59 protein-coding genes and 2 tRNA genes (1 of these 61 cut by a window edge) are annotated in these 55027 nt (G+C 65.1%); 31 read left to right on the forward strand and 30 right to left on the reverse strand.

The genetic code is table 11. From position 1 onward, the window contains the following. The 3 genes from ACFE77_RS01580 to ACFE77_RS01590 all read left to right on the forward strand — a co-directional run. The coding region (locus tag ACFE77_RS01580; protein WP_375419867.1) for a site-specific DNA-methyltransferase at positions 1 to 630 on the forward strand (630 nt) is incomplete at its 5' end. 268 nt (positions 631 to 898) lie between these two features. Then, a complete protein-coding gene (gene folP / locus ACFE77_RS01585; protein ID WP_375419868.1) occupies positions 899 to 1963 on the forward strand; it encodes a dihydropteroate synthase in 1065 nt (354 codons plus the stop codon). Between the two features lie 16 nt (positions 1964 to 1979). Next, positions 1980 to 2864 carry a bestrophin family protein gene (locus ACFE77_RS01590; RefSeq protein ID WP_375419869.1) on the forward strand — a complete coding sequence of 295 codons (885 nt, stop codon included), beginning with the start codon at positions 1980 to 1982 and terminating at the stop codon, positions 2862 to 2864. Between the two features lie 253 nt (positions 2865 to 3117). Here ACFE77_RS01590 and ACFE77_RS01595 read toward each other — a convergent pair whose 3' ends face one another. Continuing rightward, complete coding sequence (locus ACFE77_RS01595) at positions 3118 to 4530, reverse strand: sigma-54-dependent transcriptional regulator (protein WP_375419870.1); 1413 nt, start codon at positions 4528 to 4530, stop codon at positions 3118 to 3120. A 162-nt stretch (positions 4531 to 4692) separates the two neighbouring features. On the opposite strand from ACFE77_RS01595, the gene ACFE77_RS01600 reads away from it, so the two are divergent. The 8 genes from ACFE77_RS01600 to ACFE77_RS01635 all read left to right on the forward strand — a co-directional run bounded on the left by ACFE77_RS01600 (position 4693) and on the right by ACFE77_RS01635 (position 9450). After that, a complete protein-coding gene (locus ACFE77_RS01600; protein WP_375419871.1) occupies positions 4693 to 4821 on the forward strand; it encodes an aa3-type cytochrome c oxidase subunit IV in 129 nt (42 codons plus the stop codon). 7 nt (positions 4822 to 4828) lie between these two features. After that, positions 4829 to 5971 (forward strand): NAD(P) transhydrogenase subunit alpha, encoded by a 1143-nt coding sequence (locus tag ACFE77_RS01605; RefSeq protein WP_375419872.1) that lies wholly within the window; start codon positions 4829 to 4831, stop codon positions 5969 to 5971. 26 nt (positions 5972 to 5997) lie between these two features. Beyond that, positions 5998 to 6246 carry a type II toxin-antitoxin system HicA family toxin gene (locus tag ACFE77_RS01610; RefSeq protein WP_375419873.1) on the forward strand — a complete coding sequence of 83 codons (249 nt, stop codon included), beginning with the start codon at positions 5998 to 6000 and terminating at the stop codon, positions 6244 to 6246. Next, positions 6243 to 6461 carry a type II toxin-antitoxin system HicB family antitoxin gene (locus ACFE77_RS01615; RefSeq protein ID WP_375419874.1) on the forward strand — a complete coding sequence of 73 codons (219 nt, stop codon included), beginning with the start codon at positions 6243 to 6245 and terminating at the stop codon, positions 6459 to 6461. Before ACFE77_RS01610 ends, ACFE77_RS01615 begins: the two co-directional genes overlap by 4 nt. Before the next feature lie 9 nt (positions 6462 to 6470). After that, on the forward strand, positions 6471 to 6752 hold the full coding sequence (locus ACFE77_RS01620) for an NAD(P) transhydrogenase subunit alpha (RefSeq protein ID WP_375419875.1): 282 nt from the start codon (positions 6471 to 6473) through the stop codon (positions 6750 to 6752). A gap of 1 nt (position 6753) precedes the next feature. After that, positions 6754 to 8202 carry an NAD(P)(+) transhydrogenase (Re/Si-specific) subunit beta gene (locus ACFE77_RS01625; protein ID WP_375419876.1) on the forward strand — a complete coding sequence of 483 codons (1449 nt, stop codon included), beginning with the start codon at positions 6754 to 6756 and terminating at the stop codon, positions 8200 to 8202. 139 nt (positions 8203 to 8341) lie between these two features. Next, a complete protein-coding gene (locus tag ACFE77_RS01630) occupies positions 8342 to 9289 on the forward strand; it encodes a hypothetical protein (protein ID WP_375419877.1) in 948 nt (315 codons plus the stop codon). An 85-nt stretch (positions 9290 to 9374) separates the two neighbouring features. After that, positions 9375 to 9450 (forward strand) — tRNA-Val (locus tag ACFE77_RS01635). Between the two features lie 15 nt (positions 9451 to 9465). Here the strand turns inward: ACFE77_RS01635 and ACFE77_RS01640 are convergent. Next, positions 9466 to 10032: a helix-turn-helix domain-containing protein gene (locus ACFE77_RS01640; protein ID WP_375419878.1), complete on the reverse strand. Its 567-nt coding sequence runs from the start codon at positions 10030 to 10032 to the stop codon at positions 9466 to 9468. 91 nt (positions 10033 to 10123) lie between these two features. Here ACFE77_RS01640 and ACFE77_RS01645 point away from each other — a divergent pair, with 91 nt between their 5' ends. From ACFE77_RS01645 to ACFE77_RS01655, 3 genes are all read left to right on the forward strand, one after another. Next, positions 10124 to 10561, forward strand: coding sequence for a DUF6456 domain-containing protein (locus ACFE77_RS01645; RefSeq protein WP_375419879.1), 438 nt, complete (start codon positions 10124 to 10126; stop codon positions 10559 to 10561). Between the two features lie 65 nt (positions 10562 to 10626). Further along, positions 10627 to 11592 carry a diaminopimelate epimerase gene (dapF, locus tag ACFE77_RS01650; protein ID WP_375419985.1) on the forward strand — a complete coding sequence of 322 codons (966 nt, stop codon included), beginning with the start codon at positions 10627 to 10629 and terminating at the stop codon, positions 11590 to 11592. Between the two features lie 61 nt (positions 11593 to 11653). Next, positions 11654 to 11926 carry a hypothetical protein gene (locus ACFE77_RS01655; RefSeq protein ID WP_375419880.1) on the forward strand — a complete coding sequence of 91 codons (273 nt, stop codon included), beginning with the start codon at positions 11654 to 11656 and terminating at the stop codon, positions 11924 to 11926. Positions 11927 to 12082: 156 nt separating this feature from the next. On the opposite strand, the gene ACFE77_RS01660 is transcribed toward ACFE77_RS01655, so the two are convergent. The 3 genes from ACFE77_RS01660 to ACFE77_RS01670 form a co-directional block, all read right to left on the reverse strand. Then, positions 12083 to 13369 (reverse strand): MFS transporter, encoded by a 1287-nt coding sequence (locus ACFE77_RS01660; protein WP_375419881.1) that lies wholly within the window; start codon positions 13367 to 13369, stop codon positions 12083 to 12085. A 68-nt stretch (positions 13370 to 13437) separates the two neighbouring features. Continuing rightward, a complete protein-coding gene (locus tag ACFE77_RS01665; RefSeq protein ID WP_375419882.1) occupies positions 13438 to 14871 on the reverse strand; it encodes a mannitol dehydrogenase family protein in 1434 nt (477 codons plus the stop codon). After that, entirely contained in the window at positions 14868 to 16343 is a 1476-nt protein-coding gene (locus ACFE77_RS01670) for a UxaA family hydrolase (RefSeq protein ID WP_375419986.1), read from the reverse strand. Before ACFE77_RS01670 ends, ACFE77_RS01665 begins: the two co-directional genes overlap by 4 nt. 122 nt (positions 16344 to 16465) lie before the next feature. Here ACFE77_RS01670 and ACFE77_RS01675 point away from each other — a divergent pair, with 122 nt between their 5' ends. The 3 genes from ACFE77_RS01675 to ACFE77_RS01685 all read left to right on the forward strand — a co-directional run bounded on the left by ACFE77_RS01675 (position 16466) and on the right by ACFE77_RS01685 (position 20045). Continuing rightward, complete coding sequence (locus ACFE77_RS01675; RefSeq protein ID WP_375419883.1) at positions 16466 to 17506, forward strand: LacI family DNA-binding transcriptional regulator; 1041 nt, start codon at positions 16466 to 16468, stop codon at positions 17504 to 17506. A 71-nt stretch (positions 17507 to 17577) separates the two neighbouring features. Then, on the forward strand, positions 17578 to 19017 hold the full coding sequence (uxaC, locus tag ACFE77_RS01680) for a glucuronate isomerase (RefSeq protein WP_375419884.1): 1440 nt from the start codon (positions 17578 to 17580) through the stop codon (positions 19015 to 19017). Continuing rightward, positions 19014 to 20045 carry a sugar kinase gene (locus ACFE77_RS01685; protein ID WP_375419885.1) on the forward strand — a complete coding sequence of 344 codons (1032 nt, stop codon included), beginning with the start codon at positions 19014 to 19016 and terminating at the stop codon, positions 20043 to 20045. Before uxaC ends, ACFE77_RS01685 begins: the two co-directional genes overlap by 4 nt. Positions 20046 to 20107: 62 nt before the next feature. Here ACFE77_RS01685 and ACFE77_RS01690 read toward each other — a convergent pair whose 3' ends face one another. The 3 genes from ACFE77_RS01690 to ACFE77_RS01700 all read right to left on the reverse strand — a co-directional run bounded on the left by ACFE77_RS01690 (position 20108) and on the right by ACFE77_RS01700 (position 23360). After that, on the reverse strand, positions 20108 to 21268 hold the full coding sequence (locus tag ACFE77_RS01690; protein ID WP_375419886.1) for an alpha-hydroxy-acid oxidizing protein: 1161 nt from the start codon (positions 21266 to 21268) through the stop codon (positions 20108 to 20110). Between the two features lie 74 nt (positions 21269 to 21342). After that, a complete protein-coding gene (locus tag ACFE77_RS01695) occupies positions 21343 to 23130 on the reverse strand; it encodes a hypothetical protein (protein ID WP_375419887.1) in 1788 nt (595 codons plus the stop codon). Further along, entirely contained in the window at positions 23127 to 23360 is a 234-nt protein-coding gene (locus ACFE77_RS01700) for a hypothetical protein (protein WP_375419888.1), read from the reverse strand. Before ACFE77_RS01700 ends, ACFE77_RS01695 begins: the two co-directional genes overlap by 4 nt. Before the next feature lie 92 nt (positions 23361 to 23452). On the opposite strand from ACFE77_RS01700, the gene ACFE77_RS01705 reads away from it, so the two are divergent. Further along, positions 23453 to 23863 (forward strand): hypothetical protein, encoded by a 411-nt coding sequence (locus ACFE77_RS01705; protein ID WP_375419889.1) that lies wholly within the window; start codon positions 23453 to 23455, stop codon positions 23861 to 23863. Positions 23864 to 23884: 21 nt separating this feature from the next. Here the strand turns inward: ACFE77_RS01705 and ACFE77_RS01710 are convergent, their stop codons facing one another. From ACFE77_RS01710 to ACFE77_RS01735, 6 genes are all read right to left on the reverse strand, one after another. Continuing rightward, the gene (locus ACFE77_RS01710; protein WP_375419890.1) at positions 23885 to 24310 is read right to left on the reverse strand and encodes a hypothetical protein; all 426 of its coding nucleotides are present in this window, start codon (positions 24308 to 24310) and stop codon (positions 23885 to 23887) included. A gap of 279 nt (positions 24311 to 24589) precedes the next feature. Then, the gene (locus tag ACFE77_RS01715) at positions 24590 to 25423 is read right to left on the reverse strand and encodes a flagellin (RefSeq protein WP_375419891.1); all 834 of its coding nucleotides are present in this window, start codon (positions 25421 to 25423) and stop codon (positions 24590 to 24592) included. Between the two features lie 179 nt (positions 25424 to 25602). Further along, a complete protein-coding gene (flgH, locus tag ACFE77_RS01720) occupies positions 25603 to 26349 on the reverse strand; it encodes a flagellar basal body L-ring protein FlgH (RefSeq protein WP_375419892.1) in 747 nt (248 codons plus the stop codon). Positions 26350 to 26366: 17 nt separating this feature from the next. After that, positions 26367 to 26798, reverse strand: a complete 432-nt coding sequence (gene flgA, locus ACFE77_RS01725; protein WP_375419893.1) for a flagellar basal body P-ring formation chaperone FlgA — start codon at positions 26796 to 26798, stop codon at positions 26367 to 26369. Continuing rightward, on the reverse strand, positions 26795 to 27583 hold the full coding sequence (flgG, locus tag ACFE77_RS01730) for a flagellar basal-body rod protein FlgG (RefSeq protein ID WP_375419894.1): 789 nt from the start codon (positions 27581 to 27583) through the stop codon (positions 26795 to 26797). The genes flgA and flgG overlap by 4 nt, the downstream gene beginning before the upstream one ends. Before the next feature lie 28 nt (positions 27584 to 27611). Next, positions 27612 to 28355 carry a flagellar hook-basal body complex protein gene (locus tag ACFE77_RS01735; RefSeq protein WP_375419895.1) on the reverse strand — a complete coding sequence of 248 codons (744 nt, stop codon included), beginning with the start codon at positions 28353 to 28355 and terminating at the stop codon, positions 27612 to 27614. Positions 28356 to 28483: 128 nt separating this feature from the next. Between ACFE77_RS01735 and ACFE77_RS01740 the strand changes: the two genes are divergently transcribed. From ACFE77_RS01740 to ACFE77_RS01755, 4 genes are read left to right on the forward strand one after another with little or no spacing between them, the layout of a single operon-like run. Continuing rightward, complete coding sequence (locus ACFE77_RS01740) at positions 28484 to 29026, forward strand: flagellar basal body-associated FliL family protein (RefSeq protein ID WP_375419896.1); 543 nt, start codon at positions 28484 to 28486, stop codon at positions 29024 to 29026. Continuing rightward, the gene (fliM, locus tag ACFE77_RS01745) at positions 29023 to 30048 is read left to right on the forward strand and encodes a flagellar motor switch protein FliM (RefSeq protein WP_375419897.1); all 1026 of its coding nucleotides are present in this window, start codon (positions 29023 to 29025) and stop codon (positions 30046 to 30048) included. The genes ACFE77_RS01740 and fliM overlap by 4 nt, the downstream gene beginning before the upstream one ends. Beyond that, positions 30045 to 30398: a hypothetical protein gene (locus ACFE77_RS01750; RefSeq protein WP_375419898.1), complete on the forward strand. Its 354-nt coding sequence runs from the start codon at positions 30045 to 30047 to the stop codon at positions 30396 to 30398. The genes fliM and ACFE77_RS01750 overlap by 4 nt, the downstream gene beginning before the upstream one ends. After that, on the forward strand, positions 30395 to 30952 hold the full coding sequence (locus tag ACFE77_RS01755; protein WP_375419899.1) for a MotE family protein: 558 nt from the start codon (positions 30395 to 30397) through the stop codon (positions 30950 to 30952). The genes ACFE77_RS01750 and ACFE77_RS01755 overlap by 4 nt, the downstream gene beginning before the upstream one ends. A gap of 154 nt (positions 30953 to 31106) precedes the next feature. Here the strand turns inward: ACFE77_RS01755 and ACFE77_RS01760 are convergent, their stop codons facing one another. From ACFE77_RS01760 to ACFE77_RS01775, 4 genes are read right to left on the reverse strand one after another with little or no spacing between them, the layout of a single operon-like run. Beyond that, positions 31107 to 32012, reverse strand: coding sequence for a 50S ribosomal protein L11 methyltransferase (locus ACFE77_RS01760; RefSeq protein WP_375419900.1), 906 nt, complete (start codon positions 32010 to 32012; stop codon positions 31107 to 31109). Then, positions 32002 to 32700, reverse strand: coding sequence for an SDR family NAD(P)-dependent oxidoreductase (locus ACFE77_RS01765; RefSeq protein ID WP_375419901.1), 699 nt, complete (start codon positions 32698 to 32700; stop codon positions 32002 to 32004). The genes ACFE77_RS01760 and ACFE77_RS01765 overlap by 11 nt, the downstream gene beginning before the upstream one ends. A gap of 40 nt (positions 32701 to 32740) precedes the next feature. Further along, a complete protein-coding gene (locus tag ACFE77_RS01770) occupies positions 32741 to 34105 on the reverse strand; it encodes a methyl-accepting chemotaxis protein (RefSeq protein ID WP_375419902.1) in 1365 nt (454 codons plus the stop codon). A 19-nt stretch (positions 34106 to 34124) separates the two neighbouring features. Next, complete coding sequence (locus ACFE77_RS01775; RefSeq protein ID WP_375419903.1) at positions 34125 to 35492, reverse strand: methyl-accepting chemotaxis protein; 1368 nt, start codon at positions 35490 to 35492, stop codon at positions 34125 to 34127. A 176-nt stretch (positions 35493 to 35668) separates the two neighbouring features. Between ACFE77_RS01775 and sdhC the strand changes: the two genes are divergently transcribed. From sdhC to sdhA, 3 genes are read left to right on the forward strand one after another with little or no spacing between them, the layout of a single operon-like run. Further along, on the forward strand, positions 35669 to 36097 hold the full coding sequence (sdhC, locus tag ACFE77_RS01780; protein WP_375419904.1) for a succinate dehydrogenase, cytochrome b556 subunit: 429 nt from the start codon (positions 35669 to 35671) through the stop codon (positions 36095 to 36097). Beyond that, a complete protein-coding gene (sdhD, locus tag ACFE77_RS01785) occupies positions 36097 to 36480 on the forward strand; it encodes a succinate dehydrogenase, hydrophobic membrane anchor protein (RefSeq protein WP_375419905.1) in 384 nt (127 codons plus the stop codon). Before sdhC ends, sdhD begins: the two co-directional genes overlap by 1 nt. Beyond that, the gene (gene sdhA, locus ACFE77_RS01790) at positions 36480 to 38294 is read left to right on the forward strand and encodes a succinate dehydrogenase flavoprotein subunit (protein WP_375419906.1); all 1815 of its coding nucleotides are present in this window, start codon (positions 36480 to 36482) and stop codon (positions 38292 to 38294) included. The genes sdhD and sdhA overlap by 1 nt, the downstream gene beginning before the upstream one ends. 198 nt (positions 38295 to 38492) lie before the next feature. On the opposite strand, the gene ACFE77_RS01795 is transcribed toward sdhA, so the two are convergent. From ACFE77_RS01795 to ACFE77_RS01815, 5 genes are all read right to left on the reverse strand, one after another. Continuing rightward, a complete protein-coding gene (locus ACFE77_RS01795; RefSeq protein ID WP_375419907.1) occupies positions 38493 to 38795 on the reverse strand; it encodes a hypothetical protein in 303 nt (100 codons plus the stop codon). Between the two features lie 218 nt (positions 38796 to 39013). Continuing rightward, positions 39014 to 39349 carry a hypothetical protein gene (locus ACFE77_RS01800; RefSeq protein ID WP_375419908.1) on the reverse strand — a complete coding sequence of 112 codons (336 nt, stop codon included), beginning with the start codon at positions 39347 to 39349 and terminating at the stop codon, positions 39014 to 39016. A gap of 104 nt (positions 39350 to 39453) precedes the next feature. Beyond that, positions 39454 to 40581, reverse strand: a complete 1128-nt coding sequence (locus ACFE77_RS01805) for a hypothetical protein (protein ID WP_375419909.1) — start codon at positions 40579 to 40581, stop codon at positions 39454 to 39456. A 341-nt stretch (positions 40582 to 40922) separates the two neighbouring features. Continuing rightward, positions 40923 to 41453: an RloB family protein gene (locus ACFE77_RS01810; RefSeq protein WP_375419910.1), complete on the reverse strand. Its 531-nt coding sequence runs from the start codon at positions 41451 to 41453 to the stop codon at positions 40923 to 40925. A 64-nt stretch (positions 41454 to 41517) separates the two neighbouring features. Beyond that, on the reverse strand, positions 41518 to 42840 hold the full coding sequence (locus tag ACFE77_RS01815) for an ATP/GTP-binding protein (RefSeq protein WP_375419911.1): 1323 nt from the start codon (positions 42838 to 42840) through the stop codon (positions 41518 to 41520). 232 nt (positions 42841 to 43072) lie between these two features. On the opposite strand from ACFE77_RS01815, the gene ACFE77_RS01820 reads away from it, so the two are divergent. After that, entirely contained in the window at positions 43073 to 43618 is a 546-nt protein-coding gene (locus ACFE77_RS01820; protein ID WP_375419912.1) for a recombinase family protein, read from the forward strand. 311 nt (positions 43619 to 43929) lie between these two features. Here the strand turns inward: ACFE77_RS01820 and ACFE77_RS01825 are convergent, their stop codons facing one another. The 7 genes from ACFE77_RS01825 to ACFE77_RS01855 form a co-directional block, all read right to left on the reverse strand. Beyond that, positions 43930 to 44178, reverse strand: coding sequence for a DUF6771 family protein (locus tag ACFE77_RS01825; protein ID WP_375419913.1), 249 nt, complete (start codon positions 44176 to 44178; stop codon positions 43930 to 43932). Positions 44179 to 44381: 203 nt separating this feature from the next. Further along, positions 44382 to 45248, reverse strand: a complete 867-nt coding sequence (locus tag ACFE77_RS01830; RefSeq protein WP_375419914.1) for a DUF6615 family protein — start codon at positions 45246 to 45248, stop codon at positions 44382 to 44384. Position 45249: 1 nt separating this feature from the next. Then, positions 45250 to 46857, reverse strand: a complete 1608-nt coding sequence (gene drt5 / locus ACFE77_RS01835; protein WP_375419915.1) for an antiviral reverse transcriptase Drt5 — start codon at positions 46855 to 46857, stop codon at positions 45250 to 45252. Between the two features lie 337 nt (positions 46858 to 47194). Further along, complete coding sequence (locus ACFE77_RS01840) at positions 47195 to 48634, reverse strand: hypothetical protein (RefSeq protein WP_375419916.1); 1440 nt, start codon at positions 48632 to 48634, stop codon at positions 47195 to 47197. Between the two features lie 496 nt (positions 48635 to 49130). Further along, positions 49131 to 49328 (reverse strand): AlpA family phage regulatory protein, encoded by a 198-nt coding sequence (locus tag ACFE77_RS01845; RefSeq protein ID WP_375419917.1) that lies wholly within the window; start codon positions 49326 to 49328, stop codon positions 49131 to 49133. Positions 49329 to 49664: 336 nt separating this feature from the next. Continuing rightward, entirely contained in the window at positions 49665 to 50864 is a 1200-nt protein-coding gene (locus ACFE77_RS01850; protein WP_375419918.1) for a tyrosine-type recombinase/integrase, read from the reverse strand. Positions 50865 to 51026: 162 nt separating this feature from the next. Beyond that, positions 51027 to 51113: transfer RNA gene (locus tag ACFE77_RS01855), tRNA-Leu, on the reverse strand. A 103-nt stretch (positions 51114 to 51216) separates the two neighbouring features. On the opposite strand from ACFE77_RS01855, the gene ACFE77_RS01860 reads away from it, so the two are divergent. The 5 genes from ACFE77_RS01860 to ACFE77_RS01880 form a co-directional block, all read left to right on the forward strand. Next, on the forward strand, positions 51217 to 52161 hold the full coding sequence (locus ACFE77_RS01860) for a complex I NDUFA9 subunit family protein (protein ID WP_375419919.1): 945 nt from the start codon (positions 51217 to 51219) through the stop codon (positions 52159 to 52161). A gap of 11 nt (positions 52162 to 52172) precedes the next feature. Continuing rightward, positions 52173 to 52979, forward strand: a complete 807-nt coding sequence (locus tag ACFE77_RS01865; RefSeq protein ID WP_375419920.1) for an undecaprenyl-diphosphate phosphatase — start codon at positions 52173 to 52175, stop codon at positions 52977 to 52979. Between the two features lie 153 nt (positions 52980 to 53132). Then, positions 53133 to 54581: an NAD(P)-dependent oxidoreductase gene (locus ACFE77_RS01870; RefSeq protein WP_375419921.1), complete on the forward strand. Its 1449-nt coding sequence runs from the start codon at positions 53133 to 53135 to the stop codon at positions 54579 to 54581. Then, complete coding sequence (locus ACFE77_RS01875) at positions 54539 to 54871, forward strand: hypothetical protein (RefSeq protein WP_375419922.1); 333 nt, start codon at positions 54539 to 54541, stop codon at positions 54869 to 54871. The genes ACFE77_RS01870 and ACFE77_RS01875 overlap by 43 nt, the downstream gene beginning before the upstream one ends. Further along, positions 54868 to 55027, forward strand: the 5' end (the start) of a protein-coding gene (locus ACFE77_RS01880) for a hypothetical protein (protein WP_375419923.1). 320 nt of this gene lie beyond the right edge of the window; 160 of the gene's 480 nt are visible here — the first part of the coding sequence; its start codon is at positions 54868 to 54870; its stop codon lies off the right edge, out of view. The genes ACFE77_RS01875 and ACFE77_RS01880 overlap by 4 nt, the downstream gene beginning before the upstream one ends.

Genomic DNA, 55027 nt, shown 5'->3' on the forward strand with positions numbered 1-55027 from the left:
TTCAACTATCGCAGCATGAAGACGCTGAACGACGAGCTGCAGATGCGCAGCGACTGGGAATTCCCGATCTGCGGCGGGCAGGAGCGGCTGAAGCGCGATGGCGTGAAGGTCCACCCGACGCAGAAGCCCGAGGCGCTGCTGTACCGCATCCTGCTGGCGTGCACCAAGCCCGGCGACGTGGTGCTCGACCCGTTCTTCGGCACCGGCACGACGGGTGCGGTGGCCAAGCGGCTCGGCCGGCACTGGATCGGGATCGAGCGCGAGGTCGATTATTGCGCGGCGGCAATCGAGCGGATCGAGGCGGCGCTGCCGCTCGACGAATCGGCGCTGGCGACGATGCAGAGCCCCAAGAACCAGCCCAAGGTGGCGTTCGGGGTGCTTGTCGAGAATGCGTTGATCGTGCCCGGCGCGGTGCTGACCGACGCCAAGCGCCGCTGGAGCGCGACGGTGCGCGCGGACGGATCGCTGCTCAGTGCGTGCGGGGCGGTGGGATCGATCCACAAGCTCGGTGCGACGTTGCAGGGGCAGCCGGCGTGCAACGGGTGGTCGTTCTGGCACCTTGAGGTGGAGGGCGCGCTGACGCCGATCGATTCGGTACGGCAGACGTATCTGCTGGCGACGACGGTTTAGTCGGGGGCCGATCTGGGTTCACGCTAAGGCGCTAAGGCACGAAGAGAAGAGGGTTCGCGCGGAGACGCGGAGTATCAGGGCGCCGCGGGAGATGGGTGGCCTTACCGACAACAGCGCGCGCGCCTGACTCCGTCATTCCCGCCTTCGCGGGAATGACGGATGAAGGCGCCTCTTCGCGCCTTTGCGCCTTCGCGTGAACCGATGGAGCCACGTCGCGACGACGCGAGGCCGGTAGACCGCGCCGACACTTCACGGCTACGCAGCCGCGATGACCAAGCTACACCTGCGCCCGATCCAGTTCGTCGACTCACCCGTCGGACGGAATGGGGAGGTCGCGCGGTTGTCGGGCGGGATGCTGTGGTTCGCGGCGTACGAGGTGATCGAGGAGGGCCGGCGTTCCACCGTGCCGGTCGCTGCCTTTGCCGACGAGTTCGCGCATGACGAGCGGGCGATGCGGCTCCATGCCGCGATCACGGCGCCGCGGGGAGCACTGACGCTGGGCGAGCGGGTGTTGCGGTTCGATCAGCCTGTTGTGGCGGGTATCCTCAACCTCACGCCCGACAGTTTCTCGGACGGCGGTGCGCTGATGGACGATCCGGCGGGCGCGGCGGCGGCGGGGATCGACATGGCGGCGGCGGGCGCCACGCTGATCGATGTCGGCGGCGAATCGACCCGGCCCGGTGCGGCGCTGGTTTGGGAAGGCGACGAGGTGAAGCGAATCGAGCCCGTGGTCGCGCGGCTCGCATCCGCCGGCGCGCTGGTGTCGATCGACACGCGCAAGGCAGCGGTGATGGAGGCGGCGCTCGCGGCGGGGGCGGGACTCGTCAACGACGTGTCGGCGCTGTTGTGGGACGACCGCGCGCTGGACGTGGTCGCGGGCGCGGAGTGCCCGGTGATCCTGATGCATTCGCCCGATCCCGCCAAGGGGCCGCACGGCGAGGCACGCTACGGCAACGTGTTGACTGACGTGTTCGACTGGCTGGAGGCGCGGATCGAGGCGGTCGTCGCGGCGGGCATCGATCGCGCGCGGATCATCGTCGATCCCGGCATCGGCTTCGGCAAGTCGCTGGCGGACAATCTCGCGCTGATCAACGGGCTGGCGCTGTTCCACGGGCTCGGCTGCCCGATCATGCTCGGCGCCAGCCGCAAGCGGATGATCGGCGCGCTATCCAATGAGGCCAAGGCGAACGAGCGGCTCGGTGGATCGATCGCGATGGCGCTGAAGGGTGTCGAGGCGGGCGTGCAACTGCTGCGGGTCCACGACGTTGCGCAGACCGTCCAGGCGGTCCGCGTCTGGCGCGGCCTGCGCGATCAGGCGCTGGTCGGGCGATGAGAAGGAGAAGTGCCGCATGATCGTCGATGCCGTCCCGCGCTATCGGCGCATCGCTGCCGAGGTGTGGCGTCCGCTGGCCGCGCTGTTCATCTGGGACGTGCTGGTAACGGTCACCTATTACATCCTGCCGTTCAAGGCGCCGACCTTGCCGTTGCCGCTGTTCGGTTCGGCACTGGCGCTGTTCCTCGGTTTTCGCGCGACCTCGGCCTATCAGCGCTGGTGGGAAGGTCGCGTGCTGTGGGGCGCGATGATCAATGCGTCGCGCAGCCTGGCGCGGGCGGCGCGCAGCTATCTGCCCGACGAAGCCGCGCGCGACCTGCAACGCGCGATCATCCTGCGCCAGATCGCCTATGTCCATGTGCTGCGCTGCCAGTTGCGGCGGCAGGATGCGAAGGCGGAGCTAACCCGCTTCCTGTCGCCGGACGAGGCGGCGCCGTCGCTGGCGCGGACCAACGTCGCAAACGGCATCCTCGACGGCACCGGCCGGCGGGTCGACCATGCACGCGACCGCGGCTGGATCGACACCGTGCAACAGGCGTCGATCGAGCGCACGCTGGTGGCAATCACCGATGCGCAGGGCGGGATGGAGCGGCTGAAGAACACGCCGCTACCGAACCAGTATCGTTTCTTCCCTACGCTGTTCACGCACATCTTCTGCGTGTTGCTGCCGATCGGGCTGGTCGAGACGCTGGGATTCGCGACGCCGCTCGGGTCGACCGTGGCGGGGCTGATGTTCCTCGCGGTGCTCGCGATCGGCGAGGATCTGGTCGATCCGTTCGCGAACACGGTGCACGACGTACCGCTGACCGCGATGTGCCGGACGATCGAGATTGACCTGCTGCAAGCGCTGGGCGATCCTGCGCCCGAGCCGGTTAAGCCGGAGCGCGGGGTGCTTTGGTGACGAGTTGAGCCATTGTTCGGATGACGTAACCCGCTCTCCGTTTGTGCTGAGTAGAGACCGAGTAGCTCCCGCCAGGGAGCGTATCGAGGGCTCGTATCGAAGCACAGGTTTCACGCGCTAACCTGTCCTTCGATACGGGCTCTCGATACGCCGCTTGCGCGGCTACTCGATCCTCACTCAGGACGAACGGGCAGTAGAGGTCGACGGCTAGGGCGTGGTGGGTCTAGGTCGGTCAGACATCCGCCCACGATCTCTAAGCCGCGTTGTCAATCCCGAGTTCGCCGAGCTTGCGGTACAGCGTCGAACGCCCGATCCCGAGCCGGCGCGCGACTTCGGTCATGCGGCCGCGATAGTGGCCGATGGCGAGGCGGATCACGTCGGCTTCGATGTCTTCCAGCGGCCGCAGGTTGCCGTCGGGGCGGAAGAGCGTGACGCCACCGCCATTGGTGCTCGCGGCATTGCCCTGGCGGCGATGGCCGAGCGCGGCGATCTGCGGGAAATCGGCGCGGGTGAGTGCGGCGCCCTCGCACAGCACGGCGGCGCGGAAGAGCGCGTTCTGGAGCTGGCGGACATTGCCCGGCCAGTCATATTCGACCAGCAGCGCCAGCGCGTCGTCGGTGATGCCGAGCGGGCGCAAGCCGGGCTGCTGCGCGATGCGCGCGAGCAGGTGTCGCGCGAGCGCCGGGACGTCGCCGGTACGTTCGCGCAACGGCGGGATCGTGACCTGGACGACGTTGAGGCGGTAATAGAGATCCTCGCGGAAGCGACCGGCCTCGACCTCGTCGAGCAGGCGCTTGTTGGTCGCGGCGATGACCCGGACGTCGACTTCACGGGCGTGGCGCGCGCCGATCGGCTGGATCTCGCCGCCTTGAAGGACGCGGAGCAGCTTTACCTGCGCCTCGAGCGGCATCTCGCCGATCTCGTCGAGGAAGATGGTGCTGCCGTCGGCCTCCTGAAACTTGCCGATCTTGCGCTCGAACGCGCCGGTGAAGGCGCCCTTTTCGTGGCCGAACAGCTCGCTTTCGACGAGGTTGGCGGGGATCGCGCCGCAATTGAGCGTGACCATCGGCTTCTTGCCGCGCGGGCTGGCGGCATGGACCGCCTCAGCGACGACTTCCTTGCCTACGCCGCTTTCGCCCTCGAGCAGGACGGGAACGCGGGCGCGCGCCGCCTTCGCCGCGATCGCCAGCGCGGCACGGAAATCGGGCGAGGACCCGACGATCTCGTCGAACGCGAGCAGCGCGGGAATCTTCTCGGTTAGCGGGCGGAGCTCGCCCGCCGCGGTGCCGGCGATCACCGCCTCCAGCGAGGCCAGCAGGCGTTCGGGGGCGAGCGGCTTGACCAGGAAATCGGTGGCGCCGGCGCGCATGGCCGACACCGCGTGCGCGACCGATCCGTTCGCCGTGAACATCAGGATCGGCAGCGCCGGGCGACGCGCGCGCAGTTCCGCGATCAGCGGCACCGCGTCGGTATCGGGTGACGAATGATCCAGCAGGATCGCGTCGAGCTGCATGCCGTCCTGCGTGCCGAGCGTCGCGATCGCCATTTCGGCGTCGGCTGCGAAGATCGACCGCCATCCGCCGCGTGCCGCAAGCGCCGCCACGAGCCGGCGCTGGGCCGGTTCTTCGTCGATCAGCAGGAGAAGGCGCTGGCCGTTGCGCGTCATCTGTGTTCCAATCCAATTCCGTGGAGGCACCCATAACGGGCGTCGGTAAAAGCGCCCTTAAGGGTGGAGAACGTGGGCGGACTTGCGGCAGACGGGGTCGAGCGGGCTTGAGGGAGCCGATCCTGCCCGATAAGGCTGGGCAAGCGGGGAACGAGAGAGGGTATGACGATGGCTGGTGACGGCAACATGAATGCGCACGAATCGACCTATGGCAGCGTCATCGGGATGATGAAGTGGGGCACGCTCGCTTGCGTCCTGATCGCGTTCTTCGTGATCTGGCTGATTTCGTAAGCGCGCGGTGAAGATCGCCGTCCTCAGGGAGCAGACAGACGGCGAGCGGCGGGTAGCCGCGACGCCCGAAACCGTCCGCAAGTTCGTCGCGCTGGGCGCCACGATCGCGGTCGAGGCCGGCGCGGGCGAGTCCGCCTCGATCGCCGACACCGCCTATGCCGAGGCGGGTGCCGAGATCGGCGACCGCGCGGCGACGCTGGAGGGAGCGGGGTTGATCCTCGGGGTGCAAGGGCCGGATCCGGCATCGTTGGCGGGCAGTGCGCCGGGTGCGTGGATCGTCGCCGGTCTCAACCCGTTCGGCGTTGGTCCGGATGGCGGGCGCGCGCGCGTCGACGCGTATGCTGCGGCCGGGTTCGAAGCGCTGGCGATGGAGCTGATGCCGCGAATCACCCGCGCGCAGTCGATGGACATCCTGTCGTCGCAGTCGAACCTGGCGGGCTACAAGGCGGTGCTCGACGCGGCGGCGGAATATGGCCGCGCCTTTCCGATGATGATGACCGCGGCGGGCACGGTGAGCGCGGCAAAGGTGTTCGTGATGGGCGTCGGCGTCGCCGGGCTCCAGGCGATCGCGACCGCGCGGCGGCTCGGTGCGCAGGTGTCGGCGACCGACGTGCGCAGCGCGACTCGCGAGCAGATCCAGTCGCTGGGCGCGAAACCGATCTTCGTCGAGAACGTCGCCGGGATCGAGGGCGAGGGTTCAGGCGGTTATGCTGGGGAGATGAGCGCCGAATACCAGGCCGCGCAGGCGGAGCTGGTGTCGGCGCATATCGCCAAGCAGGACATCGTCATCACCACCGCGCTGATCCCCGGCCGCGCCGCGCCGCGGCTGATCTCCGACGCGCAGATCGCGACGATGAAACCCGGCAGCGTCATCGTCGATCTCGCGGTCGAACAGGGCGGTAACGTCGAGGGCGCGGTGTTGGGCGAGGTGGCAATCGTGCACGGCGTCAGGATCGTCGGCCATCGCAACGTGCCGAGCCGGCTGGCGGCGGACGCGTCGGCGCTGTTCTCGCGCAACCTGTACAACTTCCTCAACGCGTTCTGGGACAAGGAGGCGGGGAAGCCGGTGTTCCCCGACGACGACGAGATCGTCCAGGGCGTGCGGCTGACCCAGGGTGGCAAGGTCGTGAACGCGCGGTTGCTGTCGTGAACGCTCCTGCGAATTGATCGCGCAGGGTGTCGCGCGCCGAGAAGCTTCTCGACCGGATGCGTGCCAACCCGCGCGACTGGCGGATCGCCGATGTCGTGGCCGTATGCGATGCCGCAGGCGTCGCTTGCACCCCGCCGCGTACCGGCTCACACTATAAGGTGAAGCATACAGACCTGATCGAGATACTGACGATCCCGGCACACCGCCCGATCAAACCCGTCTACATCCGGGCCCTGGTACAGTTCATCGATCGCGCAAACGGAGGAACGCCTTGAACCCGCAAGATTTCGAAGTCGACATCCTGCCGCTGTCGGCGGACGATGGCGGTGGGTTCAGCGCGGTCGCACCCGAATTGCCGGGTTGCCGATCGGATGGTGAGACGCCGCAGGAGGCGCTCGACAACATCTATGATGCGATCGCCTGCTGGATCGAGGCGGCGCACGAGATGGGCAGGGCCGTACCGCAACCCCGCCGCGCGACAGCGGCATGAGGAGCAATCATGGACTTCATCGCGATCCTGTCGATCTTCGTGCTGGCGTGTTTCGTCGGCTATTTTGTGGTGTGGTCGGTCACCCCGGCGCTGCACACGCCGTTGATGGCGGTGACCAACGCGATCTCGTCCGTCATCATCGTCGGCGCGCTGATCGCGTCAGCCGCGGCAGGATCGCCGATTGCCAAATGGCTCGGCCTGCTGGCGGTGGTGTTGGCGAGCGTCAACATCTTCGGCGGCTTCGCGGTGACCGCGCGAATGCTGGCGATGTACAAGAAGAAGGTGCGCTGAGATGGGGCATGGCGCGGTGGAGAGTATAGCGGCGAGCCCGTGGGTCGCCTTGGCCTACCTCGTCGCGGGGGTTTGCTTCATCCTCGCGTTGCGGGGACTGTCGAGCCCGGTGTCGAGCCAGCGCGGCAACCGCTTCGGGATGATCGGCATGACCATCGCGGTGGTGACGACGCTGGTGACGCACGAGATCGCGAGCCTGCCCGAGATCGTCGCGGCGATCGCGATCGGCGGCGCGATCGGCTTCGTGATCGCGCGCAAGATCGCGATGACCGACATGCCGCAGCTGGTCGCGGGGTTCCACAGCCTGGTCGGACTGGCGGCGGTGCTGGTCGGGTGCGCGGCGTATCTCAACCCCGAGGCGTTCGGGATCGCGACGCTGATGGTGCCGATGATAGGCCAGCCCGTCGCGATCATCCACCCCGCCAGCCGGGTCGAACTCGGACTGGGTGTCGCGATCGGCGCGATCACCTTCTCGGGATCGATCATCGCGTTCCTGAAGCTGAACGGCAACATGGGCGGCAAGCCGATCATGCTGCCCGGACGGCACGTCATCAATCTGGCGGTACTCGCCGGGATCCTCGGGCTGATCGGCTATTTCACGCAGGATCAGGACGCGTGGGTGTTCTGGACGATCCTTGGACTCTCCTTCGCGATCGGGTTCCTGCTGATCATCCCGATCGGTGGCGCGGACATGCCGGTCGTGGTCTCGATGCTCAACAGCTATTCGGGCTGGGCGGCGGCGGCGATGGGGTTCACGCTGCACAACAGCGCGATGATCATCACCGGCGCGCTGGTCGGGTCGTCGGGCGCGATCCTCAGCTACATCATGTGCCGGGCAATGAACCGCAGCTTCATCAGCGTCATCGCGGGCGGGTTCGGCGCGGAGAGCGGTGGCGGCGGAGCTGCTGCGGCGACCGACCGGCCGTGGAAGCGTGGCTCGGCCGAAGATGCGGCGTTCCTGATGAGCCAGGCCGAGCAGGTAGTCATCGTTCCCGGCTACGGCATGGCAGTGGCGCAGGCGCAGCACGTCCTGCGCGAGATGGGCGACAAGCTGAAGGCCGAGGGCGTCCGCGTGAAATATGCGATCCACCCGGTCGCGGGGCGGATGCCGGGGCACATGAACGTGCTGCTCGCCGAGGCCAACGTGCCCTATGACGAGGTGTTCGAGCTGGAGGACATCAACTCCGAATTCGCGCAGACCGACGTCGCCTTCGTGATCGGCGCCAACGACGTCACCAACCCCGCGGCCAAGACCGACAAGACCTCCCCGATCTACGGCATGCCGATCCTCGACGTGGAAAAGGCTAAGACCGTATTGTTCATCAAGCGGTCGATGGGCGGGGTGGGCTATGCCGGCGTCGACAACGACGTGTTCTACATGGACAACACGATGATGCTGCTCGCCGACGCCAAGAAGATGGTCGAGGATATCGTGAAGGCGCTCGGCTGACGACAATCGGCTCCGATATGGATCCAGTTTCGGGCGGGCACGGCACCGGCGCCGCCTGAAAGCGCGATTTCGGAGGTGAATGGGCGTGGCCGGTCCGTGGTCACGCGTATCGTCCGCCCGATAATGGGGAAGAGCAGCCATGGGTGAGGGCGAGGGGGACACCGCCGACTATGCGCGGATCGATCGCTGCACCGCGATCGTGATCGGCCGGTCTGCGCTGTGCGGGGAGGCACTGGCGGCGATCGACCTGATCGGCGGTCGTGTGGTCGCGCAACTCGACTGGGCGGTGCTGGCGGAGACGCTCGCCGGGTGCACCGCGACGGTGCGGATGATCGTGGTCGAGGCGGAGGGCGTCGACGATGGGGTGCTCGACACAGCGCTGCCGCGGATCGACGCCTATGCGTCGGCGCTGGATCTGCCGGTGATCGTCGCGTTCGCGCAAGACCAGATCGATCTGGTCGCGGCGCACCTGCTCGGGCGCCAGGTCCAGCTGCTCTGCGCGCCGACGATGGCCGATCGGGTCGCGGCGCTCGCAGTGGCGGCGAAACTGTCGGGCACGTCGCGGCTCGACGACAGTTGGCGCGAGAGCGAGGCGGCACGATTGCAGCGGCTCAACCAGGAGGTCGCCCGCATCGCCGAGATCCTGGCACGGCTGACGCGCGACGAGCCGCCAGAGGTGGAGGATCGCCGGCGCAGCTACGATGCCGGCCCCGCCATCGTCGGCCCGGTGCCGGGGGCGCCGATCGATCCGCAGGAGATCCGCCGCGCCATCCGCGCGCGGCGACTGCGCGACCAGTTCTTCGGCGCCGGGCTGTTCGAGGATCCGGCGTGGGACATGCTGCTCGACCTGTTCGCCGCCGAGCTGGAACATGCCCGCGTCTCGGTGTCGAGCCTGTGCATCGCCGCCGCGGTCGCCCCGACCACCGCGCTACGCTGGATCAGCAAGATGACCGAGGCGGAGTTGTTCGTCCGCCAGCCCGACCCACAGGACCGCCGCCGCGCGTTCATGGCATTGTCGCCGCGGGCGAGCGAGGCGATGCGCAGCTACGTCGCGGCGGCGCGGCGCGCGCAGCTGGCGATCGCGTGAAGGGGCGCCTGAAGCGGCGCCTGACCGTTCCGGGGCTTGCGGGCGGCCGATCATTTTGGCATCGCGGTGGCGACCGGACGATCCCGGGCGCTTAGCTCAGCTGGTAGAGCGGCTCGTTTACACCGAGTAGGTCGGCGGTTCGAACCCGTCAGCGCCCACCATCGCCGCTCCCCTGGCTACAACGCCCGCACCAGCCGGATCGCCTGCGCGATCCATGGCGGCGAGGTCACGACCTGTTGGCGGCTGCCGGGACCGGGGGGCAGCAGATGGAGCTTGCCGCCGGCCTCGCGACCGATGAGACGGCCGAACAGGAAGCGTCCCGCGGGGCGCGGCACCAGCACGTCGCGGTTGAGAGCGGTCGCGTAGGCGTCAGGCGCCAGCGGCTGGCACCAGATCTCGTCCCCGACCCGATAGTCGCCGACGCTTGCGGTCACCGTGACCGCGACCTGACCTTCGCTCACCGTCGGGGGCATGATCGTGGCCGACCGGCGCAGCGCGTGTGCGCCGGTCGCGTCGAGTTGTGCCGCGACGGGCAGCACCGCGCGGTCGGGCAGCGTCACCAGATCCGCGGCGTCGACGTCGAGCGCCGCGGCGATACGGTTGAGCCAGCCGACCGATACGGTGCGGGTGCCGGTTTCGAGGCGGCCGATCGTCTGCGCCGTCGTCGGCGGATCGCACCGCCGCGCAACCTCGTCGAGGGTGAGGCCGCGGCTGCGGCGGACATCGCGTATGGCGGTGATCATCGGGTGCGTTCCAACCAGATCGGTTTGCGACCTGTCCTACAAAGGTGCCGTTGTGGCAACCCCCTCCCCGACTCGTGCAGGGGATCGATCGATGCAGGAACTGGTGGAACGGTCATGGGGTGGCGGGCGGCGGGTGACGATCAACCTTGCGGAATCGCCGCTCGGCTGGCTGCGCGCACGCGGGTTGCTCGATGCGCGCCAGGCCGATGCGGGGGAGGCGCTGCGCCGCGATTACGATGCCGCCGCGCTCGGCGCGGCGGTGACGATGCGGTGGGAGGCCCGGGTGGATGGCGGCAGCGGCGGCGATGCGAGCGACGCGACGGTCGCGCGGATCGCGGCCAAGCGCCGGTTCGATGCCGCGATCGCCGCGGTAGGCGCGGGGCTGGGCGACGTTCTGTGGCAGGTGGTGTGCGCAGGCGAGGCGCTGCCGGTCGCGGAAAAGGCGCTCGGCTGGCCGACGCGCAGCGGGCGGCTGGTGCTGACGCTCGCGCTGGACCGGCTCGCCGACCATTATCGCCTTGCGCGGTAAGACGGTGTAGGCCGCGCGCGGATGACGAGGGATAGGTGATGGACGCGCGGCAATCGGGTTCGGCGATGCGGTTCGATGTCGTGAAATGTCACGGGTCGGGCAACGACTTCCCGTTGATCGACGCGCGCGCGACCGACCTCGACGATGCCGGCTGGGCGGCGGTGGCGCGGGCGCTGGCGGATCGCAGCGGGCCCATCGGGGGCGACGGGTTGTTGCTGCTCGGTGCCGGGTGGGGCGGTGCCACCTTCGCGATGCGGATGTTCAATTCGGACGGGTCGGAGGCGGAGACCTGCCTCAACGGCCTGCGCTGCGTCGCCCGGATGGGATTTGCGGCGCTGGGGTTGGAGCGCGCGAACGTTGCGTTGAAGACGTCGGTCGCAGCGGTCGAGCACGTCGCCGCTCTGGCGCCCGGGGTCTATACCGTGCGCGAGACCGCGGGGCCGGCCTCGCTCGACGCGGCGGCATGGCCGCTGCACGGCGCGCCGGCGCGGATCGTCGACGCGCCGATTGCCGCGCTGCCCGGAACGCGGCGCTTCACCGCAATCGCTATGCCCAACCCGCATCTGGTGAGCTTCGTCGACGCGATCGACGATTCGGAGCTGAGCGCGATCGGGGCGGTGTGCGAGGCGGCGCCCGACTGGCTGCCCAACCGCGCCAATGTCAGTTTCGTCGAGCCGCGTGGCGACGATCTGTTCGTCCGTACCTTCGAGCGCGGGGTGGGGCTGACCGACAGCTGCGGCAGCGCGATGGGCGCGTCGATCTATGCGGCTGGTCTAACCGGCCGCGTTGCGTTCGGTCGCGAGACGACGGTCTTCAACCGCGGAGGCCTGGTCCGCGCGATCGCGGCGTCGGACGGCATGGTGACGCTGATGGGCAATGCGACGATCGAATGGCGCGGGGCGGTGACGGTCGATCTCGAGCGCGGGGTCGCGAGCGGGTTGGAGATCGCCGCACGTGCGGACGACGAGGTCGCGGCGTGGTCGGCAGCGGTCGCCGCATCGACGGATTGGGCGCGGACGATTCTATCATAAATCAGGTTCGTCGTTGAACCTGCCGCACCCCGGTTCGTTGTGGGAGGCGAGGCAGGTGGTTATGGACGAGCCGTACGACGCTGACGACGAGCGCCTGGAGCAACGCCAGGGTGCCGCGCTCTATCCGCTCGGCCGGGCGCTGCGATCGACCTACGATGCGGACAATCACGAGACGTTGAGTGCCGAGGTGACGGCGTTGATGATCAACCTGTCGCGGGTGCCTTACGAACCATGCGCCAAGGCGCCGGTGGCGGTCGCCGCGGCGCAGCCGGAGCGCGCGGAACGGGTGGTGCGGTCGTTAAGGTCGCGGGTGTTCACGCTGTTTGGGGGCTGATCGGGTCACGTGAAGGCGCGACGGCGCGAAGAAGGTGTTCGCGCCGAGACGCGGAGCAGATTGGGCGTGGCTTAGGAGCAGTCCGCGGGCTCGCGTCTCTACGCAATGAACCATCTTCGCGGCTTCGCGCCTTCGCGTGAGCCCCCTTCTCCACTCTCAAACCGCATCCACCCTCGCCAGTCTCGGGCTCAGCAGGTGGATGACGCCGACCGCGATCAGGTAGACGCTGCCCGCGACCGCGAAGATCAGCGTGTAACTGCCCGTGGTCTGGAGCACGTAGCCGGTGAACTTGGCCATCATCATGCCCCCGATCGCGCCGCACGTGCCGCCGATCCCGACCACAGAACCGATCGCGGCGCGCGGGAACATGTCGGACGGGATGGTGTAGAGATTGGCGGAGAAGCCCTGGTGTGCCGCGGTCGCCAGCCCGACGATCAGCACCGCGAGCCACAGATTGTCGACATACTGCGCGAAGAAGATCGGAATCACCAGGATCGCGCAGGCAAGCATCGTCAGCTTGCGCGCGAGATTGGCCGAATAGCCGCGCTTCATCAGCCGCGACGACGACCAGCCGCCCGCGACGCTGCCGAAATCGGAGATCAGGTAGATCACGACGAGCGGCGGGCCGAAGGTCTTGAGGTCGAGCTGGTAGTTCTTGGCGAGGAAATCGGGGGTCCAGAACAGGAAGAGCCACCAGATCGGATCGATCAGGAACTTGCCGAGCGCATAGGCCCAGGTCTCGCGGTAGCCGAGCAGCGTCAGCCAGCCGATCTTGCCCACCGGGTCGGCGGGATCGCTCTCGATATGGGCGAGCTCGGCGGCGCCGAGCGTCGGCAGTTCGCGGGGGCGACGGTAGATCGCGATCCATGCCACCAGCCAAATGAAGCTGACCGCGCCGGTGATGATGAACGCCATCCGCCAGCCGAATGCGATAGTGATGATCGGGACGATCAGCGGCGTGATGATCGCGCCGATGTTCGCGCCGGCGTTGAACACGCCCGTCGCGAGCGCGCGTTCGCGGGCAGGAAACCATTCCGACACCGCCTTGATCCCTGCGGGGAAATTGCCCGCCTCGCCGACGCCGAGCACAAAGCGCGCCGCGGAGAACTGGAAGGCGCTGCCCGCGAAGCCGCACAGGGTGTGGCCGAGCGTCCAGATCACGAAGGCGATCGAATAGCCGATCCGCGCGCCGAGCATGTCGACGATCTTGCCGAAGCTCAGATAGCCGATCGCATACGCCGCCTGAAACCAGAAGATCACGTCGGCATAGGTCAGATCGTCCCAGCCGAGTTCGGCGGAGATGGTCGGCTTGAGCACGCCGATCATCTGGCGATCGACATAATTGATCGCAGTCGCCGCAAATAGCAGCGCGCAGATCGCCCAGCGATAGCGCCCCACTCGTTCCGCCGCGCCGGCGACCGCCGGCTCCTCCCTCGTCGCCATCGGTTCCTCTCCCCATTTTGCCTCTTACGGGCTTTGATCGTCTTGGCGGCCGATTGGCCGCGATCGGGTCAACCGATCAGTAGGATGTTCCAGTCGCCGCGGTCGGCCGCGGCCGCAGCGGTCTTCACGGCGGCGAGCAGCGCCGGGTCGTCGGCCACCGCGCGCGGGATGCCGATCCCTGCTGCGACCAGGCGATCGATCACCTCCGCCGCGCTGCCGTCGCTGGCGATCGACGCGAGCGCGTCCGCGGGATCGACGATCGGGACCCCCGCGCGCGCCTGGCGCATCAGGAATGCGACCCAGCAGCCGAGCGCGGCGACGACATGGCCGGGCACCCGGCCCGCCGCCCGATTGGCGAGCAGGGTGTCGCCCAATCGGTAAGGTAGCTTCTGCGAACCGTCCTGCGCGATCTGATCGAGGCGGTGGACGATCGAGGGATTGCGGAACCGGTCGAGCACCGCGGCGCGGTACGCATCGAGATCGAGCCCCCGAACCGCGGGCAGCATCGGTATGATGTCGCGGCGGATCATCGCGTCGACGAACCCCGCCAGCGCGGCGTCGCGCATCGCCTCCGCCACGCTCGCATGGCCGCGCAGCAGGCCGGCATAGGCGAGGGTGGAGTGCGCGCCGTTGAGGATGCGCAGCTTGGCTTTCTCATAGCCCGCGACGTCATCGGTCACGATCGCGCCCGCGGCGGAGAGATCAGGGCCGATCGGGCGCTCGATATCCTCGATAACCCATTGCGCGAAGGTCTCGCGCTGGACCGCGGCGCCATCCTCGACGCCGAGCGCGGCGGCGACGTCCGCGTAGAGGCGGTCGTCGGACGCGGGGGTGATCGAGTCGACCATCGTCGAGGGCACCCGCACCTCGCCCGCGATCCAGTCGGCCAGCCCGCGGTCGCGCTCGCCCGCGAACGCGACCAGCGCGGCGTGGAGCTTGGCGCCGTTGTTCGCGAGATTGTCGCACGGCATCGGCACGAAGGGCGCCACGCCCGCGGCACGGCGCGCGGCCAGACCGGCGACGATCCAGCCGACGACGCTGCGTGGGACCCGATCGGCCGCCAGATCGTGGACGATGTCGGGATGCGCGAGGTCGAGGCTGCCGTCCGCCGCCAGGCAATAGCCCTTTTCGGTGACGGTCGTGGTCACCAGCCCGACCGCGGGATCGGCGAGCAGCCGATGGGTCTGCGCGGCATCGTCGGGGCCGAGGAAGCGGCGGTGCGCGGCGAGGACCCGCATCGACGACACGGCATCGCGGATCGCGAGCGTATAGAAGCCGTCCTGCGCCGCCAGCGCGTCGATCGTCCCGCGGGTGCGCAGCGACACTGCGGCGATGCCCCAGCGCGGGTCGTGATCGAGCACGCGATCGATATAGTCCGCCTGATGCGCCCGGTGGAACGCGCCGGGGCCGAAATGCACGATGCCGACGGCATCCGACTCCGGCCGCTTGCGCCCGAAGCGGGCGGGCAAGTCCGCCAGGGTGTCGCCCGACAATCGCTTCACAACGTCACTCCTCGTTTCCAGATCGCGATCTCGCGCTCGCCGTTGCGCTCTGCCGCGGTTTCCTCGCCCGACGCCACCGCGCAGATCCGCGCGAGCAGGGCGTCGGTCGCATTGTCGAAGCCGTCGACCAGGACCGCGCCGGCATCGAAATCGATCCAGCCGGGCTTGCGCGCGGCGAGGTCGCTGTTCGACGCGATCTTCACCGTCGGCACCGGAAAGCCCATCGGCGTGCCGCGACCGGTGGTGAACAGGATCGCGGTCGCGCCCGCTGCGGCCAAGGCGGTCGACGACACCGCGTCGTTGCCCGGCGCCTCCAGGATGGTCAGTCCGTCGCGGGTGACGCGGCGACCATAGCCGATCACGTCCGCGACCGGCGCACGGCCTGCCTTCTGCACCGCGCCGAGCGACTTTTCCTCCAGCGTGGTGATCCCGCCCGCGACATTGCCGGGGGAGGGGTTCTCCGACACCGGTTCGCCGTGGTCGATGAAATATTGCTTGAAGCCGTTCACCACCCCGACGATCGCGTCGAACACGTCGGCATCGGCGGCGCGGTTCATCAGCGTGCGTTCGGCGCCGAACATCTCGGGGATCTCGGTCGCGACCACACGGCCACCCGCCGCGGCGACACGGTCGCTGATCCGCCCGACCAACGGGTTGGCGGTCAGCCCGGAAAGCCCGTCCGAACCGCCGCACTTCACCCCGAGCACTAAGCTGTCGAGCCCCACCGGCGTGCGCGCAGTCGCTGCCTGCGCCGCCAGTTCGGCGACCAGCGCGCAGCCCTCCGCGACCTCGTCGACGCTGGTCTGTGCCACCAAAGTCCTGATCGCGCCGTGGCGCCAGGCGGGGATCTCGGCCATCAAGGCGGCGAGCTGGTTCTCCTCGCAGCCCAGCCCGATGATCAGCACGCCGCCGGCATTGGGGTGGCAGGCGAGCGACGCCAGGATCGACCGGGTGCCGCCGAGATCGTTGCCGAGCTGCGAACAGCCATGCGGGTGCGCGAAGGCATGGACGCCGTCGACCTGCCCGGCGACCGCCTCGGCGGATCTCGTCGCAATCCGTTCCGCGGTGCGCGCGACGCAGCCGACGGTCGGCAGCACCCAGATCTCGTTGCGGGTGCCCACCCGGCCGTCGCCGCGGACATAACCCTGGAAGGTCGCATGGTCGCGGACCGGCTCCGCCTGCGCGGTGGCGACGGGTTCGTAGCGATAGTCGAGCGTCCCGCCGAGCCCGGTGGCGACATTGTGCGAATGGACATGCTCGCCCACCGCGATCGGTTGCCGCGCGACGCCGATCGGAAAGCCGTATTTGAGGACCGCCTCGCCCGCCGCGATCGGCACCAGCGCGACCTTGTGCCCACGCCCGATGTCGCTCGCGAGCGTTACGACCGTGTCGCCGATCTCAATCCGGTCGCCTGTGCGGGCGTCGTCGAGCAGCGTCGCGACGCTATCGCCCGGATCGACCTGCACCGCCATCGTCACTGACAATCTCCCACCATGCGCCAGCGCTGGCACGCAGGCGCTGCATGCGCGACTTGCGCCCCCGAACGCAAGCCCCACGCACTGGTCGTCCGCGATTTGCGCCGGTATGTCGAGCCATGCACAGGACCGGCCAGCCGACGATCAACGACGTGGCGCGGCTGGCGGGCGTGTCGAAGAAGACGGTCAGCCGCGTGATCAACCGGTCGCCCTTGCTCAACGAAGGCACGCGGCGGCGGGTCGAAACCATCATCGGCGATCTCGGCTACGTCCCCAATCCGCAGGCGCGCGCGCTGGCGCTGCGGCGCAATTTCCTGATCGGGCTGGTCCACGACAATCCCAATGCGCAGACCGTGATGAACGTCCAGCAGGGCGTGCTCGAGGCGCTGCGCGGGACCGAGTTCGAGATGCTGGTGCGCCCGATCGATCGCCGGTCGCCGACGATGCTCGACGATCTGCGCCGCTTCCTCGAACGCCAGCGGCCGTTCGGCGTGGTGCTGATGCCGCCGGTCAGCGAGAACGACGCTGTGGCCGCGCTGTGCGATGCGATCGGCTGCCGCTACGTGCGGATGGGGTCGGTGGCGCTCGATACGCCCGATCACATGGTCGCGTCGAACGACCGCGAGGCGGTACGCGCTGCGACCGACTATCTGATCGCGCAGGGCCATCGCCGGATCGCGCTGATCGCCGGGCCGCAGGGCTTCCGCTCGGCCGGGGAGCGGCGGCAGGGTTTTCAGGACTCGCTCGCCTCGGCAGGGATCGCCCTGCCGCGCAGCATGATCGCCGACGGCGACTATACGTTCGAATCGGGGATCGTCGCGGCAGACCGGCTGCTCGACGTATTGCCGCGGCCGACCGCCATTTTCGCGAGCAACGACGAGATGGCGGCGGGCACGATCCACGCGGCACGGCAGCGCGGGCTCGAGGTTCCGCGCGACCTGTCGATCATCGGCTTCGACGACACCGCGATCGCCGCGCATGTCTGGCCACCGCTCACCACGGTGCGCTGGCCGAGTGCATCGATGGCGCGATCCGCGGCGTTGAAGCTCACCGCAGGCGAAGGCGAGGAGGGCAATGAGGTGGACGACGGGGGCGAGGAACCGTCGCTGTTCCTGTCGACGCTGATCCGCCGCGGCTCCGTCGCCGCGCCCGCAGAATGACTTGCAACGGTGACTGACACCGGTCACCACGAGCGTGTTCCGGACCGGGACGCCAACAGGACGAGGAATTGATGAGGCCGCTGTCGTTGCATCCCGATCGGTTGTTCCCCGCCGATCCGACCACCCGTTCGATCGCCCGGTCGCTCTATGCGGAGGTCGCGGCGTCGCCGATCATCAGCCCGCACGGCCATGTCGATCCGACCTGGTTCGCGGATAATGCCAATTGGACCGACGCGACCAGCCTGTTGCTCGCGCCCGATCATTATCTCTACCGCATGCTCTACAGCCAGGGCATCGATCTCGACGCACTCGCGATTCCGCGCCGCGACGGCACCCCAGCGACCGACCCGCGCGCCGCGTGGCGGCTGTTCGCGGATCATTACGCGCTGTTCCGCGGCACGCCGTCGCGGCTGTGGCTCGACCATGTCTTCGCCGAGGTGTTCGGGATCGAGGTGACGCTCGAATCCGCGACCGCGGACCTGTATTTCGACACGATCACCGACGCGCTCGCGACCCCGGCGTTCAAGCCGCGCGCGCTGTTCGAGCGTTTCCGGATCGACTTCCTGGCGACGACCGAGGGCGCGCATGACGATCTCGCCGCGCATCGCCGCATCCGCCAGTCGGGCTGGCAGGGGCGGGTCGTGACCACCTATCGCCCCGACGGCGTGATCGATGTCGAGCACGAGTCGTTCGGCCCGGCGATGGCGGCCTTTGCCGAACTCACCGGCGAGGATGTGTACGACTGGCGGGGCTACCTTGCCGCGCACCGCAAGCGCCGCGCCGATTTCCGGGCCGTGGGCGCCACGGCGACCGACCACGGCCACGCCACCGCGGCGACCGCTAATCTGTCGCCGGTCGAAGCCGAAGCCCTGTTCGCCAAGGTCACTCGGGGCGACTGGACTCCCGCTGACGCCGAGCTGTTCCGCGCGCAGATGCTGACCGAGATGGCGGCGATGTCGGTCGACGACGGCATGGTCATGCAGATCCACCCCGGCAGCCGCCGCAACCACAATGCCGGACTGTTCGCGACGCATGGCCGCGACAAGGGTGCCGACATCCCCGGCCGCACCGATTATGTCGAGGCGCTAAAGCCGCTGCTCGACCGTTTCGGCACCAGCACCGACCTGTCGATCATCCTCTTCACGCTCGACGAAAGCAGCTATTCGCGCGAGCTCGCGCCGCTCGCCGGCCATTATCCCTGCCTGAAGCTCGGCCCCCCCTGGTGGTTCCACGACAGCCCCGAAGGCATGTGGCGGTTCCGCGAGATGACCACCGAGACCGCGGGGTTCTACAACACCGTCGGCTTCAACGACGATACCCGCGCGTTCCTGTCGATCCCCGCCCGCCACGACGTCGCGCGGCGGATCGACTGCGGTTACCTCGCGCGGCTCGTCGCCGAACACCGGATCGAGGATTGGGAAGCCGCCGAGCTGGCGCATGAGCTGACCAGCGGCCTCGCTCGCCGCGCCTATCGCATCGATCAGCCGCTGATCGCCACGCAGGCCGCATGACCGCGACCGCCGCCCCCTCGTCGAAGCGGCTGCTGGCGTTCGGCGAGATCATGCTGCGGCTATCACCTCCCGGGCGCGAGCTGTTGTTGCAGTCGCCGCGGTTCGACGTGTGGGTCGCGGGGGCGGAGGCCAATGTCGCGACCCAGCTGGCGCGGCTCGGCCAGGACGTGGCGTTCGCTAGCGCGGTGCCCGCCAACGATCTCGGCCGCGCCGCGATCACGACGCTTCGCGGGCACGGCGTCGACGTGCGCGGGATCCAGACGCGCGGCGAGCGGATGGGGCTGTATCTGGTCACCAGCGGCGCCGGGCTCCGCGCGACCGAGGTGATCTACGATCGGGCCGGGTCGTCCTTCGCAGAGGCACCGGCAGAAGCGTGGGACTGGCCGGCGTTGCTTGACGGGGTCGATCGGCTGCATCTGTCGGGGATCACCCCCGCACTCGGCCCGGTGCCCGCCGCCAGCGCGCTCGCCGCGGTCGAGGCCGCCACCGCGCACGGCGTCGCGGTGTCGTTCGACGGCAATTGGCGCGGCAAGTTGTGGGAACGCTGGGATGCCGATCCGCGCAGCATCCTGTCGGCGATCGTCGCGCATGCCGATCTGATGTTCGGCAACCACCGCGACATCGCGCTGCTGCTCGGTCGCGATTTTTCGGGCGAGGCGGAGGATCGCCGGCGCGAGGCCGCCGAGGCCGCGTTCGCCGCTTTTCCGCGACTGCAGACGATCGCATCGACCGCGCGGACCGTCGAGCATGTCGATCTCCACCGGCTCTCGGCGCGGATCGACACTCGCGCGGGAGCGGTGCAGACCGGCGAGGTCGTGCTCGCCGGCATCGTCGACCGGATCGGCGGCGGCGACGCCTTCGCCGCGGGCGTGCTCCACGCGCTGCGCGGCGGCGGCGATAGCGAAGCCGCGGCGCGCACCGGGCTTGCGCTCGCGGCGCTCAAGCACTCGCTGCCAGGGGACGCGAGCCTGTTCCGGCAGGCGGACATCGACGCGTATCTGGCAGGCGGGCTCGACGTGCGGCGGTGAGAATGTGGGCCGTCCTCACGGGAGCACGAGCTTGACCCCTGGTCTCGCAGGTTTGCGCGACGCTACTGCCGCACCACTCCTGCCGCACGAACCGCGGCTAGATTCGGATAGCCGTTGACCGCCATCAGCAGGTCTGCCTCCGCCAGGATGCAGCGCAGCACATGCGCACAGCCCTCGGCGCCATCCAGCGCCAACCCATAGAGGTAAGGCCGGCCGACCCCGACGGCGGTCGCGCCCATCGCCAGCGCCTTCACCACGTCGGTGCCGCTGCGTACGCCTGAATCGAACAGCACCGGCACATCGCCCGATGCAGCGACGACATCGGCGAGCAGATCGATCGCCGCGATCCCGCCATTCGCCTGACGCCCGCCATGGTTGGAGCAATAGATCGCGTCGGCACCGCTATCGACCGCGCGGCGCGCGTCGTCGGGATGGCAGATCCCCTTCAGGATGATCGGCAGCTTGGTCAGCGATCGTAGCCACGCCATGTCGTCCCAGGTCAGCACCTTGCCAAACGTCGCGCCCCAGGTGCCGATCGCGGCGCGGGGATCCTCCTCGGGCGGCTTGGCGAGCAGGCTGCGAAACACCGGATCGACGAAGTAGTTCTGGAGCACATGCCCGCGCAATTGCGGGAAATTGGCGGTGTTGAGATCGCGTGGGCGCCAGCCGGTCACCCAAGTGTCGAGCGTGACGATGATGCCCTTGTAGCCCGCCGCCTCCGCCCGCGACACCAGGCTGGCGGCGAGATCGAGGTTCTTGGGCGTATAGAGCTGGAATAACGCCGGCGTGTCGCCGCACGCTTGCGCAACATCCTCCAGCGGATCGTTGGACAGCGTCGACGCGACGAGCGGCACGCCCGTCGCCGCCGATGCGCGTGCCGCGGCGAGATCGCCATGCGCGTCCTGCGTGCACATGCCGGTCACGCCGATCGGGCTCATGAAGATCGGGCTGGGCAGCGTCACGCCGAACAGCTCGATCGACAGGTTGCGCCGCGCGCAGTCGACCATCATCCGCGGCACCATGCCCCAGTGGCGGAAGGCGTCGGCATTGTGGCGCTGAGTATGTTCGTCGCCGCAACCCCCCTGGACGTAGGTCAGCACCGATGCGGGCAGCGCGGCGCTGCCGTGGTGTTCGAGCGTGGCGAAATCGACCGGCACCTTGGGGACGATGCCGCTCAGTCCGGCGCCGTAGATGCTGGTCTGATAGTCGCCATAATGGGGCATGGATGATCTCGCGCGGGGAGCAGGGGCGGGGACTGTCGCGCCGGGCTGCGCGGAAGTCGAGCCTTCGCGTATCGTCAGCCTGGTCGCCGTTCCTGCGCCGCGTCGCCGGCCGCGATCAGGTCGCCGATCTCGCCCGCCGGGCTTGCCGACGGTAGCGCCGCCAGCGCATCGCCGAGCGCGGTGGGGTCGATCGCGCCGATCCGTTCGGTCAGCATCGCGAAGGTCGTGGCGGTCGGCAGCGGCGCGAAGGCGCGGGCATAACGCGCGTTGAGCTGCGCCAAAGCATCCTCGCGGCCGAGCATCGCCAGCGCGATCGCATGGCGCAGGATCACCGCCTGCGCGACCTCGTCCAAGGTTGCGGCGCGAGGCAGGGCGGGCTCGGCGGCAGCGACATAGGCGGCCCAGTCACGCGCGCGCCAGCGGATCTCGGCACGCAGCATGTCGCTGTCGGCGACATCCTGGATCGTCGCCAGCGCTTCGGCCGGCTTGCCGAGCAAGTCGAGCGCCACCGCCTCGATCCGCCGCCGGTCGGCCCGCATCGCCGGCGGATAGGCGACGGCATCGGTATCGCGCAGCGCCACGATCGCCTTGTCGGGCTCGCCGGCGAGGATGAACAGGCTGGCGACGCGAATCGACAACGGGCCTTGCTCGATGTCCTCGGCGCGCGCGGTCAACCGGTAGCGAAGCAGGTCGGCGGCGCGCCCGTATAGCCCTACCACCTGCAACCGCGACGCGAGCATCTCGACCAGCCGATCGCCCTCGATCCCGCTCGGCATCAGGTCGCGATACGACCAGAACAGCCCTGCTCCTTGCCCGAGGGGAACCGTCGTTCCGGGGGCGAGCGCCTTGGCGAGGTGGGCTTGCAGCAGCGCCGCGAGCTCGGGGGTCCGGGTGCCGTTCTGGAAATAGCGGAACAACACGCCGCCCGCCGCGAGCGCCGCGGGGGCGTCGCCGATCCGGTCCGCCAGCTGCGTCGAAAGCCACAACGCGCGGCGCTCGATCTCGCCGCCGCGCCACCCGAAGCGTAGCGCGTCGAGTTGCTTCAGCGCCGCGGCCGGGGCGATCGCGCGCGCCGCGACGCTGCCCTCGATCAGCGCGAGCCGTGCTGCGGCGCGTTGCTCGGGGGTGCCGCGCAGCACGACCCGGTCGAGCAGCAGCCGGCCGCCTTGAAGATCACCGAGCGCGGTGGTCGCGGTGCCGCGCAGCAGGTTCGCCGCGATGTCGTCCGCCGGCAACGCGCCGAGCCACCGGAGCGCGGGGCGGTAACGTGCCGCCGCCACCGCAGCGCTGCCCGAGGCGATCAGGAAGAGGCGGCGATCGGCGGCATTTCGGGCGCGCAGCGCCGGCATCGCGCACCGTAGCTGCGCCAGCGCCGGGGCGCCGCGTCCCCCTTCGGCAAGCGCGCGCATCCGCCACAGGCACGCCTCCGGGTCGCCGATCAGCCGGTCGTCCGCCAGCGCCGCGACGGCATCGTCGGGGCGGCGCAGCAGCGTCAGCGCCGCACCGCGGGCGCGGCGCCAGGCGGGGACTATCGCGAGATCGGGATCGTCGGTCGCCATCACTTCGATCACGCCGAGCGCGTCGCCGCCACGGCTGCGCGCGATTAGGCTGCGCGCCTGGTTCCAGCGGGAGGATTGCCGCGCCGCGACGCCGCCGACGAGGTTGGCACGCCACGCGTCCGCTTCCGCGAGGCGCGGCCAGGCCGCCGCGCCGCTCTCCATCGGGCGATCCATCAGCATGGCGGCGAACCCCGGCAACCGCGCGCGGGGCGCTGCGGCGGGTGGCGAGGGGGGCGGGGTCGTCGGCACCGCCGCGGTAGAGGTGACCGCCGCCAGCGCCAGCGACATGATCGCGCGGATCATGACGGCGCGAGCAGCGCGACGAGGATACCCCCCGCGCCCGCGGCCAGCATGAACGCCGCGCCGAGCACTACCGCTACCCTGCCGGACGCGGCGCCGATCGCGGGCGCGATCGCGGGCTCACCGTCGAGTACCGCCACTGCCGCCGATCCGCGGTCATCGCGTCGGCGCTGCTCCGGCGCGCCGCCGTTCTTCACGACGCGGACGCGCGGTGGTTTCTGATCGTGGCTCATCGCGCTCCGCGGCTCCTTCTACCCGCCTATTATAGGAGGGAGCGACGCCGCCCGACGGGGGCGGCCGGTTTCGCGTCGGTCGGAGTTCGTGCATGCGGTCGCCCCTCTACCTAGCCATCGCCGCGGTCGTGGCCACGCAAGGCGGCACCGCGCTCGGCGCCGGGAGCGAATTGGCGGATGAGGGGGCAGGGGCGGTGTTCCTCTTGCCGATGACCCCGCTCGACGTGCCGATCGTCGAGGGCGATCGCTCCGACGGGCGGTTGCGGCTGAAATTGGTGCTACGTGCGGTCGACGCGGCCGATCTCGAGCGGCTGCGCGCCGACATGCCCGCGTTGCGGGAGATCACGCTCGCGACCGCAAGCGAGTTCGCGCGGCTCTATGCGACGCCATTCGCGCCGGTGAATGCGCGGCTGCTGGCGCGCGACATGACCGTCGCGCTGCGCGGACTTGACCCTGCGATCCGGTCGGTGTTGCTGGTCGAAGTCGCCGCGGTCCGCACCTGAGCGAAAGTGGCGGCGCGGCGTTCAGCGCAGGTCGAGCATCGATCCCGTCGCGGCGGCGATCGTGCGCATCGGCGACGTGCCCTGCGGATTGGTATCGATCGCGCGTTGGGCGGGCACCGCCTGGTGAGTTTCGAACGCGAAGCGCTCGCGCCGGGCTTCCACGCCGTTGCCGGGAATGCCCAATGAGGTCGTAGCGACCGCGGGCCGGTGCTCGGCCGTCGCCGCTGCGATATCGAGCGCGTCGACGTCACACCCGCCGAACCGTTCGGGCTGCATCAGCAACGCCAGGCAGTCTTCGATCTGGGGAGCATCGATCGGGCCAATCGTCTCGATGACGTCGTCCATCGTCATATAGGGAGAGTTCATGGCGAGCGCCGCGGCCGCGGCCCAGAGGGCAGTGGCATCCGCCACCGCAAGCGAAAGGGTCAGCCGATAGCGCATCTCCACAACGATCTCTCCCGTGGTAAATACCTGCATATGCTGGATTGTCGCTGTCCTAAGCCTCTTCAAACCAGAATGGATGTATTTACAGGCGAACTTTATTGTTCACTAGTGATAACAGTGTCGCGTCAAGCAAACATTTGCAATAGTGAACGACCTTGATCTGTGTTAATTCGTGCAAACGATTGATGCAACGGGGAAAAAAGAACCGGGATGAGCCACCGCTCACCCCGGTTCTCCCGTTCCGCCGACGTTCGGGGGAGTGCCGGCGGAGCCGGTGAGCCCTTAACGGAAGAGCGAAACGATCGTCTGCGGCGCCTGGTTGGCGATCGACAGCGCCTGGACGCCGAGCTGCTGCTTGACCTGCAGCGCCTGCAGCCGGGCCGATTCCTTCGCGAGATCCGCATCGACGAGGTTGCCGATGCCGCTCTCGATCGTATCGGACAGCTTGCTCGTGAAGATCACCTGCGAGTCGATCTTGCGCGAGGCTGCGCCGAGGTTGCTGAGCGTGGTGCCGATCGTGGTCGACAGTGTCTTCAGCGTCGTCTCCATCGCCGCTGCCTTGACCGCGGTGTCGATCTTCGAATCCTTGCCGAGCTTGCCGGTGGTTTCGGTGGCAGGCAGGTCCAGCTCCTGATTGGCGAGCGTCAGATTGTCGCCGGCGGTCAGCGACTGGAGCGCGCTGATCGTGCCGCCGCTGGTCTTCAGCAGGTTGGTATCGTTGAACGACGATGAGTTCACGATCGTCGTGATCTGGTCGCGCAGCGATTCGAACTGCTGGTTGTAGGTGGTGCGTGCATCGGCGCTGATGCCGGTATCCTTCGCCTTCGTCGCCAGTTCCCGCAGGCTGTTGACGACGTCGGAGATCTGTTCCGCGCCGGCTATGGCGACGTCGGTGACGCTCTTGGCGCGGCTCAGCGAAGAGCTGACCGCGCGCAGGCCGCCGAGATCGCCACGTAGGTTCTGTGCGATCGCATAGGCAGCCGAGTCGTCCTTGGCGGACGACACGTTCAGGCCGGTGTTGATGCGGCTCTGCACGGTTTCGAGCTGACGGTTGGTCGCATTGAGCGACTGCAGCGCGGCGGCGGCGCCGATGTTGGTGTTGACGGACAATGCCATGGTGGTTCTTCCTTCGAGAATGCGCGACCGTTCTGCGGCCGTGGGCCCATCCGGGGACCCCCCGACCCGCCGGAACATCCGGCGCGTTCCTCATTCTGGGAAGGAAAGCGTTGCGGCGGTCGCGGGTGCGAATATTTTGATGGTGAAAAAGTGGTTAGGCTTTCCGCGGCGCCGGTTCCTCAAAACGGGAACAGCGCGTCGTAGATCTGCTGGCCCCAGCGCGCCTGTTGCGCCTGAGTGAGCTGGCCGCGGCCGCCATAGCTGATCCGCGCTTCGGCGATCTGGCTGTGGCGGATGCTGTTGTCGCGGGAAATGTCCTGTGGGCGGATGATGCCGCTGACGATCAGTTCGCGCAGTTCGTAATTGACGCGGATCTCCTGCCGGCCGCGGATCGCGAGGTTGCCGTTGGGCAGCACGTCGGTGACGATCGCCGACATCGTCATATTGATCGTCTCGCTGCGGCTGATCGTCCCGCTGCCGGTATATTGCGACGCGGAGTTGGCGGCGGCGAGCTTGGCGGGATCGCCAGGCAGGAACTTCTCGACGCCGAGCAGCGCGCTCACCCCCGCACTCTCGTTGCCGCCGCGGGTGCGGGCGGTGGTGTTGCCGATATCGGCCTTGTCGGCGACGTTGATCCGAACAGTGACGATGTCGCCGGTGCGAGAGGCACGCTGGTCGCCCAGGAAGGTGCCGGCGCCGGCGCGAAACAGCGACGCGCTGGGCACGATCGCCTGCGGGGTCACTGCGCGGCGGCGCTGCACGCCACTCGCCTGGCCAATCGAGTCCTCGATCTCGGGGGAGAGCACCGCCTCGGCCGGTGCAAGCGGCGGCGCCTTGCCGACCTGCTTCAGCCGGCCCAGCGTGCCGCAGCCCGACAGCAGCACCGCACCCGCGGCGACCGTGCACCACGTCCTTGTCTTGCGCATGATCGTCTCCGATTGGTTCAGGGCGTGCCGAGCCGCACCGCGCCGCTGCCCTCGACGACCGCGTCGAAAGTGCGGTTGGTCGCGGTGGCGACGACGCGGACGAGATCGCCCATGCCGCCCGCGGTCAGCGCCCGGCCGCCGGTGGCGATCAGCAAGCCGCGCGCGCGCAGGTTGATCGCGACCGGCTCGCCGCGCCGCACCAGCCGCGGCGTGATCGTGTCGCTCGCGCGGACCACCGCGCCCGCGGGCAGCGCGCGGACCAGTTCGCGACCCGCCGCCCGCGTCGCAACGACCGCGCCGATGGCGAGGCCCGGCGCGCGGGGCGAACGTTCGAAATCCGACACCGCCAGCGTCTCGCCGCGCTCTACCGCACGCGTCAGCACGGCCACCTCGACCGTAGTCGTCGCCGGCGCGTCCGCGGCGAGTAGCAGCGCGAGCAGCGCGATCATCGCAGCTGGCTCGAGGTGGCGAGCATCTCGTCGGCGGTCTTCACCACCCGGCTGTTCATCTCGTACGCCCGCTGCGCGGTGATCAGCGAGGTGATCTCCGACACCGGATTGACGTTGGAGCTTTCGATGAAGCCCTGCATCGTCGTGCCGAAGCCGGGCTGGCCGGGGCTGGCGACGGTCGGCAGACCCGACGATCCCGACGGCATCAGCATGTTGCCGCCCAGCGCCTCCAGACCCGCCTCGTTGACGAAGGTCGCGAGCTGGAGCTGGCCGACGGTCTGCATCTCGTTCGCGCCCGCCAGCTTGACCTGGACCTCACCGGTCTTGCTGATCGCGACGTCGACCGCTTCGGGCGGCACGACGATGCCGGGCTCGATCGGATAGCCGTCGGAGGTCACCAGCTCGCCCTGATCCGACAGCTGAAATGCGCCGTCGCGGGTATAGCCGATCTCGCCGCTCGGCATCGTCACCTGGAAATAGCCACGGCCCTCGATCGACAGATCGTAGCGGTTGCCGGTCTGGCTAGCCGATCCCTGTTCGATGATCCGGTAGATCCCGCCGGTCTTGACGCCCGACCCGATCTGGATCCCCGCGGGCACCTTGTTGCCGCCGTCGCCCGCCGCAGCCGAGCCGGGCCGGATCTCCTGCTGGTAGAGCAGGTCCTGGAACGCCGCGCGCTGCCGCTTGAACGCGGTCGTGTTCATGTTGGCGATGTTGTTCGAGATGACGTCGACGTTGGTCTGTTGGGCGAGCATCCCGGTGCTGGCGATGGAAAGCGAACGCATGGCGGGGCCTTTCGAATGGTGAGTGGGGTCAGCTGATGCGGCTGAGCGAGCCGATCGCGCGCTTGCGCAGTTCGTCCATGTCCTGGGCGATCCGCATCGTCGTTTGGTAGGCGCGCAGGATGTCGACCATTGCGGTGGTCTCGACGATCGGTTCGACGTTGGAGCCCTCGACCCCGCCGCTGCGCAGCCGGGTCTCGGTCGCGGCTAGTTCGCGCCCGCCGCCGCCCGCCATCATCCCGTCCCCCCGCGGCGTCAGCATGCGCTCGTCACCGAACACCGTGATCGCCAGCCGCCCGAGAATGCCTTCGCGCGTCGAGACGGTGCCGTCGCTCGCGATCGACAGCGTCGGGAGCTGTTCCACGGGGATCGCGATCGGCCGGCCGCCCTCGCCGAGCAGCTTCTGCCCGTCCGCGGCGATCAGCTCGCCGGTCTCGTTGGTCTTGACGAAGCCCGCGCGGGTATAGGCGGTGCCGCCGCCCGGCGCCTCGACCGCGAAATAGCCGGGGCCGTCGATCATCAGGTCGAGCGGGTTGCCGGTCGCCTGGAATGCGCCCGCCTTGGTGTCGTGCAGCGCGCCGTAATCGAGCACGAACGAGGTGGCCTGCGCCGCATCGACCGCGTTCTCGGCGCTGCGTTCGACATATTCGCGGAACACCGGGCGTTCGCGCTTGAACCCCGCCGTCGTCATGTTCGCCATGTTGTTCGCGGCGACGTCGAGCTGGCGGCGCAGCGCCTGTTCCCGGCTCAGCAACACATAGGAGGACACGTCCATCGGGTGCGACTTTCGAAATGTTCGTTTCTTCCGCGGCTAGGCAAAATCTGCCTGCCACCCGTCCTATAATAGTCGGGAATGCGCCGGGCCGGTCGGCTGCGGGGCGGAAACTTGAAGGAGCAGCGCACGTGGCGAGCGACGACATCGACAAGGCCGCGGACGACGAACCCGTTGCGGACGGCGAGGAGGTGCTGGTCGGCGACGGTGCCGCTGCCGCCGCCCGCCCGCGCCGCAAGAAGCTGATGATCGTCGGCGCCGCGGCGGCGCTGGTCCTGTTCGGCGGCACCGGTGCGGCGTTGCTGATGAGCGGCAGCGGCGAGGCGGAGACTGAGGTCGCGGCGCACGAGGGCGGCGAGGACGACGTGCTCAATCAGCCGGTCGACGTGCCGCCGCTGCTCGTGAACCTGCGGTCGCCCGACAATGCGCCGCATTTCCTGAAGGTGCATGTGATGCTCGTCCCCGGCCCCCGGAGCAGCGCCGAAGCGCTCAAGAACAAGGTGCCGGTGCTGCTCGACGCCTATCAACCGTTCTTGCGCGAATTGCGGCCCGAGGATCTGGCCGGCTCCGCGGCGGTGTTCCGGATCAAGGAGCAATTGCTCGTCCGCGCCCGCGAAACATTGGGCGATGGTCAGGTGAAGGACGTGCTCGTCCAGGATCTGATCCAGCAATGAGCGCCCAACTCGACGATTTCGACGACTTCGCGCTGCCGGAGCCGCCCGCGGGCGGGGACTTCCCGATGGGCGCGCTCGACCAGGCGGGGATCGATGCGCTGTTCGGCGATGTCGGCGGACCGCAAAAGCCGCGCAGCGGGCTGAAGGCGGTCATCGAATCCGACGTCATCAGCTACGAACGCCTGCCGATGCTGGAGGTGGTGTACGACCGCATGGTCCGCGCCTTCTCGACATCGATGCGCAACCTGACCTCCGACGCGATCGACGTCAGTATCGAGGAAGTCAGCTCGATCCGGTTCGGCGATTTCGTCAACCGCATCGCATTGCCCGCGATGATCGGCGTGTTCCGGGTCGAGGAATGGCGCAACTACGGGCTGATCACGGTCGAATCGGCGCTGATCTATTCGGTGGTCGACGCGCTGCTCGGCGGCCGCAAGGGCGGCGGGCCGACGGTCATCGACGGGCGTGGCTTTACCGGCATCGAGACCGGGCTGGTCGCGCGGATGCTCAACCTCGCGCTCGCCGATCTCAGCGCCGCGATGCAGCCGATCACCACCGCGACGATGGCGCTCGAACGGGTCGAGACCAGCCCGCGCTTCGCGTCGATCGCGGGGGCGACCAACATCTGCACGATCGCGACGCTGCGGATCGACATGGACGGCCGCGGCGGCTGCATTAACGTGCTGCTGCCCTATGCGACGATCGAGCCGGTCCGCTACACCCTCAGCCAGCGGTTCATGGGCGAGACGCTGGGCCCGGACAATATCTGGGGATCGCACATGGCGACCGAGATCCGCCGCACCGAAGTGTCGGTCGACGTGGTGCTCGGCGAGGCGTCGCTGACGCTGGGCGAGGTCCAGTCGCTCGCGGTCGGCGGCATCATCCCGCTCGGCAAGCGGCCCGACGAGCCGCTCGAACTCCATGTCGGCGGCATCCCGCTGGCACGCGCGCAGATCGGGCAACGCTGCAACAACATCGCCGTCCGGCTTTCCACCGACATCGACAAGGGACCGCTGTCATGAATTTCGCGACCGTCGCCGATCTCGGCACGATGATCCTGTGCGCCGCGGTGCTGGTGCAGAGCGTGCGCATGATGCGGTCGCTGAAGGCGGTGCGCGGCGGCGCGATCGTCGAGGTCGTGACGCTGCTCGATCGCTCCACCGCGGAGGCGCGGATGGTGCTGTCCGAACTGAAGACCGCGCTCGGCGATTGCGCCGGCGCGGCGAAGGCGCTGGCGGACGGGCATGCGATCGCGGACGAGCTGACGGTGATGGTCGGGATCGCCAATGCCTCGGCGGACCGGATGGCGGATGCCGCGCACGCCGCGCGGCGCCAGCATGCCGCGGACCGCGCGCAGGGGGCGGTGGCATGATCGGACGGCCATCCCTGCTGCTGCTGACCGCCGCGGCGACGGCGGTCGCCGGCATCGCCAACGCGGTCGGCGTAGCGTCGCCCGACCCGGTCGTGCCGCAGACGCGGCTTGGCGTGGCGATCGCCGACGACGTCGACGCGCGCGACAAGAGCGCGGTGCGGCGCGGCCGTTCGCTCGACCTGCGCGAACAGGCGATCCGCGCGGCGGAGGCGCGGCTGAAGGCCGATCTGGAGACCCGCGCCGCGCCGGTGGGTGCGGGGGCGCCGGGGATCGTAGCCGCGGGCGAGCCGGCAGTGCCCGATCAGTTCGACGACCTCGCCAAGATCTACCAGGCGATGAAGCCCGCCGCGGCGGCGCTGGTGCTCGAACAGCTCGATCTCGACGTCCAGATGCGCGTCGCGCAGCGGATGCGCGAACGATCGACCGCGATGATCCTTGCCGCGATGACGCCGAAGGCTGCGGCCGCGCTGACGATGGCGCTGGCCCGGCGGCAGGCGCCGCGGCCGAGTTACGTGACGCCCGTGGCGGTGAAGCCGCAGGTGGCTAAGCGGTGAGATCGGTGCGCCGTTTCGCTTACTACCACCCCGGCGGAGGCCGGGGCCCAGTAGGGAATAGAAGGTAACGGAGCACCTCCCGTCGTCACATGGACCTGCGTAACTGGGCCCCGGCCTCCGCCGGGGTGGTGCTCATAAAGTGGTGGAAGCTCTCTTACGTCACCGCGCGCAGCTGCAGGATCGTCCAGTCGCCGCGCGCCAGCCGCTCAACGCACGCGACGCCCTGCGCCTCATAGGCGGAGACCACCGCATCCGCCTGCGTGCCGAGCAGCCCGGCGAGGACCACCGTCGCCCCCGGCACCGCGATCGAGGCGATGTCGGCGGCCATGTCGATCAGCGGCCCGGCGAGGATGTTGGCGATCACCAGATCGAACGGCACGCGGGCGGCGATCGCGGCGTCGTGGACGCCGTCCGCGACCACGAGCGCGACCGCGTCGGCGGGGATCGCGTTGATCGCGGCGTTCTCGCGGGTCACTTCGATCGCGATCGGGTCGATGTCGGTCGCCATCACCGCGGCATCGCGCCAGAGTTCGCGCGCCGCGAACGCCAGCAGCCCGGTCCCGGTGCCGAGGTCGACGATGTTGGCGAACGTCCCACCCGCGCTCGCCAGCCGGTCGAGCATATCGAGGCAGCCGGCGGTGGTCTCGTGATGCCCGGTGCCGAACGCCTGGCTCGCTTCGATCCTGAACGCGCGGCCTCCCGCTGGCGCCTCAGCGGGATAGGCCGCGGTGTGGATGACGAAGCGCCCTGCGCGGACGGGTTCGAGCCCCGCCTGGCTAAGCGTCACCCAATCCTCGCCCGTCAGCCGTTCGACCACGGGCGCGAGATCGCCCGCGCTCGGCACCAGCGCGCGAACCAGCGCGATCGTCGCGGCATCGGGTTCGCGGTCGAAATAAGCGTCGAGATGCCAGCGCTCGGCATCGTCGACCACGTCCTCGGTGGTCATCAGCACCGGCATCGGATCGATGTCGACTCCATCTGCCCAGGGATCGGCGATGTCGATCGCTTCGGCCTCGGCGCGGGTGCAGGGCAGGGTCAGCTTCCAGCTGTCAGCGGACATAGCTCGCCCCGTTGACGTCGATCACCGCGCCGGTCATCGACGCCGGCGCCTCCAGCGCGAGGAAGCGCGCCGCTACCGCGACCTCCTGCGGGTCCGCGACCCGGCCGAGCGGGATGTCCGCCAGCAGCTTGTCGCCGCCGCGACTGGCGAGATAATCCTCCGCCATCCCGGTCATCGTGAAGCCCGGGCAAATCGCGAAGGCGAGGATGCCCTGTGCGGCATAGCCGCGCGCGATCGTCTTGGTCATCGCGACCATACCCGCCTTGGACGCGGCATAATGCCAGTGCGCCGGGCTGTCGCCGCGGTACGCCGCACGGCTGGCGATGTTGACGATGCGGCCGCCACAGCCTCGCGCCTGCCAGTGCAGCACCGCCAGCCGGCAAAGCTCGGCCGACGCGGTCAGGTTGATCCGCATCGTTCGTTCCCACCCCGCGAGCCACGCATCGTCATCGGCGTCGAGCGGGTTGGCTTCGAACACCCCGGCATTGTTGACGAGCACGTCGATCGCGCCGTCGGCCCGGTCGAGCGCGGCGTTCCACAGTGCAGCGGGGGCGGCGGGATCGGCGAAGTCGGCGGGGATGCCGCTGGCGGTGCCGTGGCCGATCACGGTGGCTCCGGCGGCAGCAAGCGCGTCTGCGGTGGCGGCACCGATGCCGCGGCTCGATCCGGTGAGGAGGATGTTGGTCATGCCCGCGCTTTAGCCGCAGCGGCGGGCGGACGTCACCCCGTCAGGCGACGTCGGCGGAGAAGCTCTCGGCGGCCTGCCTGAGCATCGCGAGCTGGTCGCCGACCGCGCCGAAGCCTTTGCCGAGCGCATCGATCTCCTGCGCCACGATCTGTGCGTCGCCGCGGATGAGGGCAACGTTTGACGACATCGAATCGGCCGCCAGCGCTGTCTCCTCGACGGCGGCGGTGATCGCGGTGACGGTCTGTGCCTGCGATTCCATCGCGAACCGGATCCGCTGCGCGCCCGACAGCACGTCGGCGACGGTCGATCGAATGCTGAAGTTCGTCTCCACCGCGCTGCGCGTCGCCGATTGGATCGCGGCAATCTTGGCGGCGATGTCGTCGGTGGCGCGGGCGGTCTGGTTGGCGAGGCTCTTCACCTCCTGCGCGACCACCGCGAACCCGCGGCCGGCATCGCCCGCGCGCGCTGCCTCGATCGTGGCGTTGAGCGCGAGCAGGTTGGTCTGGCCGGCGATGTCGCGGATCAGGCCGAGGATGGATTCGATCGACTTGGCATGATCGGTGAGCGCCTCGCTCATGCCCACCGCTTCGCCGGTCTGCGCCGACGCGCGCGCCGCGATGTCGGCCGCGGCACCGACCTCGGCACGGGCGTGCTCGATCGCGTGGATCAGCCCCGCTGCGGTCGCCGCGGCGGTGCGCATCGCCGCCGCCGATTGTGCCGCCGCGGCCGCCACTTCATTCGCCTTGCCGAGCACCTGGCGGGTGGATCCGGAAGCACCATCGGCCTGGATGCGGATGCTGTTGCCGAGCTGCGCGGCGCCTTCGATCGATTGTGCGATGCTGTCGCGAAAGTCGGCGGAGCGCGCCTGGCGCTCGGCCAGCGCCTGCGCGGCGTCGGCGGCGGCGAGGTAGGCGCTCATTACGTCCGATTCGACCAGCGTGATCCGCTGGATCGCGTCGCACAGCTTCAGCAGGCGCTTGGTATCGCCGGCGATGCGCTCCTCGAGTAGCGCCAGCGTGCGGCTGTGCGACATCGACAGCGCCGCCTGCAGTGTGGACAGCGGGATGCCGGCCTGCCGCGACATATCGGCATGCGCGGTCGCGATCGTCTTCCATTCCTCGCCGAACGGGTTGCGGTATTTGCAGGCGGCGTAGGCGGTGCTCTCGGTGATCCGGCGTTCCAGCCGCTTCGGGGTAAAATAGCCGCGCACGCCCTGGGTAGCGGGAAGCGACAGGTAATAGTGCCAGAAGCCTTCAGCGATCGTGCGGTAATCCTCATCGGTCAGCAGCGAGCACATGTCGCGGCAGGCATCGGCGATGCTGGCGTCCCAGTCATAGTCGCCGACATGCTGGGCGACGCTGCGGTCGGCGCCACCCCAGCCGCCTAGCGTGATCGGGTCGGCCACGGCGTGCTCCCCCGATCGCTCAAGCTGCGACCTTCGCCACGAATTCTCCGGCGCTGTTCTTCAGGCTGCTGAGGCGGCCGTCGAGCATGTCGAAGCCGCGACCGACGCCGTCGATCTCGGACGCGACGGTTTCCGTATCCTCGCGGATCGCGGCGATCGTCGAGGACATCGAATCGGCGGCGAGCGCGGTCTCGTCGACCGCCGCGGTGATCGCGGTGACGGTCTGCGCCTGCGCTTCCATCGCGTAGCGGATGCGATTGGCGCTTTCCTGCACTTCGGCGACGGTCGCCTTGATACTCGCGTTGGTGTCGACCGTGCCCTTGGTCGCCGACTGGATCGCGGCGATCTTGGCGGCGATGTCGTCGGTGGCGCGTGCGGTCTGGTTGGCGAGGCTCTTCACCTCCTGCGCGACGACGGCGAAGCCGCGGCCGGCATCGCCAGCGCGCGCTGCCTCGATCGTGGCGTTTAGAGCGAGCAGGTTGGTCTGACCGGCGATGTCGCGGATCAGGCCGAGGATCGATTCGATCGACTTGGCGTGATCGCTCAGTGCTTCGCTCATGCCGACCGCTTCGCTGGCCTGCGCGGATGCGCGGGTCGCGATATCGGCCGCGGCTTCGACCTCGGTGCGCGCGTCCTCGATCGCGCGGATCAGGCCCGCCGCAGTCTGCGCGGCTTCGCGCATCGCCACCGCCGACTGCTCCGCTGCCGCAGCCACTTCGCTCGCCTTGCCGAGCATGCCGCGCGCGACGTGCGACGCCTGATCGCTTTGCCGGCGCAGCGCGTTGCTGTCGTCCGATGCCGATTCGACGGTCAGGCCGATGCTGACGTTGAAGTCGCCCGCCAGCCGATCGCGGTCGAGCCGCTCGGTATGCGCGAGGAAGCCTGAATACAGCGCGACGGTCAGCTCGGCTTCCATGCCGAACAGCCGCATCAGCGTGTCGACGAAGCGCGTCATCCGCGGATCGTCCAGCGGCACCAGCCGCATCACCAGCTCCAGCGCCGCCCGGTCGCTCGCGCAGGTCATCGACAGCAGAGCCATCGTCTTGACCCCTGCCTTGTACCCGGCAGCGACCGCACGCTCCATCGATTCGACCCAGGCGCGGTCGGCGACCTTGCAGAAGCGGTTGCGCAGGTACAACACGCCGAGCTCGACCCGGCGGTCGCGGCTATGCTGGATCCAGTGCGCCTGGCCCGGAGTCTGGCTGAGCCATTGGCCCCAATAAGCGTCGACGATCTTGTCCGCCTGCGGCTCCAGGATCCCCCACAGCTCGCACGCGCTGGATTCCAGCGTGCCGTCGGCATCGAACGCAGCGATCCGCGCAGCGAGATCGATATGCGCGGCGATGCTGCCGGGAACGGGAAGATCGTCGTCGGTAAGAGCGGTCAAGGTGGTATGCTCCATCGGCCGGAATTCGGTGATGCGTCCTGCGTAGGCCCGAAGGGTTAACGCCGGGTTAGGCACCGCGGTATTCCGCGGCGGCCCGGCTCGCAGCTTGCATCCCTCCGTTCGCGGCCTAAATGGACAGCATCGCCCGTTCGGGCGTCGCTACCCTGAGGATACACATGGCATCCCGCACTCCGGCCCGTCCGCGCAGCCCGCATCTCTTCGCGGGCTTCATGCGCCTGAACTATCGCTGGGGGCCGCACATGCTGGTCTCGATCCTGCACCGCGCGACCGGCAGCGGCATGGCGACGGTCGGGACGCTGCTGCTGGTGTGGTGGCTGGCGTCGATCGCGGCGGGGGCGGAGGCCTATGCCGATTTCCTCGACGTGTTCACGACGAGCACGGGTAACCTCAACATCCTCGGCTGGATCCTCGGCGTCGGGCTGACGCTGTCGTTCTTCACCCATATGAGCAACGGCATCCGCCATCTGTTCATGGATGCCGGCGCCAATTTCGAGCTGCGGCGCAACCGCATGTCGGCGCTCGCCGCGATGGCGAGCGGTGTGGTGCTGACGGTCGTCTTCTGGCTCTATGTGGGATTGAACTGATGGGTAACGGCACCAGCATCGGCCGCGTCCGCGGGCTCGGCAGCGCCAAGGAAGGCACGCATCATTGGTGGCGCCAACGGCTGACCGCGGGATCGAACCTGCTGTTGATGCTCTGGTTCTTCTTCTCGATCGCGCGATTGACCGGCTACGATCACGCGACCGTCTATACCTGGCTCCGCTCGACCTGGGTCGCGGTGCCGATGATCCTGTTGATCACGTCCGTCTTCTATCACTTCCGCCTGGGGCTTCAGGTGGTGATCGAGGATTATCAGCATGATCAGGCGCGGGTGGCCGCGATGATCCTGCTGAACCTGTTCACCGTCGCGACCGCCGCGACTGCCATCTTCGCGATCCTGAAGGTCGCATTCGGAGCCCCCGCCTGATGTCCGCTTCCGTTCCCGCCGCCTACAAGATCATCGACCACACCTATGACGCCGTCGTCGTCGGCGCCGGCGGCGCCGGCCTGCGTGCCACCATGGGCATCGCCGAAAGCGGTCTGAAGACCGCCTGCATTACTAAGGTCTTCCCGACCCGCAGCCACACCGTCGCCGCGCAGGGCGGCATCGCCGCCTCGCTCGGCAACATGGGCCCGGACCACTGGACCTGGCACATGTACGACACCGTGAAGGGATCCGACTGGCTCGGCGACCAGGACGCGATCGAGTACATGGTCCGCGAGGCGCCTGCTGCGGTCTACGAGCTCGAACATGCCGGCCTGCCGTTCAGCCGTACCGACGAGGGCAAGATCTACCAGCGCCCGTTCGGCGGCATGATGCAGAATATGGGCGAGGGCCCGCCCGCGCAGCGCACCTGCGCCGCCGCGGATCGCACCGGCCACGCCATGCTTCACGCGCTGTACCAGCAGAGCCTGAAGTACAGCACCGACTTCTACGTCGAATATTTCGCGCTCGACCTGATCATGGAAAACGGCGTCTGCCGCGGCGTGATCGCGCTGTGCATGGAAGACGGTTCGATCCACCGCTTTCGCAGCCACCAGACCGTGCTCGCGACCGGTGGCTACGGCCGCTGCTATTTCTCCGCGACCTCTGCGCACACCTGCACCGGCGACGGCAACGCGATGGTGCTCCGCGCGGGCCTGCCGCTCCAGGACATGGAGTTCGTCCAGTTCCACCCGACCGGCATCTACGGCGCGGGCGTGCTGATTACCGAGGGCGCGCGCGGCGAGGGTGGCTACCTCACCAATTCCGAAGGCGAGCGCTTCATGGAACGCTATGCCCCCTCGGCGAAGGACCTGGCGTCGCGCGACGTCGTGTCGCGGTCGATGGCGATGGAGATGCGCGAAGGCCGCGGCGTCGGCAAGAACGGCGACCACATCTTCCTGCACCTCGACCATATCGACCCGAAGGTGCTGCACGAACGCCTGCCGGGCATCACCGAGACCGGCAAGATCTTCGCCGGCGTCGACCTGACCCGCCAGCCGCTGCCGGTCACGCCGACGGTGCATTACAACATGGGCGGGATCCCGACCAACTTCCACGGCGAGGTCGTCAACCTCGTCGATGGCAACCCCGACACCGTCGTCCCCGGCCTGTTCGCGGTCGGCGAGGCGGCGTGCGTGTCGGTCCACGGTGCCAACCGGCTCGGCTCGAACAGCCTGATCGATCTCGTCGTGTTCGGCCGCGCCACCGGCAAGCGGATCGCGGACATCACCAAGACCGACACGGCCCACGCCCCGCTTCCCCAGGGTTCGGAAGAGCTGGCGCTCGGGCGACTCGACAAGTTCCGTCATTCCAGCGGTGCAGCGACGACCTCGGAGATCCGGCTCGACATGCAGCGGACCATGCAGAAGCATTGCGCGGTGTTCCGCGACAACGCGCTGCTGTCCGAGGGGCAGGAGAAGATCAGCGGCATCTACAAGCGGATGGCCGACATCGGCATCCAGGATCGCAGCCTGATCTGGAACACCGACCTGATCGAGACGCTCGAGCTCGACAATCTGATCGGCCAGGCTGTGGTGACGGTGGATTCGGCGGCCAACCGCAAGGAATCACGCGGCGCGCACGTCAACGAGGATCATCCCGACCGCGACGACGCCGGCTGGATGAAGCACACCATCACCACCTTCGACGGCTGGGGCGGGCAGGGCGGCAAGACCGCGATCGCCTATCGCCCGGTCCACGAGTACACGCTCACCGACGACGTCGAGTACATCAAGCCGAAGAAGCGGGTATATTGATCGACGGCACCTGACCGGGAGCATTGCCGCGCGATCATGCTCGGCGGGTACATATCCCGGCTCGCGCGGACATGAGCGATGCGGCTGACGTCGGATCGCGTCAATCGGGCCGGCGCACGCGACGCGCCGGCCACTCCTTACGACGACGCATATGTTGAAGATCTTTGATACTTTAAGCGCTGCAGCAATGCACGAGGGTCATCTAATCTCATCGCGATCGGCCGGCGGCCCAGGACTGGCCGCTTCTGAGACGTCTTCGAACAAGCCGTAGGCGTTGGCGATATCGCGGACTCGCTCCCGAGCTTCTCCGTCATAGTCCAACGCGACTACGTCGAAGGCAGCGGCCAGTTCGCGACGGAAGCTGAGATCGAGAACTCCCATGTCGCCCGCCAATTGCTCCATAATTTGAACTGCCGCATCGGGATCGAGGTTTTCCTCATCCGTACATTCGAGAAAGACCACGAAGTGCGCGATGATGCGTGCAACCTGCTGTGCGACCATTGATTTAGAACTCCAGCTTGGATAATAGATGCGCCTAAATTTGCGTAGAGAGGTAGAATTTTAAGATTGGGCATATCGTCGTGTATGGGATTGACTGTCGCGACATACCTGCTTGTCCGTGATGTCGTAGAGGTCTGCGGCCGTCGGTCCGACCTTTCTGATCACGACGATGGATGGTGAGCCTGGCAGCGTTGGCAAGGCCATGCAGTGAAAGGCATCTACAGACGGGAACGAGGCCAAGATCGTAGCCGTTGCCATGCTGTCGGTTGCTCGTTCAAATAAGCGGATTCCTCGGCGAACGGCTCGCTGGGGGCGACATCGTCGACGGCCGCGTTTAGTTCCCGATAGTGAAGATCATCCGCGTCCCGGAGCGCCTCCAATTCGGCCAGCCTTACCGGATCATCCGCCGCGATCGTCTCCTCCAGGAAGAAGTCGGATGCCATATTGCGCACCAGCTGTTGAGACTCGCCCGTATATTCCTCGGCGATTATCGCGAAGGCGTCCACCAGTTCACGAAGGAATGGCGGGTCTATGGCCTGTAGGTTTACCCCCAAGATTTCGATCGTCTACACTGCCGCGTCGGGATCGAGAAGATCCTCATCAGCGAGATCAAGGAATAGCGAGAAGTTCGCGATCAAGCGCGCGATCTGCAGAGCTATCATGGCTTTACAATCCTGACCTTGATATTTCTGATGTTCTTCTTCTTCAATAGCTTCAAAGCTAGCAGCCTCTGCTTGTCATTGGGAACCTCCCATGTCTCGATAAGGCGGTGTTGCGCCAACACCGCTGACTGCCGAAGTGCCTGTGCTGCTGATCGCGGCTTGAGAGAGATCCCGTATTTCCGGTCAATCACAAAGTCACCGTCGACACCGTCGAACTTCACTGGTCGTTGCGAGCCGTTCGGCATGGTGCGTTTCAATGCCGGAGCCTGACCCTGCCGTGCGCCGGTGGCGGCATCATTGTACAGCGTCGATGGGCTTTCTTTCCCAAGGTTCTCTTTGACCCAATGCACCTGCGGCGGATCGAACGGGATCGGACGCGGTCTGGCCGTGCGAAGCCGTCGGAGCGCGGCGACCTTCGCAGCACCGGCGCCAGGCATTACTCCGATGGCAACGTTGCCGGCCACCAATCCAACGTTGTTGCCGATCTCGCGGGCAGTCGCGTTGGCGACGCTATCGGCCGCGCGCGCAATTTGGACACGCGCCGGCGTATCTTCAGCCGCGATCGCCGTATCGATCATGCCGGCGACGCTGTCGATCGTCTCGCGTGCGGTCGTTAACGGGTTTGTCGTCAACGCGGAGTAGATTGCTTTGCCGGTTTGCTTGCCGACTTCCACAAGGCCTTCTCCGGCACCGATGCCGAAGTCGGTCACCGCGCTGGGACGCGCGTTCAAGGCCGACTTCAGAAGCTCGTAGCGTGCTTCTATTGCGCTTCGATAAGCCGATCGATCACCGTATCGTGCGAGTTGCTTGGCCCGCCAGGCGTCGGCTTCCGCCATCGTCCTGATCGGCGGCTTGTTCGGATCTTCCCGATATTCCACCCGAGCTGCGCCGCCCCCCGACTGGCTACTCTGGCGCCCGGCCTGTCCAGCACCGGCCGCCGCTCCGGATGCCCCCTCACCGAAGAAGCGACCCGATTGGGCGAACGTGAACCGCCCGTCGTCCGGGTCGTGCCAAGGATTGTATTTGAGTTCCAGCCCGTCGGGGCCCGTGGCTTGCGGCAATCTACCTGTCCGCAGCCAATACGAGAAATCGCGTGTCCGCTTGTCGCCCGATGTCTGGATCATGTCGCCTCACCCGTCTATGCGGCGAGAACAATTGAGGAACAAATCCAACTTTGCAATAAGAGTCGCCAGCCGCATGGGCCGAACTGAACCAAATCGGACATTGTGTCCGTCCGCCACCATGTGGATGGCGAAAATGGTGCCAGAAGAGGACTCGAATATGACCGTTAACGATCTGCGATAACTATCAAAAAATGACGATGCCATCTTATGGGCCCCCAAAGTGGCCCCTGATCTGCGAGACGAGTGACGGTGAGGCCGCCATGCTAAGTCGATATTCCATAAGCCCCCGCAACCTGCGGAGAGTGTTTACACGTGCAATCGTTATCTTCGCATATCATCCGTCAAACGCAATTCTGTTTGAGCTTTCGGACAAGATGGTGAACTAACGTCATTGGGTTTGACGGATTGGCCGCTTGTAGCTTTACGGCATTATCAATCGCTATCTCAGTGTTAGGTAGCAGTTCATGGAACGCCAACGTTTTGTAGGGATTACCATAATCCGGACAATGCTTGCCGACGCGATCAATTGCATCCTTCTCGTTGCATATAGCAGCCCCGGAGAATTCATAATGAAGCAGGATCCAGACTTCAAAGCACCGATTTGAAAGACACAGTTTAATGTCATTTACGCGAGCTAATTCCTGCGCTCTTGCTACGTCGTCTGAGCTTGTATCATCAACGTCACATACACACCAAAATTCGGCATAGTCCTTAAAGCGCCTCTTCCGCTTAACGGCCGCTTCAACTGCTTTAAGTGCACTACCGCCGCTTTTGATGTAGAGACTTTCTAACGACAAACGGCTAGGCGGGATAACGAGCTTCCACCCGCGAAAATAGTCGTCTTCCGTCCGCTCCCCGTCGTAGGCGACCACTACGGTATAATCTTTAGCTGTCCTTCCGTGCGCCCTTCGCTCCCCCGCAGTAAAGACCGAGCGTTTAGCCATTATCGTCTTCCGAGATAATAGTCAGTCTCTTGTCGTTTATGGCAGTAAGCCAAGTTGGGTCTATCCCTGCTGGCGGCACCGCACCGTACCGACCTTTGAGGTATCCCGACTCGAAGTTTTCATCCTTACGAGGCGAAAACTCGATTAGCGAGAAGAGGGAGGATAGCCCCTCCATATCACGTTCACAAAACCAGATCTGGTCTCGTCTTAGATGTTGTAAATTCAAAAGCCTTGTTTCGTGAGTAGAGAATATGAGCTGCGCGCCCTTTGGATTAGAAGCCTTATTCTGAAACAGCGCTAGTAGCTGACTCGCTACATGAGGATGCATGCTTGTCTCTAATTCATCTACAATGCAAACCTTGCCGAACTTGAGCGCTGTGATCATTCCCGCAGAGAGAGCGTATAGGCGTTTGATACCACGGGATTGCTTCTCAAACGGTATTTCCGCCTTCTTTCCATTGTGCACTACCACGAAGCTTACCTTGTGACGGCGTGCATCCTCTAACGCATCGTTGGCATCCTCACCATCATCCGGTGTCTTACGAATGACTATATCGCTGATGCACGGGTCCGCTGCTCTTAGAAGTGGTAGCAGTAGTGCCTTAAAGTTCTTATGATCATGGGCAAGCTTTGATGTGGCTCCTTGATCAAAGGCGGCAACATTCAACTTGATCTCTGTGATGAAGCGGTCACGAAACCATTTTTCAATTCGGAGGCTTTCGACCTGATTGTCTTGGGATAATGATGATAGCAATAGGCTGTTCTCTCGCGTCCTACGGAACGATGATTCGTGCTCGCGCTTATCGCCCGAAAGCTTTGGCCCAGTTTCAAGCTCATACTCGGCGGTCAATTCGGATCCGTTCTTCGCAACACTCTTTGCCGTTCTCTTGAACAGCAGGCGCTCGCGTCCAAGTGGATAGCTATACAGCCATTCCTCTTCGAAGTGGGTTAATCGGGTCCTAAAGCCATACCTATAGAGTATGCCACCAGTTTGGAAGCTCACTTCGAAGAAAGAAGGTCTCTTTGTACTGCTTGCATTAGGATCGACTCTAGTGCCGGTACCCGACTTCCATGCAGATTGCGAGGATAAGACCGCTTGACGCATGTAAGCTAAGCCAAGGAGAAGATTAGTCTTTCCGGAAGCATTTGAGCCGTAGATCGCAACTGCGGGAAGTAAGCGGTGTTTGCTCGTGGCGCCTCGTTCTTGGCCGATAAGGGCGCCGGGAAGTGTTCTATCGGACTTCCGAGCCATTAAGCTCAGCGTGGTACGATCCTGAAAGGATTTGAAATTTTCAAGTGTGAATGAAATGAGCATGCAAATCCCCGGTTCCAGGGGACCAGAGGCGATTTTTTGCGAATTGTCCACAAAAAGCGGAGGCGAGCGGCACCGATCCCCCTTGCCGCGGAGCTTCGAGTGCCGCTTCCTCATTTGGGTAAACCGATACGAGACATGCCGATGGTACACACTAAGTGTCTCAATAGGGCTTGACCCCGCTAATTGAGACAGTCATAGCTGATGCTCTAGAGGCTAATGAGACATCGCAGCTATGAATACGATCATCGGGTACGCGCGGGTTTCCTCTGACGATCAGGATTGCACGGTACAGGAAGAAGCTCTCCGCGCCGCCGGTTGCACCATCGTTCGTTCGGAAAAGAAGAGCGGCACCACGACGGAAGGCCGCCAGGAACTCGACACGCTGCTGTCGTTCGTCCGTACCGGCGACACCCTCATGGTGACGCGTATTGATCGCCTAGCGCGCTCTGTAGCCGACCTAGAGAAGATCGTAGCGGCGTTGAAGGCGAAGGGTGCGTACCTCCGTGCTACCGAGCAGCCTATCGACACGTCCACCCCTGCCGGTCTTGCCTTCCTACAGATGCTTGGTGTGTTCGCGCAGTTCGAGACTGCGATCCGTAAGGAGCGGCAGATGGAAGGCATCGCACGGGCTAAGGCGAATGGCGTCTATAAGGGCCGTAAGGCTTCGGTGGACGTTGCTGCCGTGCGGACGATGCGAGATGGCGGGATAGGCCCTAGCGACATCGCTAAGCGGCTAGGGATCGGTCGTGCCAGCGTGTACAGGGCGCTCGCCGTTTAGGAGTGCTGCCATGCTACCCGCTCGGGGCGATGGTAGCAGCATCGCCTATCGACGCGATCAGGTCACCCTGCTTATCGCCCATGCACGCGCTAACGCATCAAGCGCGGCACGTGACACGCTGTCACCTGCATCGATGGCTAGCAGCCTGCGGGCTGCGATACCCGTCTGCTTAGCTAGCATCCCAAGCGGTATAGCCTTCTACTCCATCCATACGGCAAACCAGCAGCTACCTGTAGCGATGGCATTTGCAACCGGGTGATCGGGCGTCCACCTATTTAGCTTCACCAGAACCGGCTTCTGTCCTTTGTGCGTCATCGCTCATCGATGGTAAAACGGCGAGGCGGTGTGATTCCGGCAACGGGTAGCGGGAGGTTTAGCTGGTCCATATCGTAGGCTGGCAAGGGATGTTCCAGCCTATCAGCTAGGTGATTTGCTAGGACCAAGGCGGCACGCTCGCGCATAGCGGCGTCCCTCATCGAAAGCCCTATAACGGCGAACTTCGGTGCATCAGCGATGGCATCAAGAAGCTGGTTCGGCAGGTTGGTCATGGTCGTGTTCATACGTCCATGTTCCTCATCTGTTCCGATTCGTCTAGCTCGGAACCGCCGGGTTGAGAATCGGAAGGGCAACGGCACCTAAACCGCGAGGGGCGCGATGTCCTAGGAGGATTGGAGAAGGCGCTCACCAGTCCATGCAGTGTGGTGGCTTCGATTGCAGGTATCCTCACACCCTCAAAGAAGACGATCCAAACTGCCGTGGGCTCTCAGCGGTAATCGTCTTCCCCGTATGTTGTTCGTGCCTCAGGAGGCGAGACAAACACCACCTTGTACCTGCTCCGCAGGCCTTCATCGTAAGGGAAGAGCGGGAGCGGGCCCTCACCTAGCGGGGGTACTATGTCATCGTCACCGATTGCTTGCACAAGCCTGGATCGTACCGTCGCCGGTGATATCGAGCTTCGAGATACCAACGCCTGTCTGTCAAATTCAAGAAGCTCTAGCGTTCTACTCAACCGGCTATTAGCTATACGATAGCGGCGAGGCTTTGGACAGAGTATCTTACTTATAGAGAACATGCGGGGGTGAATGGTACGAAGATTCGATGTGCGCGTTGCTGAAAGCTTACCGCTCTGTTTATCTTTAACCAGCCCATCAATGAATTTACCACCCGCGAAGGATAAGCTGTGCATAATCATGCCACGTATCCGCATTGTGTCTCGAACAGATTTATGGGTGTAGAATAGATATAGAGGAAAAGTAGCGTACCGCCGCGCCGCTTCGGAGACGAGCAAACTGGATTGGAGCTTGCCATGCGCAAGCCCTCCTACTCTATGAAAAATTTCAGGGTAGCTCCTGCGAGACCAGACCGCCCCGCTACCGTAAAGCCGTTTGGCTTGGATAAGCAATGTAAAATGCGAGGAGCCATCCTCAGCAGCAAATATCCACTCCATATCTGCGCCAGTCTGCGACTCGACGGGAAAGTCTACAGTCACACCATAAGCACGAAGAGAAACTAACCCACCCATCAGGATATCGGTCATCGTCTCTTCTCGGAACGATCGTGACAGGTCATTTGCTCGGTCGAGCATTGCGCCGATGTGACGCTCCATATTGCGTGCGAAACTACATAGCATTTCAGTTCTTCTGTACGATATTGGAGATGAGCCGGTTCATCTCAGAGCCGTTAGCGAAGTAGCCGAGTAAGTAATTTCGAGCTTGCCGATCCATCGCACGCGATCCAACCGCGGAGGCCCACGCCAGCCAGTCAGACCTCCCCTCGCGCAGGTAAAACTCACGCATTTCCGGAAGACCATAACGAAGGTCTGCAATCTCTAAAATCTTAGATTTCGAAATATCTGTCGAGCTTCTATGCTTGAACAGGCTGTCGACTAGCGCCGGAGCATGCTTCGTGTCCATCAGGTAAGACTCCAACATCATACCAAACCAAAAAAGCTGGTACTCATCAACATGCTCATTTCCGTTGATGACACTGAGAACGACCTCTGCCACCCGTTCCTTGTCCGATGCTGCCGCGCAAAGACCGTAAAAGTTTTTGGCTAGATGGGGGTAGCCGCTAGCGAATTTATCTAAGTGAGCTTCAACCAACGATACATTGTCTCGAAGAACAACAAGCAGTAGTTCTGCATCTTCTTCGGTAAGCTTTTCACTGTCTAGTGTTTCTTTGACAAATGCTATCTCTTCATCATCAAGGGGGATTATAGCGTCTGTACCATTTGCTCCTAAGTCAGCTGAATCCCCATCTGCCTCGTCGTCATCCGCTTCGGAAACGCACTGGTCAAACTCATCGTAATGAGAGACGATAAGACTGCGACGTCGTTTTAGGAGCCGTTGCTTAAGGGCACTGACCGGCGTTTCATCGTGATCATCGAAGTCCCATATTGTTCCAGATTTTGTCTTGCTGGCATTGACGGATAGACCTTTTAGCCCTAGCAGGCGCTGAATATGCGCAAAGTCATTGTTAAGTACATTGATGTTGTCGTCGAATATGTACACATCATCCATGAACCGGCACATTTTTTGCGATCGGATTGTAGCTGAAGACTCCAAGAAACGTAAGAAGTCATTACCTATCATCTTTGTTGGATAGAGGCCTTGCGGCAAGCAATCAAGTGAGCGGCCCGCATTGATCTCGCGCAAGAACCTTCCGAAGGCTTCTACATCGCTGGGGTCATCAGGCTTTAGTGCAGCGAACCATGCATGTAGATCATGATGATATATGCCATTAAAATACGAAGAAATATCGAAGTAAAAGTACTCTTCATGAGCAAACGTTGCATCTGCCGCAAATCGGCGGAACTCTGCGTAACTTGATGACGCCGCTACTGGTCGACCTTTGATAAATCGGTAGCCAAAATGCCGCCGATCCTCATTGTGCGGTTTGCGAAACTTTGCACGGTTTCGAAATATAATATCATAAAGGAACAGCTCAGCAACCGGGTCCAATTTTACCGTACGCCGTAGATGTATGCCGTCCTTATTGGCATAGACGCGGCGCTGTGGCAGGAACGAACCATCTCCTTTGAGCAATGATGCGGCATAGTCTAAAAGCTCTTGTGCGCCGTTCTCAACAAGAAATCGATTAGTAGTTAGCGGGTAAAGCGTGCTTGGAAGGTCCTCCAAATAGAAGGATCGGGATGAGTATGGAGATGTGGAGTTTGCGGGTCGCGACCTCGGTGCGATTTCGCTGGCTGGAACCAGTGCGATCTTCGGCTTTCTTGCCATCTATTAGGCTCCATAGCTTTGGTCCGGCGCAGCGAGTAGCAGCTCTCGTCCGGTGCTTGCCACATGTAGTTCCGTTTCGCTACCGCCCGTTGACTGGGAAGCGCGTAGCCTTGTGTTCGCACGTCGTGGTCATGTGGATGCTTTGGTGACCCGAGAGGTTGCGATGCGACACGCCTCGTAAGCGCTGGAAACGCAACGCTCCCCTTTTTAGCCGCCTACAGTCCCTTTAGCGTCCGCCGCTACTCAAGTAGCTCTCAACACCCTTTCGGCGTTGGCTGCCCACCGGCTGGCACCCTAAAGGGCTTGTTCTGCCGGTCTTTCGGGTGCCGGTTGGGTATCAGCGTTTAGCTTCGATAAAGGGCTTGATACCTACGTGCTTTTGAAAAGCTGCCGATAACACGGCTTCGGCAAGCGCTCTTTTCGAGACAGGTACGATGATAGAGTCATGTACCGGTAAGACAGGTACATCGCGGACCATCGCCAAGGTATGCACGGCTTCCAGTACCGCTTCGCTCTCGATGAATTGCAGATCGCCCCACCGGTAGGAGCTATCGGGCCAATCGATTAACAGAGGTATAGCCTGTAGCGTAGCCCGCCTGACGTCGTCGAATGGGGGAAGCGCGAGTGGCGGCAGCCCCCGTTTTGTCCGGCTCTTCGCATAGTTCTTCCGGGAGTCGTCCGTCCAATCAGGATGAAATTTGGTGTGGCCCAAAGTCATGGTGACGAATGTCTTGATCGCGCCCCGGTCGAAGCCATCTATTGTGTAGGGATCAGGGTAGTTCGGCACGTCCACCTTCATCTTGGCATGAAGGATGGTGATGTGACTCGCCTTGATATCTAGCTCCACCGTAGCTTCGCCGTTGATAGTGATGCCCGCCCGTTCGATTTCGGACATGTGCTGATAGCCATCGCCAATCGAGTAAACGCGCGCTCCCTGATCCCAACCATATGTCTTGCTGCCACCTACGCCCTTGGCGAAGATGCGATGGAAGGCGTAGTGCCGGTCGGGTTCGATGACGACATCGTAGAAGTATGCATTTAGCTCATCGATGGGCCTTGCAAGGGCGATCACGGTAGGATCGCGCCTATCAACGTACATCCGCTTGCCCTTACCCTTTGGGTTGCATTCAGCCTTAAGAACGATGGGGTGCGGGATTGCTCTAGGTCGTGGCAACCGGTGGAAGTGTGTCCGCCAGTCGGCAGGTACGATGCCGTAGCTCCCTGCTTTATCGATAAGGCTCGCCGTTGCTTTGAACCGGGTTGCGACGGCCTTCGCAAAGAAGCCGCTATGCTCCTTATAGCCCTTTTCACGGTGCAGATACCCAAGGGCTTCCATACCGTCTGCAACTTCGCGGAAGGGCCAATAGCCTACCTGTAGAAGCCGAAAGGCATCGGGACTCATCCCGTGATACCCATAAGCTGGATTGGCTTTGGCCTCGATACGCAGAAGGTTGGCGAGCAGCGCAGCTAATGCCATTTTGAACTGCTTACTTGGTTTGTACGTCCGTGCTGTAGCAACTTCGATTTCATTTGCGAAAGCATCAACGAAGCTGATCGCTTGTGGACTACCTACACCGTAGATCAATGAGAGATAATAACCATCACCTTGCCAGATCGAAGGCGTGGCATTGGCAGCAACCGTACCTGCCTTCGCTGTAGGTAAATCTGAGCTGTGTCCGGGCGAACCAAGACAGCTTCTATCGTTTTCTTTAACTAAAAAAGATTGAGGTTTTAGAGGGTATATAGAGTTAGGGTTTCGAGCTTGACGATCGGGCATGGGAGCTTCTTTGTTTAAAGAACTATAAGGTATGTTTAGGTGACAATGTAAAAAACAGTTAAGTCTGCATCGACCCAACGTTTAAAGTGCCTATAATAATTATGCCTATATAACAAGATGAGGTGCTTAACAGCGCAATATATATGCCCACATAAGTACATGGGACTAAGGTAGGTCTTTTATGGGCGCGGAACCGCTATCTTCACGCTTACTGTCGCTTTGATTGTAATGGAAAGCCCAGCGACAACCGATGCACGGGAGCGAGTCGTCTAGCCCAGCTCCCGCGCGTCAAGTTGGAATCTTAAAGTATCGAGCCTAGTTATTACGCCTTCAAGCTGCATCCTCTCAAGGCTTCGTAGCGATCTGCTGGCGTGGACCGTGTAAAGCTTGCCGCATACGTCAATAATGGTTTCAGTAAGCTTGGCCCTTTCTCGCGCGTGCTTTTTTCGGGTACGTTCGTCCATGTCTTCTCGAAAGCTCATTGTGTAATTCGTCCTCAGGTTAACTGATTAGGCCTGTTTTCTTTCTTGTAACCAGCGCTCGATATCAGATTGCTTCCAGCCACGCTTCTACTTCCAAGCAACGTGAAAGGACGGGGAAAATCACCGCGGGCGATAGCAGCATAAATTGAGCTTCTCGATAATCCCGTAACTGCCTCAACATCGAAGCGACGCATAATCCTATCCAATTTCATTCTTCACCTCGCAACGCCTCTATTAGCTGATCCGAGTAGGGCGGTCAAAACAGCCTGAATGTTACACAAGCAAGCAACGATGTGCGATCCCAAGATAATTCTATGCCTATTTTGGCGTCCAATTTGTCACAATATGATATTTGATTAGCGACCCAAATCGATTAGCGGCTCTAATCGCCCATACTCAAGCTGAAATGGGCGATATTTGTAGCGTTTGGCGCTAGGTACTCATCAAGCGCCGCTCGCTATGGAGTGTCCGCTTGAGGGTTAGGGATAGCTGCTCGGCGACAGCGACCGCTATCGACAGCGGTGCACACCTCAAGTGTCAAAGTCCGGCTATGTAGCGCCTGCATCGGAACGCAAGTGATCGAGGTAATCCGCCCACCACTGTGCCATCCGCACACGCTCGGACCAGTGACTGCCTCGGTGGTACGCCGCCCGCACCGCGCTTCTGTCGCGATGAGCTAGGGCGCGTTCTATGGCGTCCGGGTTCCAGTGGCCGCTTTCATTCAACAGCGTACTCGCCATTGCCCGAAAACCGTGTGAGGTCATCTCCTCACGCCCATACCCTAGACGACGTAGAGCGGCATTCAACGTGTTCTCCGACATAGGGCGAGTGCCGGGATAAAGTGACGAGAACACGTATTTGTAGCGGCTTGTAAGCGCCATCGCCTCACGGAGGATGCGAACCGCTTGCTTTGAAAGTGGAACGTCGTGCCCATCTCGCATTTTCATTTTGAAGGCAGGGATGCACCAAACAGCTGCGTCTAGGTCAAACTCCGTCCATTCGGCAGCCCGGAGTTCGCCGGGCCGTGCATAGACGAGCGGGGCGAGTCGAAGTGCCAGTTTCGTCATCGGCTGTCCCGAAAAGCCGTCTATGGCCCGTAGCAATCCGCCAACCTGCTTTGGTTCGATCAGCGCAGCATGATGCTTCGCTATTGGCGCAATTAGTGCGCCGCGAAGCGCCGCGGCGGGATCGCTCTGTGCTCGCGATGTGGCTACCGCATATCTAAATACGCGACCTGCGAATGAGCGCATCCGGCGAGCGGTTTCTAGATGCCCTTGCTTCTCGACCGCCTTCAACGAGGCAAGAAGGTCTGCTGGCGTAATTGCGTCTATCGCCAACCCACCAATCGCTGGTTCCAACAGGGACAGAAGCCAGCGGGATTTGTTGATCGTGACGTGCGCTCGTCCCTCCCGTTGAACCTTATCAAGATACTCGTCTGCAACGAGTTTGAAGGTAGTAGCCGCCTGATTAATGGCAGTAATCTTGGCTGTCCGCCTGTGCTCCGACGGATCGATGCCAGCGGCAACCAGCTTACGTGCCTCATCGCATTTCGACCTAGCTTCTTTAAGCGGGACATCGGGGTACCGACCCAATGACAATTTCTTCTCTCTGCCGAGATGCCGGTATTTAAACCGCCACAGCTTTCCGCCGGAGGGCTGGATCAGCAGGAATAGCCCCTTCTCGTCCGTTAGCTTCCTCGGTTTAGCTGATGCCTTTGCGGCGCGGATAGCTGTGTCAGTCAAAGGCATGGGGGCCACTCCAAGCAAACCCTGCGGGTGGCCCCCGTTGTGGCCCCATTTCGCTCCCGGCTCCGGCAGGAACAACTAGGACCTTGGCGGCCTGCGAGCTGAAAGAAATGGCAGATTTCTGCGGATTTTTCAATCAACGCAGGAACACCGCGGACGGTGTAGTGGTGCCCAGAAGAGGACTCGAACCTCCACGACCTTGCGATCGCCAGCACCTGAAGCTGGTGCGTCTACCAATTCCGCCATCTGGGCACGGGGTAGGCCGGCGCCTCTAGGGGAGCGGCGCGGCGCTTGTCAACCGGCCTCGGGCTGGGGCAAGGGGCTTGGGCGAAATGCCACGGGAAAAGGTCGGGTGATGAAAGACGGACTGGTGACGATGATCGGTGGCGGCGGCTTCGTCGGCCGCTATGTCGCACAAGCCTTGTTCAAGACGGGCATTCGGGTGCGGATCGCGCAGCGTGACCCACGCGCCGCCTATTTCCTGAAGCCGCTCAGCGCGCTGGGCCAGACCCAGATCGTCGCTGCCGACGTGACCCGGCCCGACAGCATCGCGCACGCGGTCGACGGCGCGGATGTCGTCATCAACCTCGTCGGCGTGCTTGCGGGCGATTTCCAACGTTATCATGTCGACGGCGCGCGGACGGTTGCCGAGGCGGCAGCGAAGGCGGGGGCATCGGCCCTGATCCATGTCTCCGCGATCGGTGCCGACGCCGCGTCGCCATCGGCTTATGGCCGGTCGAAGGGCGAGGGCGAGGCCGCGGTGCGCGCGGCGTTCCCGGCGGCAACGATCGTGCGGCCGTCGATCGTGTTCGGGCGCGAGGACGCCTTCATCAATCGCTTCGCCGGCATGATCGCCAAGGCGCCGGTGGTTCCCGTGCTGCGCGCCGGCACGCGCTTTCAGCCGGTGTTCGCGGCCGATGTCGGCGATGCGATCGCGGCGATCGTCGATCGTCCCGGTGAGACGGCGGGCAAGACCTACGAGCTCGGCGGGCCCGATGTGATGACGATGGGCGAGATCATCCGCTGGATCGCCGCCGCGATCGGCCGCACGCCGTCGATCGTCGAACTGCCCGACGCCGCCGGCGCGCTGATCGCACGCGCCGGGTTCCTGCCGGGCGCACCGATCACTCGCGACCAGTGGCTGATGCTCCAGCGCGACAACGTCGTCGCGCCGGGTGCGGAGGGGCTCGCTGCGCTCGGCGTCACGCCAACGCCGCTCGCCGCGGTCGCGCCGGAATGGCTGGTGAGGTTCCGCCGTCAGGGTCGGTTCGGGCGCCGCAACGCCGATCTCGCCGCCTGATCGCTGCAGCCATGGAACTCATCACCGTCATTCTCCTCGGCATCGTCGAGGGGATCACCGAATTCCTGCCCGTCTCCTCGACCGGCCACCTGATCCTCGCGACCAAGCTGCTCGGCTATGATGCCGGCCGCTGGGAAGTTTTTAACGTCGTCATCCAGCTCGGCGCGATCCTCGCGATCGTCGTGCTGTACTGGCGGACCTTCTGGGCGGTCGGCATGGGACTGCTGCGGCTCGATCCCGTCGCGGTGCGCTTCGTGCGCAACCTGTTGGTGGCGTTCATCCCCGCCGCGGTGATCGGCCTGGCGATCCACAATCAGATCGAAGCGATGCTCGGCAACGCGCAGATCGTCTCGATAGCGCTGATCGTCGGGGGGTTCGCGATCATTGCGGTGGAGCGGTTCGCACCGCGCGGCAACATCGTCGGGGTGGCGGATATCCCGTTGCCGCGGGTCGTTGGGATCGGCTTCCTGCAATGCCTGGCGATGGTGCCGGGTGTCAGCCGATCGGGCGCGACGATCCTCGGCGCGCTGGCGCTGGGGGTGGAACGGCGGACCGCGGCCGAGTTCAGCTTCTTCCTCGCCATTCCGACGATGCTGGGAGCAAGCGCACTGGAACTGGTCAAGAACCGGGAGGCGTTGATGAGCGGGGAGGGCGTCGGGCTCGGCGCGATCGCAATCGGGTTCATCGTGTCGTTCATCGTCGCGCTGCTGGTGGTTCGCTGGTTCGTCGGAATCGTTACCAAGCATGGTTTTGTGCCGTTCGCCTGGTATCGGATCGGCGCAGGGGCGTTGGCATTGGTTCTCCTGTCTCGGGTTTAGGTACGATCCGGACATAGTTATATGTGAGTTGATGCGTCTCTAGAAGCTATCAGCAGAGAAGATGCCGGGATAAGGTCAATATAGCTGCCGTATCGGCCAATATGTTCGTGACGACCCGCTAACGATCGCGTATGCGCCGTCGCGGAGGCTGCCATGGCGAACGATTCCCTGCTGAAGTTTGTCGATCGGGAGCAGGTCTATCCTGCCAAGCGAGCCGCTGAGGATCGCGCCGACGATTTCCGTGAGATCGCGGATCGATACGCGATCGTCGCGGCGGAGGATCAGGCCGGCCGCTGCTCGCAATGCGGTGTGCCCTATTGCTCGGTCCATTGCCCGCTTCATAACCATATCCCGGATTGGCTGCGGCTGACCGCCGAGGGGCGGCTGCGCGAGGCGTATGAGCTCAGCAACGCAACTTCGACGATGCCCGAGATCTGCGGCCGGATCTGCCCGCAGGATCGGTTGTGCGAGGGCAACTGCGTCATCGAATTCTCCGGTCACGGGGCGGTGACGATCGGCTCCGTCGAGAAGTTCATCACCGACAATGCCTGGGAACAGGGCTGGGTCGAGCCGCTGGTGCCGGGGCCGTCGCGTGGCGCGTCTGTCGCGGTGATCGGCGCCGGGCCGGCGGGGCTCACCGCGGCGGAATATCTACGCGGCAACGGCTATGAGGTGCATGTCTACGACCGCCACGATCGCGCGGGCGGGCTGCTGACCTACGGCATTCCCGGCTTCAAGCTGGAAAAGCCAGTGGTGATGCGCCGTGTCGATCGGCTGAAGGCAGGCGGGATCATCTTCCACGAAGGCTTCGCGGTGGGCGACGACGCGTCGCTCGACGATCTCCGCCGCCGCCACGACGCGGTGCTGATCGCGACCGGCGTCTACCGCGCGCGCGCTCTCGACCTGCCAGGCGCCGACGGCGACGCGAACGGCAAGGGCGGCGCGATTGCAGCGCTCGATTTCCTGATTGCGTCGAACCGCAAGGGCTTCGGCGACGCGGTTCCCGAATTCGACGACGGCACGCTGGACGCAGCGGGCAAGGACGTGGTGGTGATCGGCGGTGGCGACACCGCGATGGATTGCGTGCGCACCGCGATCCGCCAGGGCGCCCGCTCGGTCAAATGCCTCTACCGCCGCGATCGCGCCAACATGCCCGGCTCGCAACGCGAAGTCGGCAATGCGGAGGAGGAGGGCGTCGAGTTCATCTGGCTCTCCGCCCCCGCCGCGTTCGAGGCGGACGGCGTGGTCCGCGCGCGGCGCATGCGGCTCGGTGCCGCCGACGCCAGCGGCCGCCGTGCGCCCGAGCCCGATCCTGCGGGCGATTTCACGCTCCACGCCGATCTCGTGATCAAGGCGCTGGGCTTCGATGCCGAGGACCTGCCCGCGCTTTTCGGCGCGCCCGAACTCGGTGTCAGCCGCTGGGGCACCGTGCTGGTCGACGGCAAGACGCTGATGACCAGCCTCGACGGCGTGTTCGCGGCGGGCGACATCGTCCGCGGCGCGAGCTTGGTGGTGTGGGCGATCCGCGACGGCCGCGACGTCGCCTCGGCGATGCACAAATGGCTGAAAGCAAGGGCGAAGAACGCGAAGGTGGCGGCGTGAGGCTGTCCGCCGAACAGGTCGGCGCCATCAAGGCTGCAGCGACGACCGCGTTCGGCGATGACGTGATCGTGCGGCTGTTCGGCAGTCGAGTCCACGACGATCGACGCGGCGGCGACATCGACCTCTATGTCCAGACGACGCCGGAAAAGGCCGACGTCGATCATGAAGTCCGGTTCCGCTCGCTCATCTGGAAGGCGCTCGACGAAGAGCAGATCGACGTGGTCGTCGCGAAACACGGCGACGACCGCTGGATCGATCGTGCAGCCACACGAGAGGGCGTCGTCCTGTGACCCGCGACGAGGTTCGCGAGGCGACGATCGAGGCCGTTCAGGCTGCCGACGAACTCGCTGCGCATCTTGAACGATTGTCGTCGCGAATGGCGTCGTTGCTCCCGGCGCAGCCGGAAGCGCTGGCGGCGTGGGACGATGACCCGTGGGAACGCCTGC

Source organism: uncultured Sphingomonas sp. (assembly GCF_964243315.1).
Classification (GTDB): Bacteria; Pseudomonadota; Alphaproteobacteria; order Sphingomonadales; family Sphingomonadaceae; genus Sphingomonas.

Excerpts from the sequence above, each read along its gene's own strand:
- folP (WP_375419868.1), top strand. The coding sequence starts at position 899 with ATGACCAAGCTACACCTGCGCCCGATCCAGTTCGTCGACTCACCCGTC.
- ACFE77_RS01590 (WP_375419869.1), top strand. The coding sequence starts at position 1,980 with ATGATCGTCGATGCCGTCCCGCGCTATCGGCGCATCGCTGCCGAGGTG.
- ACFE77_RS01595 (WP_375419870.1), bottom strand. The coding sequence starts at position 4,530 with ATGACGCGCAACGGCCAGCGCCTTCTCCTGCTGATCGACGAAGAACCG.
- ACFE77_RS01600 (WP_375419871.1), top strand. The coding sequence starts at position 4,693 with ATGACGATGGCTGGTGACGGCAACATGAATGCGCACGAATCGACCTAT.
- ACFE77_RS01620 (WP_375419875.1), top strand. The coding sequence starts at position 6,471 with ATGGACTTCATCGCGATCCTGTCGATCTTCGTGCTGGCGTGTTTCGTC.
- ACFE77_RS01625 (WP_375419876.1), top strand. The coding sequence starts at position 6,754 with ATGGGGCATGGCGCGGTGGAGAGTATAGCGGCGAGCCCGTGGGTCGCC.
- ACFE77_RS01630 (WP_375419877.1), top strand. The coding sequence starts at position 8,342 with ATGGGTGAGGGCGAGGGGGACACCGCCGACTATGCGCGGATCGATCGC.
- ACFE77_RS01640 (WP_375419878.1), bottom strand. The coding sequence starts at position 10,032 with ATGATCACCGCCATACGCGATGTCCGCCGCAGCCGCGGCCTCACCCTC.
- ACFE77_RS01645 (WP_375419879.1), top strand. The coding sequence starts at position 10,124 with ATGCAGGAACTGGTGGAACGGTCATGGGGTGGCGGGCGGCGGGTGACG.
- dapF (WP_375419985.1), top strand. The coding sequence starts at position 10,627 with ATGCGGTTCGATGTCGTGAAATGTCACGGGTCGGGCAACGACTTCCCG.
- ACFE77_RS01655 (WP_375419880.1), top strand. The coding sequence starts at position 11,654 with ATGGACGAGCCGTACGACGCTGACGACGAGCGCCTGGAGCAACGCCAG.
- ACFE77_RS01660 (WP_375419881.1), bottom strand. The coding sequence starts at position 13,369 with ATGGCGACGAGGGAGGAGCCGGCGGTCGCCGGCGCGGCGGAACGAGTG.
- ACFE77_RS01670 (WP_375419986.1), bottom strand. The coding sequence starts at position 16,343 with ATGGCGGTGCAGGTCGATCCGGGCGATAGCGTCGCGACGCTGCTCGAC.
- ACFE77_RS01675 (WP_375419883.1), top strand. The coding sequence starts at position 16,466 with ATGCACAGGACCGGCCAGCCGACGATCAACGACGTGGCGCGGCTGGCG.
- uxaC (WP_375419884.1), top strand. The coding sequence starts at position 17,578 with ATGAGGCCGCTGTCGTTGCATCCCGATCGGTTGTTCCCCGCCGATCCG.
- ACFE77_RS01685 (WP_375419885.1), top strand. The coding sequence starts at position 19,014 with ATGACCGCGACCGCCGCCCCCTCGTCGAAGCGGCTGCTGGCGTTCGGC.
- ACFE77_RS01690 (WP_375419886.1), bottom strand. The coding sequence starts at position 21,268 with ATGCCCCATTATGGCGACTATCAGACCAGCATCTACGGCGCCGGACTG.
- ACFE77_RS01695 (WP_375419887.1), bottom strand. The coding sequence starts at position 23,130 with ATGATCCGCGCGATCATGTCGCTGGCGCTGGCGGCGGTCACCTCTACC.
- ACFE77_RS01700 (WP_375419888.1), bottom strand. The coding sequence starts at position 23,360 with ATGAGCCACGATCAGAAACCACCGCGCGTCCGCGTCGTGAAGAACGGC.
- ACFE77_RS01705 (WP_375419889.1), top strand. The coding sequence starts at position 23,453 with ATGCGGTCGCCCCTCTACCTAGCCATCGCCGCGGTCGTGGCCACGCAA.
- ACFE77_RS01715 (WP_375419891.1), bottom strand. The coding sequence starts at position 25,423 with ATGGCATTGTCCGTCAACACCAACATCGGCGCCGCCGCCGCGCTGCAG.
- flgH (WP_375419892.1), bottom strand. The coding sequence starts at position 26,349 with ATGCGCAAGACAAGGACGTGGTGCACGGTCGCCGCGGGTGCGGTGCTG.
- flgA (WP_375419893.1), bottom strand. The coding sequence starts at position 26,798 with ATGATCGCGCTGCTCGCGCTGCTACTCGCCGCGGACGCGCCGGCGACG.
- flgG (WP_375419894.1), bottom strand. The coding sequence starts at position 27,583 with ATGCGTTCGCTTTCCATCGCCAGCACCGGGATGCTCGCCCAACAGACC.
- ACFE77_RS01735 (WP_375419895.1), bottom strand. The coding sequence starts at position 28,355 with ATGGACGTGTCCTCCTATGTGTTGCTGAGCCGGGAACAGGCGCTGCGC.
- fliM (WP_375419897.1), top strand. The coding sequence starts at position 29,023 with ATGAGCGCCCAACTCGACGATTTCGACGACTTCGCGCTGCCGGAGCCG.
- ACFE77_RS01750 (WP_375419898.1), top strand. The coding sequence starts at position 30,045 with ATGAATTTCGCGACCGTCGCCGATCTCGGCACGATGATCCTGTGCGCC.
- ACFE77_RS01755 (WP_375419899.1), top strand. The coding sequence starts at position 30,395 with ATGATCGGACGGCCATCCCTGCTGCTGCTGACCGCCGCGGCGACGGCG.
- ACFE77_RS01760 (WP_375419900.1), bottom strand. The coding sequence starts at position 32,012 with ATGTCCGCTGACAGCTGGAAGCTGACCCTGCCCTGCACCCGCGCCGAG.
- ACFE77_RS01765 (WP_375419901.1), bottom strand. The coding sequence starts at position 32,700 with ATGACCAACATCCTCCTCACCGGATCGAGCCGCGGCATCGGTGCCGCC.
- sdhC (WP_375419904.1), top strand. The coding sequence starts at position 35,669 with ATGGCATCCCGCACTCCGGCCCGTCCGCGCAGCCCGCATCTCTTCGCG.
- sdhD (WP_375419905.1), top strand. The coding sequence starts at position 36,097 with ATGGGTAACGGCACCAGCATCGGCCGCGTCCGCGGGCTCGGCAGCGCC.
- sdhA (WP_375419906.1), top strand. The coding sequence starts at position 36,480 with ATGTCCGCTTCCGTTCCCGCCGCCTACAAGATCATCGACCACACCTAT.
- ACFE77_RS01795 (WP_375419907.1), bottom strand. The coding sequence starts at position 38,795 with ATGGTCGCACAGCAGGTTGCACGCATCATCGCGCACTTCGTGGTCTTT.
- ACFE77_RS01805 (WP_375419909.1), bottom strand. The coding sequence starts at position 40,581 with ATGATCCAGACATCGGGCGACAAGCGGACACGCGATTTCTCGTATTGG.
- ACFE77_RS01815 (WP_375419911.1), bottom strand. The coding sequence starts at position 42,840 with ATGCTCATTTCATTCACACTTGAAAATTTCAAATCCTTTCAGGATCGT.
- ACFE77_RS01820 (WP_375419912.1), top strand. The coding sequence starts at position 43,073 with ATGAATACGATCATCGGGTACGCGCGGGTTTCCTCTGACGATCAGGAT.
- ACFE77_RS01825 (WP_375419913.1), bottom strand. The coding sequence starts at position 44,178 with ATGAACACGACCATGACCAACCTGCCGAACCAGCTTCTTGATGCCATC.
- ACFE77_RS01830 (WP_375419914.1), bottom strand. The coding sequence starts at position 45,248 with ATGCTATGTAGTTTCGCACGCAATATGGAGCGTCACATCGGCGCAATG.
- drt5 (WP_375419915.1), bottom strand. The coding sequence starts at position 46,857 with ATGGCAAGAAAGCCGAAGATCGCACTGGTTCCAGCCAGCGAAATCGCA.
- ACFE77_RS01840 (WP_375419916.1), bottom strand. The coding sequence starts at position 48,634 with ATGCCCGATCGTCAAGCTCGAAACCCTAACTCTATATACCCTCTAAAA.
- ACFE77_RS01845 (WP_375419917.1), bottom strand. The coding sequence starts at position 49,328 with ATGAAATTGGATAGGATTATGCGTCGCTTCGATGTTGAGGCAGTTACG.
- ACFE77_RS01850 (WP_375419918.1), bottom strand. The coding sequence starts at position 50,864 with ATGCCTTTGACTGACACAGCTATCCGCGCCGCAAAGGCATCAGCTAAA.
- ACFE77_RS01860 (WP_375419919.1), top strand. The coding sequence starts at position 51,217 with ATGAAAGACGGACTGGTGACGATGATCGGTGGCGGCGGCTTCGTCGGC.
- ACFE77_RS01865 (WP_375419920.1), top strand. The coding sequence starts at position 52,173 with ATGGAACTCATCACCGTCATTCTCCTCGGCATCGTCGAGGGGATCACC.
- ACFE77_RS01870 (WP_375419921.1), top strand. The coding sequence starts at position 53,133 with ATGGCGAACGATTCCCTGCTGAAGTTTGTCGATCGGGAGCAGGTCTAT.
- ACFE77_RS01875 (WP_375419922.1), top strand. The coding sequence starts at position 54,539 with ATGGCTGAAAGCAAGGGCGAAGAACGCGAAGGTGGCGGCGTGAGGCTG.